Origin of the sequence: Hamadaea tsunoensis DSM 44101 (assembly GCF_000428945.1) — a bacterium.
Taxonomy (GTDB): domain Bacteria; phylum Actinomycetota; class Actinomycetes; order Mycobacteriales; family Micromonosporaceae; genus Hamadaea; species Hamadaea tsunoensis.
Window position 1 is genome coordinate 229,532 of sequence record NZ_AUAX01000002.1, and the last position, 57,671, is coordinate 287,202.

A 57,671-nucleotide genomic window follows, 5' to 3' on the forward strand; every position below is an offset into this window, starting at 1 on the left:
ACCGCCTTGGCGCGCATCGAGCTGTCGAAGATCGCGTGGGAGCCCTTCATCGCCGATTTCGCCGTGTACATGGCGACGTCGGCGTCGCGGACGAGGTCCTCGGCCGCGTCGCGCCGGTGGTCGGCCAGTGCCACGCCGATGCTGGCGGTGACGACGACGTCGTGGCCCTGCACGTGGAACGGCTGGAAGAAGCTGTCCTGCAGTCGCCGCGCGACGTCGGTGGCCTGCTGAACGCGGTCGACGCCGTCGAGCAGGATCAGGAACTCGTCGCCGCCGAACCGGGCCGCCGTGTCGGCTTCGCGCAGGTTCTCGGTGATGCGCGTGGCCACCTGGACCAGCAGCCCGTCCCCGGCCGTGTGCCCGAGGCTGTCGTTGATCACCTTGAAGCCGTCGAGGTCCAGGAACAGCACCGCGATCCGGCCGCCGTCGGCCGGCCGGTCGCGGTCGAGCGCCTCGCGGAGCCGGTCGAGGAAGAACGCCCGGTTGGGCAGACCCGTCAGGTCGTCGTACAGGGCCGCGGTGCGCAGCTGGTCCTTGCCCTTGCGCAGGTCCTGCACCAGCTGGTCGTAGTCCAGCGTGTGCGCCAGCAGCGCGGCCCACTGGTTGATCGGTTCGCGGCCGGTCTCCACCTCCTGCTCGGCGCGGTCCACCACCGCGAGCAGGCCCCAGTCGCTCGTGTCGACCTTGACCGGCACGACGAAGACCACCTCCTGCGGATGCTCGCTCGCCTCCGCCAGCAGGCCGGCCGGCGGGAACGCGGCCGCCGTCGTCGGCGCCGGCTGGTCCGCGGGCTCTCCATTCCTCCTGTACGCGCCGGCCAGCATCACCTGCCCGTCCGGTGTCCACAGGCCGAGGCTGCCGGCCCGGGCCTGCGTACGCGCGAGCCAGGCCAGTCGGCGCGGGTCCTCCCGGTGGGCGCGCAGCAGCTGCGTGCTGACCTCGTACTGGCGGCTGAGGGTCCGCTGGAGGTAGACGCTGTCGCGGAACTGCGCGCGGCCGAGGGTGTGCATCATGTCCCGCATCATCGATTCGATCGGGATCCCGGAAGGTTCAGCGGAAGGCGTCGCGGAACTCCGCTCGGACGCCGACGCCGTGCCGCAGTCCGACACGGTGTTGACGAGATCCATGAGGATCTCCGGCCGGCCGGTTGCCTGGGTCAGCCCCTGCAGGGCTGCGTGGATCCGCGCAGCCGTCGGACGGTCCGGGCCGCCGCCGATCGCCGCGGCGAGGACCTCGACGTGCGGGGCGACCGCGGCCAGCCCGACCTCGTCGATGAGCGGCGCGAGCGCGGCCTTGAGGTGCCCGGCGGCGTCGGCGGGCCGGGTGCCGGCCCGGTGGCCGTGGTCGCATCCGCAGGAGGCCCGGACGACCAGGCCGGTCGGCACGTGCAGCGGTGCGGGCGACGGACGCTCGCCGCGGATCAGGCGGACCAGTTCGGTGGCGGCGGTGTACCCGAGCATCTCGACGGGCTGGCGGACGGTCGTCAGCGGCGGATCGAGGTACGCCGCCATCCGCTGGTCGTCGAACCCGACGACGGCCTGGTCGTCGGGGAGACGCAGCCCGCCGGCGGTCAGGACGCGCATGATGCCCGCGGCGTTGGCGTCGGTGCCGGCCAGCACCGCGGTGGACCGGACGCCGGTCTCGATCATGTGCCGCGCGGCCAGTTCCCCACCGCCCTCGTGGTTGTCCGCCGCCTCGAAGAGCAGGGCCGGGTCGGGTTCCAGTCCATGGGCCCGCATCGTGTGCCGGTACGCGTCCAGGCGCTCCCGCACGTCGCTGGCGCCGAGGTAGCCGGCGAAGGCGATCCTGGTGTGCCCGTGGGCGATCAGGTGCGTGACGGCTTCCCGGGCGCCGGTCCGGTTGTCCGGCCGGACCGCCGGGCAGGACAGGTCCGGGACGTCGTGCGGAACGGTCACCACCGGCTTGCCGGCCTGCTGGGCGGCGAGCAGGTACTGCGGTCCGGCGGCGTTCAGGATGACGACGAACCCCGAGACGTGGTCCCAGGCGATCGGATGCCTGACCTCGGGTGGCTGGTCGATCTCCGTCTGCTCGGTCCCGGCGTCGGAGGTCTGGATCGCGATGACCCCGGCGTCCAGCGACCGGCCGGCACGCGCGATGCCCGCCAGGATGCCGCCGAAGTACCAGCCGCCGAGGAACGGGGACAGCACTCCCAAAGTGAACCGCCTGGTCACTTTGGTCATCGTAGGCCGCCGGACGATGCCAAGCCATCCATCGCACCGGCGGCGAGTCGGACAAATCCGGCACAAACCGCCATCCCGGGCAGGTCGCGCACGCGGACTCCCCCCGCGTACGCGACCCGTTCGTGGGCTACGCCGGGACGGTGATGGTCAGGGCGGCCGCGTACCCGCCGGCGGTGTTGCCGGTGACGGTGGCCATCTCGCGGGCGGCGAGATCGTCGCGGAAGACCATGTCGGTGGACAGGCTGATCCGGCTGAGATTGGTGACGCTCTGGGCGTACCCGGTAGTGGCGTAGACCGCTTGCGAGATGTTCTGCGGGAGGGCGATCTGCGAGGTCTTGACGATCTGCCCCGAGGCGGTGGTGGCGGTGGCCAGCGACCGGTAGACCTCGAAGTGGATGTGCGGCCAGCGGCCCGAGTAGCAGCCCGGGTAGATGCTGGTGAAGCTGACCTTGCCGGCCGCGTCGGTGGCCTGGATGCCGCGCAGGTAGTTCTGCGTGGTGACCCCGCTGGAGTACAGCGAGTACCGGCCTTCGCGGTCGCAGTGCCAGGCGTAGACGGCCGCGCCGACCAGCGGTACGCAGCTCGGGTTGAGCACGGTGAGCGAGAAGGTCAGCGGGATGCCGGCGGCGGTGCCGGAAGCGGTGCCGAACGACGGGCGGATGTCGTTGCGCACCACGCCCGACAGGACCCGGACGTTGGGGCCGTTGCTGCCGTCGGCCGGGTACGGCCCGGCGGTCTCCGACTCGACCTCGGTCGCGCACGCGGCGGTGGCGGTGGCGTCGCCGAGGGCGAGCGGGCCGCCGACGGCCGCCGTCAGGCCCGCTCCGCCGAGGGCGGCGAGCATCCGGCGGCGGGACATGGTGGCCAGGTCGAACTTGAGGCCCTTGTCGTGCACGGCGCGTACGTACGCGTCGTTGTCCTCGTACATGTGGGCTCCTTCCCAGTGCGGACCCGGACGGGGGGATCCGGGCTCCACAAAGGAGGAACTCAACCATCGAAATCTATATATTCGACTGAGGGCGGCTCGGAATTCGATAACGCCCCGGTCACGAAACCCTCGGAACCTGCGACTCGGCCCGGGCGCGGCGCACCCGGGCCGAGATCGGCTTGGACCGGCGAAGGATCCGTCAGCCCAGGCGCCACCGCTGCGCGTTGGTGGCGTTGCAGGTGTACAGCTGCAGGCTCACGCCCGGGTTGGGCGCGCTGTTGGGCACGTCGAGGCACATCCCGAGGGCACCGAACGCCTGGGTGGCCGGATCGTAGGTCCAGATCTGCGCCGCGGTGCCGTTGCAGGCGGCCATCCGGATCAGCGTCCCGCTCGCGGCGACGCCGTCCTTGACCTCGACACAGCTGCCCAGCGCGGACAGCGTACGGCGGTCGGGGTCGTAGCTGAACCGCTGCTCGTCGCCCCCGTTGCAGCCCCACATGATCACGCCGTGCGGGTCGGCGGGGTTGCCGGCCGGGATCGCCGCGCAGCTGGTCGTGCCGTCCATGCGTACCTGGCCGGTGCGGGAGCCGCCGACGGTGAGGATCTTCGCCGCCGGTACGGCGCTCGCGTACACCTTGACCTCGTCGACGTCACCGGTCAGCCGGTCGGCGATGCCGTTCATCCACTTCGACCGTCCGATCGCGAACTTGCCGGCCGACGTGCCGACCGTGCACGCGGCGGTGCTCTGCAGGACGTCGTTGAGGTACAGCCGCAGCTGCCCCGCCCCGGCGTCGTAGACACCGACGAGGTGCTGCCACGTGTTCAGGTCACCGGTGCCGACGGTGTTGACGCTCAGCGCGTCGGCGATCGCCGGCGAGGTGGTGTCCGGCGAGATGCACGTGAACGCCCACTTGCCCGCACCACCGCCGATGCTCGCGTACCGCAGGTGGAACGCGCTGTTGACGGTGCCGTCCTGGCTGACGATCACCGCGTTGCCGGCCGGCAGCTGGTGCAGGCGTACCCAGGCGGAGACCGTGAACGACTGGTCGGTGTTGAGGACCTGGCCGGTCTCGGCGTACCCGGTGCCGTCGAGCTGCAGGCCGGTACCGGTCTGGCCGGAACCCGACGTGGGCACGTTGGCGTTCGGGATGAAGGTCAGGTCGTGCGCGTACGGCGAGGAGTCCAGGGCCGGCCCCTTGCCGGGCTCGCCGAAGTGCCACTCCCCCGGGCTGCCCCCGTCGGCGGCCACCGCGGCCTCGTTCGCGCTGATCACCCGGTCCCAGACCTGGACACCGGTGATGGCGCCCTTCCAGAAGTCACGGTTGGCGTCGTCCCAGCGCGTACGCCCGACGGTGAACGCGCCCGTCGCCGACCAGGCGGCCGGGGCCTGGGCGGTGGCCGCCTTCTGCCCGTTGACGTAGAGGGTCATCGTGCCGGTGGCCGGGTCGGCGCTGGCCGCGAGATGCGTCCAGACGTTCGCCCGGGCCGCCGGTCCGCAGGCCGCCGCCTGGCCGGGAACCACGCTGTCGGAGTTCGGGACGACGAACTGCCAGCCCTTGCAACCGATCGAGTACTGCAGCTGGAATCCCGTGCTGTGTACGCCGTCCTGGCTGAGCGCCGTACGCGTACTCGCAAGGTCGGCGAGCTTGACCCACGCGGCGGCGGAGAATCCCTTGGCGGTGTCGACGACCCGGCCGGTGGTGGCCGCGTCGCTGGTGCCGTTGAACGACAGCGCGCCGGTGCCGCCGGGTACGCGGCCGGTGGTCTGCCAGGTGCCGCCGGTGAGCGACAGGTCGAGCACGCCCGGGTTCTGGGCGTTCTGCAGGCCGGTGCCGGGGTCGTCGAGCGGCCACTGGGCCTTGGCGGGCTGCGGCAGCTTGACGGTGAACTGGTACCGCGCGGCCGAGTTGTCCTTGGTCCGGCCGGCCCGGTCGACCGCGACGACGACCAGGTTCTGCTGCAGCGTGGCGCCTTCCGGCGGGGTCCACGTGACGGTCACCGGGTCGCCCGCGCGGGTGGCCCAGGTGTCGATGGTCGCGGTGCCGAAGCCCCACCGGTAGTGGGTGACGTCGGGTGAGCTGCGGAAGGTGAAGGTGCCGGTACGCCCGATCTCGCCGCAGGCGTCGCAGCCGTTGGTATAGACGTCGCCGGTGACGGTCGGGGTGACGGGGTCGGTGAGGTCGACCTCGAACTCGCAGTTGCCCGGCATGTTCGTCACCGGTCCGGTGCCGCCCTTGCCGTAGTCGTTGGCCTGGGCGCGGAAGGCGTAGATCCCGCCGTCGTCCAGGGCGGACGTGGTCCAGTAGCCGCGGGTGCCGTTGGAGACCCAGTCCTGGTAGCCGGCGACCGAGGGACCGTCGAATGCCGTGCCGCCCCACTTCTGGGCGCCCAGCCACAGCTGCATCTGGTCGCCGTCGGGGTCCCAGGCGCGGGCCGACAGCTGCGGCGTCGCGGTCGGGATCACCGGCCGGCCGCCGCCCTGCACGCAGTCGCGCCCGTCGACCTGCAGCCAGTTGGGGGCCGTGGGCGGGTCGTCGTAGTCGACGGCCAGCCGGGCGGTGCCCGCGTCGAACCGCTTCCACTGGTTGGTGTCGTTCTCGTTGTCGGCCCGCAGGGACAGGCCCAGGTACCAGCCCCAGTTCGCCGCGACGTCACGGGTCCAGCCGGTCACGTCGAACTCGTCGTCGCCCGGCCCCGAGCACCCGTACGCGCTGTCGGTACGCCGGCTCGCCCAGGCGGTCGTCGACTCGTACCAGCGGAACTTGTTCCAGTCGTTGGAGTAGTTCCAGGTGAGGTTGGAGAAGTTCTCCCAGTTGCCGACGTTGTCGACGTGCCACAGCTTGGCGGTGCTGGCCGGGTTGCACGTCCACGAGTGCAGCTGCTTGATGAAGAACGACGCCTTGGTCACGTGGTGGCCCCGGATGCCGCTGGTGTCCAGCTGGAACATGGAGCGTACGACGTAGGTGGTGCTCAGGCAGTTGCCGTTGCTGTCGTAGTCGCAGACCCGGCCGTGCCCGGCGCCTCCCTTGGTGCTGGCGCTGGTCAGCGACAGGCCGGAGGACTCGGGGTACTTGCTCATGACGATGGCCCAGTTGTTGTTGCGCAGGCCGCCCGACCACGACGGGTCGATGTAGACGGGGTAGACGGTGTCCGCGGCGGCGAGCATGCCCGCGTCGGGGGTGACGGTGAGCTTCCCGGCGGCGGCGCGGACCGGCATGGTGGCCCGGCGTGCCGGGCGCCGTACGCCGGCCGACGCCTGGTCGCCGGAGTCCCACATCTGCGGGGCCGGGGACGTGAACACGGTGCGGCCCTGGTCGTCGGTGGCCTCCAGACCGCCGTCGGCGGGCCGGGTGGTCAGACCGCCGGTGTTCAGTCCGAACAGGACGGAGGCGAGCTTCGGGTGCTTGGCCGCCCGGGCCGACCTGACGACAAGGACCTCGGAGAAGCCGGTCGCGGTGGCGGTCAGCGCGAGGTCGACCCCGGGCAGGACGTCCGCGTAGGTCGCGGTGTCCCCGGCCACCGAGGGTGCCGGCAGCGGCCCGCCCGGCCAGGTGATGGACAGGGTCTTGTCGCCGGAGCGGACGGTCGCGGCCGGGCCGCTGCCGCCGGGCGAGAACGTCACGGGGACGGCGCCGGCCTTCGGCGCCAGGGCACCGTCCACTGTCGTCAGTGCGGTGTCGACCGGGGTCCAGGAACCGTCGGGCCGGTGCGCGAAGCGCGGAGCCACCGATTCCTCGGTGGTGTAGCCGCCTTCCGGCCGGGCGAAGGTCTGGCTGGTCTCGGTACGCTGGTCGAGGATCTCCACCCGCGTCCGGCAGGCCTGGGCCATGGTGGTGGCCGCGGCGACGCCGGTCTGCGTGTCCGCGCAGGCGGGCACGGCCGGTGCCGCGGCCCGCGCGGGTGTGAGGTCGACCGGGAACATCGTGGTCGTGAACGCGGTGACGAGGATCGCCGCCAGGCGTAGCAGGCGGCGGTCTGCGGTTGTCTGCATGCTCTTCCTTGCTCGCAGGGGGTCGGGGCGCCCGCTGGCAGACGGACGCCCCGGATGAGGAGACGGGTCAGGTGATGGAATCGGGCGGGAGGTCAGTCCATGCCCAGGAAGCGCGAGTGGCCTTGGTTCCAGCCCGGCTTGACGCGCTGGACTGGAGCCGGTTCCGGGGCGGCCGCCGACGGCCGCGCCCAGGGGTCGTGGTCGGCCAGGAGGTCGGCGACGGTCAGCGGCTCGTTGCCGCGGCAGAACGCGAGGTGGATCGGGCCCATGTGCGGGCGCATGATCGAGGAGAGCGGGACGGCGCCCCGGTGGTCGCCCGTCTCGTCGATGACCCACGGGTTGCCCTCGAGCTCCAGCTTGTCGTGCGGGTGCACCCAGTAGTCCGGCATGGTCTGGCCCGGCTGGTACTGGTACTTCTCGAGGACCGGCGCCCGGCCGGCCTCGATGTCGTTGCCCAGGGACGCCGGCAGCATCTTGCCGTGCTCGACGTAGAAGGTCGGTATGGTCCCTTCGGGAGCCACGGTCTGCTTGCCGGTCGGCGAGCCGTGCCCGCTGATGACCGTCTGCCCGTCCGGCCGGCCCGGCTGTCCCGGGTTCGCCTCGCGCAGCGGGCCGTCGGGATTGGTCCGCCCGCCCGAGGCGTTGCGGTTCGCGGGTGACTTGGGCGTGACCGGACCGGACGGGTAGTCGCCCTGCTCGTAGCCGCTGACGATCTTGCCCGCCATGTACATCGTGCTGGCGACGACCCCGCTGCCGGCGAGGACCGCGGTCGCGGCGGCGGCTTCACCGGCGGCCGCCGCGAGACCCGCGGTGGCGGCCATGCCGGCGGTCGCGCCGAACATCGCCGCGCCACCGGCGGCGTTGCCGGCCGCCGCGACCATGGCCGGGATCGCGGCCGGCATGACCGCCGCGACGGCGACCACCGCCACCACGGCCACCACGACCGCCGTGACCTTGAGGATCTTGCCCCAGTTCCACTTGGTGCCCGCGGGATCCGACAGGGTGATCGGGTTGTTGTTGCTATAGGTGTACGCGTTGAGCTGCTGCGGGTCGCTCGTGTCGAGTTCCGGGTCGACCGAGATGAACCGGCCGGTGCCCGGGTCGTACTCGCGGGCGCCCAGATGCGTGAGACCGGTGTTGTCGTTGGTGCCGCCGACGAACCCCTTGTCCATCGTGGACGGCCAGCTGCCGCCGGTCTGGCGTACCAGGCCGAAGGGGGTCTCCCGCCGGGTCGCGACGGCCTGCGTGACGGCGTTGACCGCGATCGAGGCGGTGCCGTGCTGGTCACCGGACAGCCAGGTCAGGCCGGCCGACGAGCGTACGCCGATCTGCGTACCGGCGTGGTCGTAGTAGCGGGTGGCGGTGCGGTTCCCGCCGGCGAACCGCAGCTCCTGCCCGGGCAGGTACAGCGTCGTCCCCGCCGGATCGGTACGCACGAGCCGGCTTCCGTCGACGTCGTACAGGTAGCTCGTCGGGCCCGTGGGGTCGCTGACCTTCGCGAGATGCCCTTCGGCGTCCCACGTGAGGGTCTGCGAGCCCGCGCCGCCCGGCCGGGTGGTGGTGTTCCCGGCCGCGTCGTGGCCCCAGGCGGCGGTCGCCGTCCCGGCGCCGTCGGTGGTACGCGTCGCGTCGAGCCGGTGGCTCCCGGCGGCGACGCTGTAGGTCGTGGTCCGGTCCCCGGTCGCCGTCGCGTGCTCGACCAGCGTGGTCCGGTCGCCGGCCAGGTCGTAGCCGTAGGACTGCCAGTACTTGGCCGGGCCGCCGAGACCGTTCGCCGCCGGGGCGGCCGTGCAGTCGCCGGTCGACGGGGTCCACGCGTCCGTCAGCCGCCGCAGGTGGTCGCTGCGGAAGCACTGGGTGTCGGCGGCTGCGACGTCGGAGACGGCGGCGACCTTGACGACGTTGCCCGCGTCGTCGTAGCTGTAGCGGATGTCGGCCACGCCGGTCGGCGAGGTCTGCTTCGCCGTCGAGATCTGGGCGAGCCGCCGGGTGTCGGTCTCGTAGGTCCGGGTGACCGACACGACGTTGCCGTTGTTGTTGCGCAGCGTGTACGCGCCGAGTTCGCCGAACGACGTGTACGCCGTCTGCTTGACCAGGTCGGTCTCGGCCGCCACCCCGTATCCGGAGCGGACGGTCGTGGCCTGGCCGAGGGCGTCGTAGCCGTACGTCAGCGTCTCCTGCTTGAGGTCGCCGACCGCCGGCAGCCGCTCGGTCAGCGGCGAGCCGTCCTGCCCGTAGGTGTAGGAGTACGTGTAGGTGCCGTTCACCGTGCTGCCCGGAATCGTGTACCGGACGCTGGTCGGCTGGTAGTCCGCGGTGAACCCGAGCGTCTCGGTCACGTACGCGTCGGTGCCGTCGTACCGGGTCGACGACGTCACCTTGCCCAGGGCCACCGAGTCGTAGGTCCACCGGGCGCGTACCGGTCCGGTGGCCGAGCCGTCCCGGACGGTGGTCCGCCGGCCGAGCTGGTCGTAGGTGTACGCCAGGGTCACGTCGCGCGCGTCGGTGGACGTGACCTGCTGGCCGAACGCGTCGAAGGTGGACCGGCTGCGGCCCTTGTCCGGGTCGTCGACGGCCACGACGTCGTTGTGCAGGTCGTAGGTGTAGTCCCAGTGGTTCCCGGCCGGATCGGTCAGCCGGGTCAGCTTGTCCTTGCTGTTGTACGCGTACGTGGTCAGGTCGTAGCCGGCCCGGTCGGTCGAGCCCGCGGCCGTGCCCGGGTGGTACTGGCGCAGCTCCACCGTCCGGCCGTGCACGTCCATCACCTTCGAGGTGACGGTGTCCCCGGCCGGCGGTGTGGAGTCGATCCGGTCACCGCCGTACGCGGTCGTGGTCCGCCACCGCTCCGCCCCGCCGGGGCTGCCGCCCGGCGGCACGTTGACCTTGCGGATCGAGGTGATGATCCGGGCCGCCCCGTCGTACACGGACTCGCCCGCGACCGGGATGACGTCGGTCGACCGGATCAGGTCCGGGCCCGGCGGTTGCGTGGACAGGTACGGCTCGGTCACCCGGGTGGGCCGGCCGGCGGCGTCGTACCAGCTGTCGGTGAGTACCGCGTTCGGTCCCCCGGCGGCGTCGGCGGTCTGCGTCTGGCGTACGCGCAGCAGGCCGTCGTAGATCGACCGCGACACCACGTAACCGCCGGCCGCGTTCAGCCGGCTCGTCGTGAGGACCGTCGGCGCGTTGCCGCGTACCAGGTAGGCGTAGGTCATGTTCGGGGTCTGCGAGGCCGAGCGGTCCCGGCCGGGCAGCCATGCCGCGGTGGTGCGGCCGAGGCCGTCGTATGTCCACTCGGTCGTGCGCTGGTTCTCGTCGGTCCGCGTCAGCGTGCTCCCCCACGCCGGTTGCAGGGTCGCCCTGGTCGTCCAGCCGAGCGGCAGGGTCGTGCCGACCGCCGTCACCGGGCCGCCCGCCGCCGGGGTGTAGCTGGTGGTCGTCACGTTGCCGCGCACGTCGGTGCTGCTGACCACCCGGCCGTACGCGTCCGCGGTCTGGCGCGCGGTCAGGTAGTCCGGGTGCCCGGCGTTGTAGCCCTTCAGCGTCTCGGTCGTCGTGACGTCGCCCTTGACCGGCGCGGCCCCGTAGACCTGCCCGTCGTAGGACACCCGGTCGTCGGAGATCACGTCGGCGTCGGTCAGCCCGCCCGCGTCGGCCGCCGCGCAGGTCACCGCGAACGTCCGCGTACGCGCGGCCGTCGCGACGATCCACGCGGACAGGTTGCGGGTGTAGTCGGTCAGCGAGCACTTCTCGTCGCCGGTGACCGCGTCGTCGCCGTGGTCCTCGACCCGCACCGGCGCGCCGAACCCGTCGAACCCGGTGGTCTGGCTGGTGGTCCGGTCACCGCGCCCGCCGTCCAGCGCGGTACGCGTGTAGGTCGCCGCGACCCCGACGTGTCGCGAAGAGACGGTGCTGCCCGCGATCGTCCGGGTGGCCGTCGCGTCGGACTGCCAGGGGCTGTAGGACTCCCCCGACACCTCGGCCCCGCCGGGACCGTCGAACGTCACCTTCTCCCGGATCATCCCCGCGTACGCGTCCTCGTCGGTCACCGCCGCGGCGGCTCCGGCCGCGGGCAGCTGACCGCCCATGCCGCGGAAGTAGCGGTTCTCCGCCGACGTCTGCGCGCCCGGGTCGCCGACCGTCACGCGTACGGTCGCGTAGCCGCGCCAGTCCGACCAGGTCCGGTCGTCCGGGGTGATCAGCCCGTCGTCGTCGGTGTAGTGCCACGCCGGATCGCCGACGTAGTCGTAAGCGGTGACCTTGCGCGGCGAACCGCCGCCGGTCAGGTCCGATTCGGTGATCGTCGTCGCCACGTACTTGTGGAAGAAGTCCAGGATCGGGCTCGTCTTGCCGTCCGGCGTCCACTTCACCGGATAGCAGCGCAGGTGGTTGGCGGCCAGGTTGTTCGGGTCCGGCATGCGGCTGCCGACCACGCAGTCGCGGTCGGAGTAGGTCACCTCGATCCGGCCGCCGTATTCGGAGTCGATGTCCTTGATGCGCCACCAGTTCATCGCCGCGTAGCCGTCGGTGGTCGTGTCGACGCGGTTGTTGAGCTGCGTACCGGTGAGGACGACGTCCGGCATCGGGGTGGTGACGCCGCCGCCGAGGCCGACGTGGGAGATCCGGTCGAGCCACAAGCCCGCGCGGGTGCCGTCGCCGGGATTCGGGAACGACTGGGTCAGCGTCCACGCCTCGACGTCGGCGCCGCCGGTCCGCGTGGTGACCTTCGTCAGCCGCCGCGTCGTCCAGAACGTGGGCGCGCCGTTGCGGCACGGGCTCGCGGTGCACTCCTGGTCCCACGGGACGTCCGGCCAGTGCGTACCGTCGTGGGTGGCGCAGTCGGCCAGGCACCGGTCCGACGTGTCGAACAGCACCTGCATCGGCGCGGTCTCGGTCCGGTCGGTACGCGTCCCGTAGTCGATCCGGTTCAGGTACGCCGCCCGGTCGTACCCGGCGAGGTCGGTCTCCTTCAGGTTCCGCGCGTACTTGTTGGTCTCCTTGGTGTACGCGTACCGCATCGTGTTGCCGTGGGTGTCCACGACGTGGTCGAGGTTCCAGCGCCACGCCTGGGCGCAGAACGAGTCGGCGAACGCGGTCGCGTGGCACGGCTCGCCGGCCTGGTTGCCCGCGACCGGCACAGCCAGCGCCGACTGGGTCTGGTCGCCGAACCAGTACTGCGTCCCGTCCGGAGTGGTGGCCACCCAGTACTCGCCGTTGCGGGCGCCGTTGGCCGCGCCGGTCCGGCGCTCGACCCGGGTGCCGTCGTCGGAGCGCAGGTGCCAGACCCCCGAGCCGTCGACGAGGAGCTCGCCGGCGTGCCCGGACAGCGACAGGGTCGCGTTGTCGGTCGCCCAGCACAGGTCGCCGGTCTTGGTGGAGTTGTTGCCGCCGGTCATGTCCTCGGCGCAGCCGCGGTACTTGCGCTCGATGTACCCGGCGTCCAGGTCGAAGCCCTCGCCGACCCAGCCGGGCTGGTTGTTGCCGGCCGCCATCCGGCCGTCCACACTGGACGAGGAGTAGCTCAGCGCCAGTGCCGGCGACGGGCCGCCCAGTCCGGGCGGCGTACGCATCGGGTAGGACCACGTGAACGCGCCGGAGTTGTCGCCCGCGCCCCAGGTCGCCGAGGCCGACAGCGGCGTGGCGGCGTAGCTGCCCGCGTTGCCCGACGCGCCGGCCGACAGACCCAGCAGCGTACCCGTCGCGGGGTTCGCGGCGACCAGGGTGGCGACCGTCCGCGCGGCGGGGTCGGCCTGGGTCGGGACCGGCCGGCCCGCGCACTGCGGCAGGTCCGGCGTGCTCAGCGCGCAGTCCGGCAGCACCGTGAACCGCAGGCGCTGCGCCCAGTCGGCGCCGAACGCGCCGGCGAACGACGAGTAGTCCACGGCCACCGTGGCGGCGGCCGTCACCCCCGACACCTTCAGCAGCACCGCGTCGGCTCCGGCCCTGCGGGCGGTGGCGTGGTCGTACACCTGCACCCGCAGCTTCCCGGCCTGGCCCCGGCCGCCGGTACGCACCCACACCGGCGACGTCCCGGCGCGGACGGGCTGCGTCTCGACGCCGTCGACCGGGCGGGCGCCCAGCCGGTGGTCCTCGGCGGACAGCCGGGCCGGGGCGGGGGCGACCTCGGCGGTGGTCGCCGCGGGCCACACCGGCGGGCGCGCCACCGCGTCGCGGACCAGCGTCTTGCGGGCCGCGGTCACCCGGGCCGCCGGCGCCGGTACGCGTACGCCGCGCACCGGATGCTCCTGCTGGGCCTGGGCGCGCAACGGTGCCGCGGTGGCCGGCGGGGCGACCAGCAGGCCCGCGACCACGGCGGCGCACACCGCCCCGACCAGCGAACGGGAGCGCGGACGGCGCCCGGGTCGGCGTCGGGATAGGACGGCAGCCATGACGGACGGGACCTCCGGGACGTGAGGGGACGGTGCGGGCCGGACGCTACGAACACCCGCTGGACGCCCACTGGAATCCCGCTGTACGCAAGAGCGGCGTGAGCCAGGCAACAGATCCGCCGCCGTCGAACACGCGTCCCAACCGGATCGGTCACCATGTGTCATGCGCGTGCGTCTGCTGGGACCGGTCACCGTCGACGACGCGGGCACCGCACTGCCGCTCGGATCGAGCATGCAGCGCACGGTGCTGGCACTGCTGGCCCTGGAGACCGGGCGGGTCGTTCCGGTCGACCGGCTGATCACCGTCCTCTGGGGTGAGACGCCGCCCAAGGACCCGCACGGGCTGGTACAGACCTACATCTCCCGGCTGCGCGGCGTGCTCAAGCCCATCGGGGCGGGCATCGAACGGCGCGCCCACGGCTACCTGCTCGACCTTCCCGCTCAGGACGTGGACCTGCACGTGTTCCGCGGGGTCCTCGCCGACGCCGCCACGACCTCCGACGCCGGGCCGCTGCGCGAGGCGCTGGCCCTCTGGCACGGCGAACCGCTCGCCGACCTGCCCGCGAGCGAGCAGCTCGACCGGCTGCGCGCCGGCCTGCGCGAGGAGCGGCTCACGGCCTGGGAGGAGTGCCTGGACCGGGAGCTGCGCGGCGGGCGGCACAAGGAGATCGCCGCGGACCTGCTGCGCCTGCACGAGGAGCAGCCGCTACGGGAACGCGTCCTGTCGCTGCTGCTGGTCGCGCTCTACCGCGACGGCCGCCGAGCCGAAGCCCTGCAACGCTACGCCGCCGCCCGCGAGCGGCTGGCCGACGACCTCGGCATCGACCCGACCCCCGAGCTGGTGGAACTGCACGCCCGGATCCTGCGCGACGAGCTGGATCCGCCCGCGCCGGCGACGCCCGTGATCACGTCCGTGCCCCGGTCGCTGCCTTACGACGTGCGCGACTTCACCGGCCGCGAAGCCGACCTCGACCGCCTCCGCGCGGCCGCCGACGCCACCGGCAGCGTCGCGATCTGCACGGTCGACGGCATGGGCGGCATCGGCAAGACCACGCTCGCCGTCCACCTCGCCCACCAGCTCGCCGACCGCTACCCCGACGGCCAGCTCTTCGTCGACCTGCGCGGCTTCACCCCCGGCTGCGGGCCCGCCGAACCCGCCGAAGCGCTGTCGATCCTGCTGCGCGCGATGGGCGTCGTCGACGGCCGCATCCCCGCGGGCCTCACCGAGCGGGCCGCCCTGTGGCGCCACACCGTCGCCGGCAAGCGCATCCTGCTCCTCCTCGACAACGTCGCCCGCGCCGACCAGGCCCGCCCGCTCATCCCCGGCACGCCCGGCTCGCTCGTCCTGGTCACCTCCCGGCGCCGGCTCACCCTCGACGGCGCCGCCGGCGTCTCCCTGGGCAGCCTCGACCACGCCGGCGCCCGCGCCCTGTTCACCGGGATCGCCGGCGGCCGGGTCACCGCCGAACCCGACGCCCTCGACGAGGTCCTCGTCCTGTGCGACTACCTCCCGCTGGCGATCCGCATCGCCGCCGCGCGCCTGGCCCACCGCACCCAATGGTCGGTCGCCCACCTCGCCGCCCGCCTGCGTACCGAACGCGGCCGCCTCGCCGAGCTGCGTACCGCCGACCACGACGTCCGCGCCACCCTCCAACTGTCCTATCTGGACCTCACCGCCGACCAGCAGCGCCTCCTGCGGCTCCTCGGCGCCCATGAAGGGCAGGACTTCACCGCGTACGCCGTGGCGGCCATGACGGGCACCGATCCGCTGGACGCCGAGCGGCTGCTCGACGAGCTCTTCGACGCCCACCTGCTCATCCAGCACGCCGCCGGCCGCTACCGCTTCCACGACCTGATGCAGGCCTTCGCCCGGGAACTCGCCCCGGAGACCGAGCGCCGCGCGGCCCGGCGGGAACTGGCCGGCTACTACCGGCAGGCGGCGTCGGCGGCGATGAACCTGTACGCGCCCGCCGAACGTCCCTTCCGCCCCGACTTCACGGCCGGTCCGCACCACGTGCCGCCGATGGCCGACGCCACCGAGGCCCTGCACTGGCTGGACGCCGAGCGGGCCAACCTCGTCGCCGTCGCCCACGACGCCCCCGGCGACTTCTCCCGGCTGCTGTTCCGCTACATCGACGCCCGCTCGCTGCACGACGCCGGGCACACCGTCCACAGCCTCGCGCTGACCGACCCGGACCCGACGGTCCAGGCGCACGCGCACAACGGCCTCGGCAACCTCTGCCTGCGCCGGGGCGACTACGCGGGCGCGCAGGATCACCTCACCCGCTGCATCGACCTGCTCCGCACCACCGGCGACCGGCACAATGAGTCGCGCGTGCTGCTCAATCTCGGCATCGTCGTCGCCCGCCTCGGCCACCGCGAACTCGCGATCGAGTACTACCGGCAGAGCCACCGCATCGCCGTCGAATTCGGCGACGTGCTCAGCGAAGCCCGGTCCCTCATCAACATCGGCAACGCGTACCGCCAGCTCGGCCGCTACGACGAGGCGGCCGCCGCCCAGCTGCAGGCGTTGAGGAAGGCCCGCCAGGCCGGCGCGTACGCCAACGTCGGCTTCTCGCTGTTCAACCTCGGCCTGATCAGCCTCGACCAGGAACGCCCCGACTCCGCGATCACCTACCTCGACGAGGCGCTGACGGTGCTCCGGGAGGTCGGCGACCGTTCCGGCGAGGCCGGCGTCATCGACAGCATCGGCAGGGCGCTCAGCCTCCAGGGCCGCCACGACGAAGCCCTCGCCCATCACCGGCGCGCCCTCGACCTCGCCCGCGAGACCGGCAACCGGCACGACCAGCAGCACATCCTCAACTCGCTCGGCGAGACCTCGACCGTTCACGGGCATTTCGCCACGGCCCTCGACCACCACGCCGAAGCGCTCGACCTCGCCACCACGATCAACGCTCCGGACGGGCAGGCACGCGCGTACGAAGGGCAGGGCCGGGCGCTGCTCGCGCTGGGCTGCCGGGAGGAGGCCCGCCAGCGGCTCGAACAGGCGCTCACGCTCTACAAGAGCCTCGGCTTCGGCCGGCGGGAGCAGGTGGAGCAGCTCATCAAATCCGCGTCAGACGACCTCAGCCCACCTGAACCAGCTCAACGGCCTTGATCATGTAATGCGTATCTGTCGAAATCCGGCCGTCGCCAACATATATGCGCAACTTGATCAAAGCCCGGCGATCAACTTCGACATATACGCGCGACACGATCATGGTCAGCGAGGCGGTCGCCGGATCTCCGCCACGCCCTGCGCTCCGGCGTACTCGCGCATTTCGCGCAGGAAGGTAACGGTGGCGTCGAATTCCACCTGCCCGAGCACAGGCCCGATGTTCTTGCGTACGCCGCGGATGAACCTCGCCGTCCCGCGCTGCACCGGTGTCTCGACCCGGTCGCCGTTGGCGAGGTCGAGGTAGATCGCGTTGCGGGCCGTCGCCCATGTGCCCAGCATCGCCGGCCGGCTGGCGATGTTCACGACGTCACTCCACGGGATCACTCGATTCCGCCAGGGGTAGATGAGGCGCACGGCGGTGTCGGAGACGTAGATGCCGGTCCGGTGCATACGCCAGGCGAATCCCGTCCAGAGGGTCAGGAAGCCGTAGATACTCAAGGACCCGACGACGGGGTTGACCTCCCATTCGCCGGCACCCGCGAGGAGTCCGAGTGTGACCAGCGCGGCGAACCCGAGGCCGATGATGGCGAAAACGAGGGGCAGCACCGCGGATATCCCCACGGGTTCCGCTCGACGCCAGGTCGCCATGACGCACAGTGTGCCGCAGGACGCGGTTCCCGCCGTGGTCGATATCCGCAATTGAGTCCGTGACCACAGCCTCCACCGTCCTCGGCGATCGGCCAAGCAGGCCGTGTGAGGGCGGGCGCCGGATGATCCGGCGCCCGCCGATTCATACCGCTCAGCGCACCGTGTACGCCCGGATGATGGTCTGGTCGACCCCGCTTCCCGCGCTGCCGGTCACGCAGACGCGCAGGGACACCGCCGTCCCCGAGGCCGCCGTCGGCAGCGTCGCGGCGAACGTGCCACTGACCGCTCCCGGCAGGACGGTGGCCGGTTGCCAGGTCGCCCCGTCGTCCGTCGACGTCCACACGCGAGTGCCGGTGATGCTCTGCGCCGGTACGCCGGCAGCCTGCGCGACGGTGAACGTCGCCCGGTTGCCGACCGGGTGGTCGTCCGCGTCCATCGGCAGCCCGTAGTCCACCGACAGCAGCGGCAGCACCGCCGTGCCCTCGCCGGCCGGGCCGGTGGAGCGGAACGTCCACGTGGTACTGGACCGGATCGACACGGGCGCGACCTCGGTGGCGTCCTCCGCCAGCGTCAGAGCGTAGCTGCCGGCCGTGGCGGGCACCGTGAAGTCGGCGGCGAGGCTGTTCACCGAACCGATCGTCTGCCCGTTGCGGGCGAGGCTCAACGTCGCGGCATCGGGCGGCCACCAGCGGGACGCGCAGTTGTACCTGGCGTGCGAGTCCGTCAGCGGCTGCAGCTCGATATGCAGGTTGCCCCGCGTACGCTTCGGCGTCGCCGACACGCAGCCGATCGCTGCCGGATCGGTGTTGTCGTTCCAGTCCGGATGCAGTGGCTGGCCCAGCAGGTCGAAGGATGTGTGGCTACCTGGCTGGTAGGTGGTCCGCTTCGCGTCCGTCAGCAGACCGGCCACCGGCGAGTCGCCGCCCAGGAACTCCTCGTCGAGTGTCGGCCAGCCGGGCGACACATAGTCCGTACGCGTCGCGCCCACCTGTTCGGAGTACTCGTCCCCGATCAGGATTCCCTCCGGGGACTGGAGGAATCGCTGGTGCCCGACCGTGACGCCGGCGTAGTCCAGCCGGTGGAACGTCAGGTCGATCCGCGCCAGCCGGGCCTGCTCCGCCGCTCCGATCACATAGGACGGATCGGCGGGGACGCCGCCGTGCAGATCCTCGGCCACCTGGTAGACGAACGGGCTCGGCCCGGTGCCGGGGGCGCGCAACGAGAACACCTCGTACGCGTTCAGCGTACCGATGTCGACGGGCGACAACGGGGTGCTGAACACGGCCGGGGCGGACCCGCCGGTCCAGGGCTCGATCCAGAAGATGTTGCCGTGCCGGGTCGTCTGTACGACGGCGAGGCCCGCTTCCAGCTGCTGGGTCGCGACGCCGGCGACGGTGGCCGTGACCGGCCGGGCGTTCGCGCCGTCGAGAACGACCGTGGCCGGACCGGTGACGTGCACCTCGCTCGCGCCGGTCAGCGCGTCCCGCGTCTGCGTCCGCGTGTTGTCCCAGACCTCGCCGAGGACGCTGTACGTGCCGGCCGGCACTGCGACGGTCATCGATGCTCCGTCGGAGTTGTAGACGCCTTCGGCGAACAGGGCCGGCTCGTCCAGGTTCACGATGACCGCGTCGCTGGACAGCGCGCCGGCCGGCGTACCCGGAATGGCGGTCGTCAGAATGGTGAGCGTGTAGGTCGGAGGCTGGACGTTGAAGGCCAGCGGGATCTGGATGGCGGTGGTGCTGTTCCGGGCGGTCAGGATGCCCTCGTACAGCCCTGGCCGGCCGGCGAGCTTGGTCTCGTCGATGCTCACCAGCGTGGAAGCGTGCCCGCCGGCCGGAACGGCGGCCGAGGTGCTCGACAGCGTCACGGCGCCGGCCGGTGCGGCATGGCCGGTCCGGTCGGTCACGGTCAGGCTGAGCCCAAGCGTGCTCGGGGTGGACCCGGTGTTGGTCCAGGTGATCCGCGAACCGGTGCTGCCGGTCTGGGGGTAGGCCAGGGTGCCCAGGTCCAGAATGGACGATCCGAGGACCGGCGCGGTCACCGCGGCTCCGGCGTCCAGCCGGCCGGCGCCGTGGTCGTAGAGGTCGCCGCCGTGCACCGGCGCGGCGGTGTCCACCAGCGCCGCCTTCAGCTGGTCGGCCGACCAGTCCGGATGTTCCTGCCGCAGCAGCGCGGCGGCCCCGGCGACATGCGGTGTGGCCATCGAGGTACCCGACAGCGTCGTGTACGCCGCGTCGAGGACGGTCCCCAGCGCGGTGCCCGCGGCCCGAGCCGAGACGACGTTCACGCCCGGCGCGGTGATGTCCGGCTTCGGTGCCGCGTTGCCGGTCTCCGGGCCACGGCCCGAGAAGCCGCTCAGGGTGTCGTTGCCGTCCACCGCGCCGACGGTCAGCGCGGAGCGCGCGGCGCCGGGCGAGGCGATGGTGGCCTCACCGGACCCGCCGTCGTTGCCCGCGGCGATCACGAACAGGGTGCCGTACTGTGCGCTCAGCGCGTCCACCGCCTGCGACATCGGATCGCTGCCGTCGCTGGGGAGCTGGCTGCCGAGGCTCATGCTCACCACCCCCGCGAGCGGCGCCGCCCACTGCATGCCCGCGATGACCGTGGAGTCGTCTCCCTCACCGTTGTCGTCCAGGACCTTGCCGATGAGCAGAGAAGCATCAGGAGCCACACCCCGGTGTACGCCACCGGACGCGGCTCCAGTGCCCGCGATGGTGGCCGCCACGTGCGTACCGTGGCCGAACCTGTCCACGGTGTCGGCGGAGTAGCTGAAGTTCTCGCTGGCGACCACCTTCCCGACCAGGTCCGGATGGGTGGCGTCGATGCCCGAGTCGAGCACCGCCACGGTCTGCCCGCGTCCGGTGTAGCCGGCCTGCCAGGCCTGTGGCGCACCGATCTGCGTCAGGTTCGCCGCCACCGGCTGGGCCGGGGCGGCTGCGCGTACCGTCGAAGTGGCGGTCGTGCCGGTGGCCCGCACGCGCTCGTTGAGCCACACGTAGCTCGCGCCGGTCAGCGCGGCCGACAGCGACCCTGCGCCCGTGCCGCGCGAACCTTGCGCGGCGAAGCGGCCGGCCAGCGACTTCTTGGGCATGACACCGGCGACCGCGTGGATGCTCGGCAGCGTACGGCGGCCGGTGAGCGCCGTCGCGAGCGGCGCGACGGCCCCGGCCGCCTGCCGCACGATGACGGGCAGGTTCGTGGTGTTCGCGTCGTCGTACTTCTGCTGGATCAGCGTGGTGACGTCGAACAGCCGGGGGTCGAGGGTCTTGCCGATCAGGCCGGCGGCCTCGGCGGGCACGACCCGGACATGCCCGTTCGGCAGGCAGGTGCGGCTCACGACCCGGCCGGGCGCGGCGGGAGCCACGGTCACCTGGGGGCAGCCGCCGCTGGTGGTGTGCACGGTGACCACGTCGCCGGTCAGCAGGGTGACCGTGTAGGTGCGGCCGGTCGCAAGCACGTCGGCGGCCTTGTCCGGTACGACCTCGGCACCACCCGAGAGGGGCACGGGCCGCGCGGACGCTGGTGTCGCCGCGACGAGCACCGCCAGGGCCAGCGCCCCGGCCACCACGATCCGCCGTCGCCTCCGCGGCCTTCCGATCGCGTGGTGGGCCCTCACCGCTTCATACCATCGCTTCATCTTGTGGTACCTCATCTCGGAATTCAGCAGTGCCAGAGGGCGGGTCGGGTGTGGCCGGCGGACTCGTTGTCGCCGACGGGACCGACCGCGCCGGCGATCGACGACGCGTCGCGGCTGATGGCCACGGGCCTGGGGGCGTCGTCCCCGGCGGGCAGCGCGAACACCCGGCCGGCGAAGTCGCCGTCGAGCGCGACGTAGCCGAGCGCCGCGCGGCCGGCGATGCGGGTGGTGACGAAGGTCGGCGGTAGCGCGTCGAGCGATTCCATGGCCGTGCCGTCGACGACGACGGCGGGGCCGCCGTCCAGCTTCCAGCGCACCGTCGCAGTCACCGGCGCAGGGGTCGTCACGGCGCGCTTCGCAGTCCGGGCGGGGGATGGCAGCTCGCTCGACACGGAGCCGAACACCCACGAACCGTGTACGCCGGTGACGCCGCCGACGGCGAACCCGTCCGGTAGCGGCAGAGCATGCTTGCGGCCGTCGCCGGTCATGACCGCGGGCGTGGTGTCGGCCGCCGACCAGCCGTAGATCCGGCCGTCGTCGCCGAAGGCCGCGCCGATCAGGGTGCCGAGCTGGTCCGTCAGCCCCGCCTGGATCCGGGGCTCGCCCGGTGCGGCCGCCGGCCAGACCACCACGACGGAGTGCTCGCCCGAGGTGGACAGCGCCGAGCCGAGCACGTCGCCGGCCTCGTCGACCGCGTACACCTGGACCAGCCGGGTGTATCCCGGCACGTTGGCCAGCCTGGTCGTCACGCCGTTGCGGTAGACCCACGCGAACCCGATCGCACCTGGACGCTCGCCGGTGCCTGCGACGACACCGTGGGAGTTCACCGCCGCCGCCCCCGCGATCGTGCCCGGCCCGTTCTCGGGCAGGACGGTCGCGACCCCGTTGTGCCACAGGATCACCGCGCCCGCGTTGTTGTCGGCGGCGAACGCGCTCCCGACCACGTACGCGCCGCTGGGATCCATGGCGGTGACGTAGACCCGCGGCGGCTGGGTGACGCCTCGTGCCGCCAGTCCGCCCGGGACGGGCAGTTCGGTCATCGCGCAGTCGACGACCCGCGTCGCCGGCGCGCTGGCCGAGCCCTCCACGCCCGGCACCGGGTGCGATGGGCCCGTCGGGTGGCCGAGCAGTACCGGTACGCCCAGCACGGCAGCGGCCGCGACGGCAGCCGTGCCGGCCATGGCGAAACGGGTACGCCGTCGTCGCCCCAGCGCCCGCCGGATCGTGCCGCCCGCGTCGAATGAGGACAGTGCGGCGTCCGCGCCCCGGCCGGCGCTGTGCAGCCAGTCCCGCACATCCTGGCCGGAATCATGCATGCTGTCGGACATGGGTGAACTCCCCTTTCTTGACGACTGACTGAGCGGAAGCGCCGCCCGGCGGGATCGACGGTTCGGCCAGCAGCCCGCGCAACGTGGCCAGCGCCCGAGCGGTCTGGCTCTTGACGGTGCCCTCGGAACAGTTCAGGACGACCGCCGCCTCGCTCACCGACAGATCGCAGAAGTACCGCAGCACGACCGCCATCCGCTGCCGGCGACCGAGAGCGGCCAAGGCCCTCGTCACCCGGTCCCGTTCCTCGACGCTGTCCGCCGACGGCGCCTCGCGTTCGGGCGTCCGGTGGGTGACCAGCACCCGGGACCAGGCGAGGCGGTACTGGCGTACGCACATGTTCACCAGGACCCTGTGCACGTACGCGTTCATGTTGTCGGCCGCGCGTACCTGGTCCCATTTCAGGTAGAGCCGGATGGCGGTGTCCTGGAGGACGTCCTCCGCCCGATGCACGTCGCCGCATAACAGGAATGCGGTCCTGCGCAGGTAGGGCCATCGTGTGCTGAGGTATTCGACGTAGTCCTGCTGCGGATCGGTACTCATAGGCATCTCCCTTCAGCGCCTCACCCCCTAGAGACCGGCGGCCGCGGAAGGGGTTGCATCGCGACACCGATCGCCTCGGCGGTCGCGAGTGAAGTAGTCGGCCGCCACCGCAACCCGGCGTCGTGCGCCGACCGTGTCCTCTGTGAAGGATGTCCAGCAGCACTCGACCGAAGCGGGGACGGCAGCCATGGAATTCGCCGAGTTCTACCAGGCCACCTCACCTCGTACGCTGCGGTACGCGTACGGGCTGACCGGCGATCTGGCGCAGGCCCAGGACGTCGTGCAGGAGGCGTACGTGCGGGCCTGGCAGCGGTGGCGGCGCGTGGGCGGCTACGACGACACCGAGGCGTGGCTGCGCCTGGTGGTCTCGCGGCTCGTCTTCGACTGGTGGCGCCACCTGCGGGTACGCCGAGCGACACCGCTGCCGCCGCCGGGAGTCGTCGACGGGCCCACCGAGGAGTCGGTCCTGATCGCCGCGGCCCTGCGGAAACTGCCGGACGGGCAGCGGCAGGCCCTCGCGCTGCACTACCTGCTCGACATGCCGGTCGCCCGGATCGCCGTCGAACTCGACGTCAGCGAGGGAACCGTCAAGTCGTGGCTGTCGCGGGGCCGCGATCGGCTGGCCGTGCTGCTGCAGGATCAGCCGGCCGCCGACCTGCCGACCGCCGAAAGCGTGGCCGCAGCCGGCCGGCGCCGACGGCGTACCCGGGTGGGGGTCGTGACGGCGGCAGGCGTCGCGGTGCTCGTCGCGATCTGGCTCGCGACCGCCGTGCTGGGCCGGCACCAGTCGATGCCGCCGACCCCGGCGGTGCGGCCGACCGCCAGCCCGCTGGCCTTCGCGCCGCTGCGCCGCACGGGCGCGGTCACCCTGCCGCCCGCCGCCGACCGGACGGTGGCCATCCAGGACGGACGGGCCGTCGTCGCATCGTCCGGCCCCGCCGGAGTCCAGCTCGCGGCGGTGGATCTCGCCACCGCCCGCGCGGCGTGGCCGCCGGTCACCGTCGCGGCAGGCGCCGCCGGATGGCGTCTGGTCACCCGCCCCGACGCGCTGGCCGTCGTCGGCCAGAACACGACGTTCGTCCTCGATCCCGCCACAGGGCACGTCCGGTGGCAGCGCGCCGTCGTGACCACACCCGACGACGTGCTGTTCTTCCCCGGAGTCGTGATCTTCACCGCGGCCGACCGCCTCCTCGGAGTCGACGTCACCACCGGCCGGCAACTGTGGACGCTCCCCCGACCGACGTGGCGCGCGTTCGGCGCGATCCTTCCCGGCGACCTCGCCCTGCCGGACACCGGCGCCACCACCACCGACACCCGCTACAACGGCGACCTGCTCTACGCCTTCGACAGCACGACCCTCACCGAGTACGCGGTCACGAGCGGCACCTCGACCGGACGGCACTGGACCAACCTGCAACCGGCGGTGGGGCTACAGGTCTACGAGGGAACTCTCTACGTCCTCGGCCCGCACGGCGTGACCCTCGTCGACCTGGCCGACGATCACCGCAGCGCCGTCCCCCTCGGCGGACCCGTCCGATGGCTCGCACCATGCGGCCCCCAGGACATCTGCGCGCTGGCGACCGCCCCGGAAGGCGGAGCGGCCGACGTCGTCGCCCTGGACGGCAACCGGGTCGACTGGCGCTCGCGTACCGTCTCCGAGGCCGAGACCATCGCCCCGTACGGCCGGGGACTGCGGGTCTTCTGCTACGCCGGACCGGGCACCGTGCTGGTCGACGAACACGGCCGGCAGACCTCCCACTGGCCGGTCGGCGACGTCGTCGAGCGCCTCGACGCGACGAACCTGCTGGTGGTGGCGAAGTCGGGGGAACTCACGGGCATCACCGAGGACGGGCGTCAGACGCCGCTGGGCACGGTGGGTCCGGGAGCGTCGGTCGCCGGGGCGGGGCCGTTCGTCGCCGCAGCGACGGGAAGCGAATTGGTGATCTACCGGATCGCCTGAACACTTCGGCGAAGCCAGGCACACGCGGCGCAGGATCCATATTCGACCCGCAGATTGTCCGCTCGCCACTCGACGACAACGCGACGGAGTCGGACCGACGGCCCCTACGATCGAACGTGGGGTCGTGCAGTCCTGGAACACGAACGAAGGCTGGGGCGTCATCGTCCTCGACGCCGGACAGGTCGCATCGTGGACGCACTTCAGCGTCGTAGTTGCCGAGCCGGGCGCCTTCCGGGAACTCACGGCCGGGCAACGCGTCGAGTGTGAGTACGAGGTTCCCGGCCAGGACGGATACCCCGCCCGCACCCTGAGTGCCCGACCGGCATAGGCACCGCCGCTGGCCGACAACGGTCACGCGCATACGACACGCTGGTGAGCGCTTCTCAGCCTTTCATCGCCGCCGCGATGCCCGCTCCCGCCTCCTCGATCCGCTCCGGCGACGCGGGCGGCAATGCCTCTTCCCACACCGGCAGCGCGTACTTGATCGCTTCGACCATCCCCAGTGGACGCGGCATGAACCAGACGTGGAAGTGGGCCTGCCCGTCACCCCAGCGATACAGGTGCACCCGCGCGACCTCCGGCAGCGTCAGGATCGCCCGCTCCACCCGCGCCGCGACCCGGCCGAAATCCGCGGCCAGTTCCGCCGGCAGGTCGCTGAACGAGTCCGCGTGCGCCCGCGACGCCAGCCACACCGTCCCCGGCAGGCTGCCGCCCGCCGAGTTGTGCAGCACCCAGTTCGCGTCCGCCCAGATGCCTTCGTCCTGGTGGCACAGCCGGCACGGCGCGCCGCCCGGATCCCCCGGCCGTAGCGGCTCCGGCACTACACGTGGCCCGGGTCCGCGTACCTCGACCGGTTCGACGAACGGAAGCCTCAAAGTCATGATCAAACCCCTCTGCAACGCGTACGCTTCATCTCTGCAACGTACATGTTGCATCGGCCGGAGGCAATGGGGTACGGTGTGGGCGTGGATGATCAGCTCCGGGACGCCGCGGTGGCCGTGCTCGCCGAGGTGGGCTGGGACGGGCTGACCCTCGACCGGGTCGCGGAGAGGGCCGGACGCAGCCGGGTAACGTTGTGGCGCAAGGGAATCGACCGCGACACCATCCTCGCCGGGCTGCTGCGCGGGCTCGCCGACGACTACCGCGACACGATGCTGCCGGTGCTCACCGCCGGTGGCGACGTCCGCGAACGGCTCGACCGCACGCTGCGCGCGCTCTGCGACGTCGTCGACGCCCACCTCGATCTGCTCGGCGTCTCCGACGAGATGTTCCACCGGGCGTACGCGGAGGGCGGCGTCCCGCTCGGCTTCCTCGACCCGATGATCGCCGTCGTACGCGACGCGCGGGCCGCCGGACGTCTGCGCGCCACCGGGGACGACGAGGAGGCGGCGGACATCCTGTTCAACGCGACGGCGTGGCCGTACCTGCACTTCCGGGCGAGGCATTCCTGGAGTGCGGAGAAAGCGCGCGCTCTACTGCTGCCGACGCTTCTCGACGGGACCCTGCGATAGGCGTTCTCCCGCCGGCGACCGGTACCTCCCCGGCCGACCTGTGCATAATCGCTGCGTGCAGACCGAACCCGACCAGCCCGCCGCGTACCCGTCGGTATCCGATGACGACCGCGCGCGACGGATCGCCGCTCGGTGGGACTACGAGCGCAAGGACGCACGGGACTCCGGACGCGCCGGGCAGGCGGAGCTGATCGAGGCGGCGTACGCCCGGCCGGAACTCCGCCGCCTATGCCCCTACACCAGTCATTGGGCGCTCCGGTTCGCCACCGTGCCGCTGCCTGAACGCCCGGGAGTCGCCGAGGGCGAAGTCTCGGTCAACACGGTCTCCGTCTTCGTGACCAGCGCGGGCCGGTACGCGGTCAAGGAAGACTTCTGGGGACCCGTGGTCGCGGAGTTCGCCACGGCGGCCGAGGCCGTCGCCGCGACGATCCGCCTCGCGGAGGCCGGCGGCCCGGATGTGCGCCACAGCGGCAGTTCGACCTCGGCACCATAGCCGCCCGGCCAGGGTCTTCAGCCCTCACCCACCTCGGCAGCCAGCTCTTTGCGCGCGGCGAGAAATGCCCGCATCGATTCCTTGAGCTTGTCCGCCTCGTCCAGATACTTACGAAGCCGGGCGGGATCGGACTCGGCGATCGCTTTGTTGATCTCACCCAGCACGTCCTCGAGCCGCTGCGCGAAGGACACCGCGCTCTGTGCCAGCGCGTCGGCGCTGACCAGGGCAGGCTGGTTGGCCAGGCGCTCGCCGAAGGGGATCAGTCGCAACTGCGATCGCGTCGCGATGAGGACCGCGTTGACGTCGGACGAGTACTTGTAGACCAGCGACTGCATCATCAGCCCCAGCTGCGCGGCGGAAAGCGCCGCCTGCTGCAGTTCGTTGAGCAGCTCCTCGTTGCGGACGACGGCCTGGCGAGCCCGGTCGATGGGCCGGATCTCCTTGGCGTAGAAGAAATAGCACGGGATGAGGACGAGCACGACACCCACGCCGAGCAGCACATAGGTAGCCGCTCCCTGGTCGACGAACCCCGCGCCGGTCAGCATGCTGGCCCCGATGAGCAGGAACGCCAGGCCGAAACCGCCGACCCGGTACGCGGCCAGCAGCGGCGCGGCGAGCGCATCCGCGAGCGGACGGGTGCCGAGCGACTCGCTTGTGGACACTCGTGGCCTCCCCAGGCTCAGCGGAACACCATTCTCCGCGAGCGACAGGGACCGGGGCAATCCCCGCAGGGCCGATCACCAGATCGTGTCTCCTCCTCGCGACCTCCAAAATCGCTGTCGTGAGCGCGTATCCGCTGGCTATCCCGGTGAACGTGATGAGGCCGACCCGGCGCCGCTTGCGGGCCGCGGCGACAATGGCCGCGTGGTTCGCTGGCATCGCGTATACGCGCCGCTCGGGCGCCGGGTTCTCGGCTGGCTCGCCGTTGCCGCCGTCGTGGTCGGCGTACCCCTGGTGTTTCTGCGGCATCCGCCGGAACCGGTCCAGGCCGTCACCGCATGCGGCGCGGTGGTCCTGCTCCTTCTCGGCGTACGCATGCGGTTCGTCGGGGTGTTCGTCAATGACCAGGGTGTCAAGTTCAGCCTGACGATGAACGACGAGATCGTGCCCTGGGCGCAGATCGCGGCCTTCGAGCCCCGACGGGCGACGATCGCTCAGTGGCTTTTCGAGCCGGGACTGTCACTCTGGATCCTCGCCCCGGACGGATCGGTACGCGAAACCCCGCTGATCCGGTCCTCGGTCTGGATGATCAAGCAGCGAATGGGGCGCCGCACGACACCAGCGCCCGGGTTCTACCTGGCTGAGCCCGCCTTCGATGAGGTTCTTCGACGCCTGCGGCAGGAACTCGCCGAGCGGTCGACGGCGGCCGACTGAACACGGACGGCCTACGAGATCCGGTGGGTGAGCAGCAGAACCCCATCCGTGGCGAAGGCTGCCGCCGCCAGTACCGTCAGCGCGATCGTCACGACCCGGCGGCGTACGACGACCTGATCGCCGCCGCCCGGGCCGGCCGGAATCGCCTTGAGGCCGGCCTGCAGGCGCCCGAGCGCGCGGGCCTCGGCCGGGCGGTAGTCCCATGAGCCCCGGATGAACAGCGTGTTCACCCCGGTCGGCATCCGGATCTCGGCGGCCTGCCCGGCGACGGTGATCCCGACGGCTCCGCTGTCGGTCCGGCGGATCTTCCCGACCGCGTTGCGCGGGATGACCGAGCGCGTGTACATCCGGTCGACCAGGATCTCGTCGGCCGTGACGACGGTCCGGCACGAGAAACCCGTCAGCCCGAAGAACATCGTGGCGGAGCCCATGGCCGCCAGCACGACCGCTGCGGTCGCGGGCGTGTCCGCGCTGCCGGCAACGGACACGGCCGTGCCCGCGGCGCACAGGGTAAACAAGATCAACGAGAAGGCGTCACGGCGCCGGACGACCACCCGGTTCCGGCGGACCACGACCTCCGGCGACGAGGTGTCCGCGGCCCAGCGCTCGGAGCGCAGGGTGGTGAGCCGTCCGCTGACCGCCACGAAGAGCCCGACCACGGCGACGGTACCCGTGATGCCGGCTGCCGCACCGCCGCCGAGCAGGCCGATGACCACGGCGACCACGCCGAGGAGCACGGCGGCGCCGGAGGCGAGGAGAGCCCGGCGGCTGGTCCAGTTGAACTGGCCGCTCTCGTTGACGGATGACATGGCGGCGATCATGCCAGCCGACGGCGGTCCTGGCGACATCCTCTCTCCGGCGTCGCGTACTCGCGGTGATGAAGCCGACAGACCTGGTCACGGCTGCGGCTGGGCCGGCGTTCCGGCCGAGACCACGCGGGCTCGAAGGGTGACGGCGAGAGCTCCCGAGAGCGTGGCGACGGTGAGGCCGGCCCACAGGACGGCCGGGCTCACCGCCAGCAGACCCATGAGCGCGGCCGGGGCGAACGCCATACCGAGCCCGGTGGACAGCTGGAAGCGCACCAGGCCGCGGCCCAGCTGCGCCGGCGGCGTGCCGGCGATCACGAGGGCGGTTCCGCTTCCGGTGTAGAGGATCTCGCCCAGCGTATAGACGACGCCCACCATGGCGACGGCCACCGCTCCCACTGATTCGCCTGCCCAGAAGCCGAGATACGACAGGCCGAGCACGACCCCGGAGGCGGCGAAGACCTTGCCGCGGCCCCACTTCGACAGCCAGGCGACGACCGGTACCTGGAGCAGGATCACCAGTACCGTGTTGGCCACGAACAGCGCCGCCGGCCAGACGGCGCCGGCGTGCATCCGGGTCACGAGCAACGCCGGCAGCACCACTTCGAGCACGCTGAAGCACATGGCGAAAGGAAGGTTGGCCACGAGCAGGACGGCCATGCCGGGCGGCGTGCCGAGGCCATGCTCGCGCTTCGGCCGCACGGCGGTCACTCTCGTCGACAGCACGAGGCCGCCCGCGGCGAGGAAGGCCAGCGCGGTGGCGCTCATAAGGCCGTTCAGGACGTTCCCGCCGCCGGCCACGGCGATCATCGCGAGCAGCGCGCCCGCGCCGAGCCCGGCGTTGCGCACCGACCGCGTCATGGCGAGCGCGGCATCGCGTTCGCGCCCCTGCCTAAGCGCCGCGACCACCGCGGCATGCGCTGCCGGGAAGGACTGGCCGCCGGATCCCAGGAGCACCGAGGCGATGACGAAGGCGATCAGGCCATGCCCAGCGAGCAGGACCACGACCCCGGCGACGCGAACGAACAGCGTCGTCGCGACCACCGCCGACCGCGCCCCGCGGTCGATCCACCGTCCCACGAGCGGGAGCGCGGCAAGTCCCGCCAGCAGGCCGGCCGAGAGCGCGGCGCCCGCCTCGCCCACCCCCAACCCGAGCACGGTCACGGCATAGAGAACCAGGAACGGCCGCAGCATCCCGCCGCCCACCGAATCGACCACCAGGGCCGCCACATATCTGCGCACGCCGTCGAATCTCCCCACCTGTACGCGGGGACGCCCGCGAGTTGACGGGGATCGTCAACCCACGGGCGGGCGGACCGGGTGGCGGAGCACTATGGGGAACGTGGCCCTCTCGATCGACATCACCGGCGTCGCGCAGGAACGCTTCCTGTTCGCGCCTTCGCCGCTGGCCGAGCTCACCTCGATGCTGCACGCCCTGTCGGAGCCCGGCCATCATCCAGCACTGCACGGCTGGATCACGGCCACCTCGGCCGCCCTCAAACCCGAGCTCAGCGAGCGCATGATCGAGGCCGACTTCCTCTGGAGGTCCGCCCGCGCCGACTTCTTCGTCCCCGGTCAGCCGCGGTCCACGCTGACGGAGGAGCTGGACGAGGTCGATCGGCTCGACGACGACGCGTACGTGTTCTCGGCGCTGATGACCACCAGTTGCGGCTCCGCACCGCTGCACCGCCGCTTCACTCGTGAGAAGGCGCTCGAGCTGGCGTCGGCCCGCGGCCCCCGGCAGGCCGAGTTCGCCGAACGGCTGCTGGCCGACCCGCCACGCGTGCGGGCCTGGGTCCGGCGCCTGCTCGAAGACTGCGAACAGGCGTTCTTCGCCGAATCATGGGCACGGGTGCAGAACCAGCTCGCCGCGGACTCCCGGCACAAAGCGGATCTGCTGGCGCGCCACGGTCTTCCGGCCATGCTCACCGCCGTGTCACCGTCGGTCTCGCTCCGGGACGACCGGATCGTGGTCGACAAGCTGCAGGACAACGCGACCACCGCGTACGGCAGCGGGGTCACTTTCATTCCCACCGCCTTCGGGCACCCCCACCTTCTGGTGGTGCACGCTCCCGGCTGGCGGCCGGTGATCCAGTATCCGGTCGCCGAACCCGGCCTGCCGCACCCGATCTCGCTGCACCTGGTGCAGCAGCGCATCGACGCCCTTGCCCACCCGGTACGGCGCAGGCTCGCCCGCACCATCGCCCGCGGACCGCACACCACCGGCGAACTCGCCGACGCATGGCAGCTCACCGCGCCCGAGGTCTCCCGGCACCTGGCGGTCCTCAAACAGGCGGGCCTGGTGACGGTCAGCCGGCGCGGCCGATACGTGCACTACCAACTCGACCTCACGGTCTGCGCCCGCCTCGGCGCCGACTTCGTCGAGGCGATCCTGCGGTAGCCGCTCGCCCTGCATGGTGTCAGGCGAAGTCCGGCTCGGTCAGGTCGACGGTCACCGAGTTGCCGAGGTTGTTGGTGAACGTTGCCAGCGATCCGCGTACCTCAGCCGCCTCGAACGGGTTGCCGTCCGTCAACACCATGATCCACAGCAGCTCGCCCGCGCGACCGAGTCGGGCGAAGAACCCGAACGAGCCGTGCGAACCCTCGCCGCCACAGACCGATCCGGAGCCGTCCGGAATCCCGGCCACGGTCCCCCGCATGACGTCGATGTCGTACAGATTCTCGGGGTCGCCCCCCATCAGCGCATCGAGGTCGAGCGGCGCACCGAAGTCGAGCCGCTCCAGCCTCGCTCCGCCCACGGCCACCACCGCACGCGCGAAACCGTCCGCCCGATAGAGGCCGCTCCAGCCCGGCGCGAGTTCTCGCCCCCACAGCTGAACGATCCTGCTGGCCATGTCCACGCCCTCTCGTCCGGCTCAATGCGTACTTCACGAGATGTGTCGAGGGGCCGACCCGGCCTCCGATGAAGTAGACGACCTCGTCGGCGACTTGTCGAGAACGGGGTGACGGCTTCGTCTCCTACCTGTGTCCGCCGAGACGAAATCTCGGACATTCAGGGAAAGGACCAAGAACATGGCTGAGACGGGGACGGTTCCGCCGGCCGGGCGGCGGGAGTGGATCGGCCTGGCGGTGCTCACCTTGCCGACGATGGTGGCGATGCTGGATCTCAATGTCGTGATCCTGGCGTTGCCACACCTGGGCGCAGCCCTGCGGGCTGGCAGCAGCGAGCAGCTGTGGATCACGGATATCTACGGGTTCCTGATCGCCGGATTCCTGGTCACGATGGGGCGCTTGGGCGACCGGATAGGCCACCGCAGGCTGTTGTTGACCGGTGCCGGCGCGTTCGCCGCCCTGTCTGTGGCGGCGGCCTACACGACCAGCCCGGAGCAACTGATCGCGATGCGGGCGTTGTTGGGGATCGCCGGGGCGACCATCATGCCCATGACCTTGGCGTTGATCCGCAACATGTTCAAGGACGCCCGGCAGATGGCCACGGCGGTGGGCCTCTGGTCGATGGCCATGATGGCAGGCATCTCGCTCGGCCCGGCTGTCGGCGGCCTGCTGCTGAACTCGTTCTGGTGGGGCTCGGTGTTCCTGATCTCGGTGCCGGTGATGGTGGTGCTGCTGGCGGTGGGTCCGGCCTTGCTGCCGGAGTCGCGTCATCCGACGTCCGGCCGGCTGGATCTCGTCAGCGTCGCGCTGTCGCTGGCCGCGGTCCTCCCGCTGATCTACGGGCTGAAGGAGCTGGCCAGGTCCGGTCTCGCGGTCACGTCGGTAGTGGCCTGTGCGGTCGGGGCGACCATGGGGACGGTGTTCGTACGGCGACAGCGCCGGCTGGCCGAGCCGCTGCTCGACCTGAGCCTGTTCGGTACGCGCGCGATCGGCGGCGGACTGGCGCTGTACCTGCTCGCCGGACTCGCCCTGAGCGGGTGCGGATTGCTCCTGTCCCAGCACCTGCAGCTCGTCGAAGGGCTTTCCCCGTTGACAGCGGCACTGTGGATGCTGGCGCCGGCGGCGGTCATGGTCATCGGCATCCAGATCGTCATGCGGGTGGCCAAGCGGGTCCGACCGGGTTCGATCCTGACCGTCGGCATGCTCATCGCCGCCGCCGGCATGGTGGTGCTCACCCAGGTCGACGCCGTTGCCGGGCTGCCGACCCTCATGCTCGGCGTGGGCATCGTGTTCGCCGGGGTCAACGCTGTTCCGGCCCTCACCAACCAGCTGGTCATGCAGTCCGCCCCGCCGCACAAGGCCGGCTCGGTCGGGTCCTTGTCGACGACCGCCGGTGAACTCGGTTCGGCGCTGGGCATCGCCGGACTCGGCAGCCTCGCCACGCTCTTCTACCAGGGCCATGTGCAGGTGCCGGCCCAGGTCGCCGCCGACACCGCGACAGCCGCCAACGAGAGCATCGCCGGCGCGATCGCCGCGGCGCGACAGCTCCCGTCAGATGTCGGCAATGACCTGCTCACCGCGGCCCGCGCCACCTTCAGCACGGCATTTACCCAGGTGGCCGGCCTGTGCGCCGTCGTATTCCTCGCGCTGGCCGTACTGGCTTTCGTCACGCTCCGTGATGTCCCGCTCATCGGTACGCAACCAGGCCACGACGACATGACGCAACGGGAGCCCGAGAGCCTCGTTGCATAGTCACGCCGGCCACGAAAGACGATCAAGAGAAGGACGGGGACACAGCATGCGAAAACTCGTCGTGGTGAACCTCATGTCACTGGACGGCTTCTACGAAGGGCCGGGAAACAACGTGATGGCGCTGCCCCTGGACGGCGCCTTCGACGAGTACAACCTCGAGCGCATGAAGGCGGCCGACACCGTGCTGCTCGGCGGCAACTCGTACGAGGGGTTTGCCGGTTTCTGGCCGTATGTGGAGAGCGACTCTTCCGCGTCGGCCACCAACAGGGAGTTCTCACGGCTCTACAACGCCATCGACAAGGTGGTCATCTCCGACCACGCTTCGGTGCCCGGGAAGGACCACCCCTGGGCCACGACCACCCGGATCATCAAGCGGGCGCAGGCTCACAAGGAGATCGCGACGCTGAAGGAAGAGGACGGCAAGGAGATCGTGATGTGGGGCAGCCGTACCCTCTGGAACGATCTACTGGGCAGCGGTCTGGTCGACGAGCTGCATCTCATGATCGGCGCAGTCGTCCTCGGCGGAGGCACTCCGATCATCGAGCACCAGTCGATGGGTTCCTACTGGGTCCACCAGCACTTGGGAAAGGCCGCCTCGGGCGAGACCGTCGCACTTCGGCGCCTGGCAACGTCCACATTCGAGGGTTCGGACAACGTGCTCGTACGCTACGAAGTTCTCCACAACGACGTGCTCACGACCAACTGACCCGGCCCGGTTGGAGGCCGTCATCCCTGGCGATGACGGCCTCCAGCTGTCCGTTGGCCACCGCGACGGAGATTGCCAGAACTGCCCAGACGCGCCAAGCGCGCCCTCCTCACACACCGAATATCAGAATTCGGCTCCGCACTACGCAAAGACGATCGCCTGGGCGACGAGGTGTCGGGCGGCGATGGTGGAGTCGCCATCGAGTAGGTCGTCGACCTCGCCTGCTCTCCACTGCGCGATTTCCTCGATCGCCTGGCCGATCGCCTCTTCGTCACCGTCGAGTACGAGCTCCACAAGGCTGAGGTACGCGCCTTGCCGGCTGCCTTCCAGTGACCGGGCGAAGTCGCGTACCCGGGGGCGCAGCGACTGGGCTCGCTCGGGATAGAGGCAGGCCAGCCCGGCCAGGAGGTACCGCATGGCCGGGCACTCGTAGTCCCAGAGGTCGAACAGCCGGTGGGCGTACAGGCCAACGACAACGTGGGCCGCTTCGGCGTCTGGGTCTTCGATGTCATGGGCCACGCGGGAAGCATGCCTGGCTGCGCCCCACAGTAGATCCCGTAGCAGGTGGTGACGCTGATCGGGCGTCCCCTGACCGCAGGTGATCAGTTCGACGAAGAATGCCAGCGCCGGGGCGGTTGCGGAGTAGCAGTTGCCTTGGTGCAGGAGATCGTCGCCGACGAGTTCGCTGAGGGCGGCGCTCCATTGTGGATCATCGAACTGGGCGAGAATCTCCAGTAGGCGGGGAACGTCCGCCGCGGAACCATGCGCATGTTCGAGGTCGGCCCATCCGATCTCGTGCAGCCCCACCAGGGGCGGCTGGACCGCCAGGATCCCCGCGGCGTGCAGTCCGAGCGGCGTGTCCGCTGGCGCGGTCACGGTCGGCGGGGGCTCGACCACAGGACGCGCGCCCGGATTGAGGATCATCAGCGGGCTGTCCTCGACAAGCGTCCAGTCGTGCGAAATGGGGAACGTACTGCCCGTGAACCACGGGCAGGCGTACTGCTGGGCGATGGCGGTGGCGTGCCGAGTCACAGCCGCGAACCAGCGCCGCCCGCCATCGTCGTCTTCATAGGGCCCGTCATCGATGGCGTGGACGAGCCAGGCTGCGTCGAACGGGCGGGCGCCGACCTTCGCGAATCCAAAGTCCGCCAAGGAGTGTGCCAGCGCATAGGCGATCTGCTCGTCAGGAGCACGGAAGAAGTGGTCGCCGGCGAACTCTTCACTGCTGGACACGATCGGGGAGTTTGCCACAATCGAGCCGTTCGCAGAGGACTGGGTCAGAGCCCTGATCACGAGGGCGAACGGGCTGCTGGGCGCGTACAGTGGGTGGCTCCCATGACCAGCTTCCCGGCCGCCGCCCTCCGCGTACGCGACGAGTCGTTGCCTGCGTACAACCGGCTTCTGCAACTGCGCGAGTGTGCTCTGCGCTGCGCACCCTACGGTTTCCGCGCCACCTGGCACCATTTGATCATTAACGCCCGGATTCCCCAGCGACTTGAAGACGATCCGGCGGCGCTGATGCGCGCAGTGGACGAGCTTGCTGCAGCACGGACGATATGGCAGCGGCACGCCGCCGGGTTCGCCGCCGAGCGCAGGGCGGCCAAGGCCCGAGGGCAGCGGGTGGTACCGCTGCGTGATAGGTGGCAGCAGCACGGAATCATCGGCATTGCCTTCTGTCCGGATCCCCTGCGTCATCCCCGCGACCCGTTGCCGGTCATCGTCGGGCGCCTCCTCGACGTCTACGCCTCAGGGGCACTGGTCGACGGTGAATGTCCCCTGTGCAATGAGCCGCTGCGCAAGAAGATCTGCTCCGACTGCGGCATCCAACCGCGTGGCCGCGACGGCGCTATGAAATTGACGGGGGCTTCGCGTACGCATTTTCTGTGGCGTGAGATCTGGCTCCGTACGCCCGGGAGCGGGTTTTCGCCGCCGATGCCGGCTGTGTTGCGCGACGCGAACCGGTCGGCGACGACAGCAGTCGGGGACGATTCACTCGGCACCGATGTTCAGTGAGCTTCCGATGGTCCGTGCGCCCGGGGCGTGATGGATCTGCCGCGTGACCCCTCTGGGAACCGTGACCCTCGATAGCACATCCGGCTACGCTGTGGCGATGGCGAGCCGTGTCGGCGACATCGTGATCGACTGCACCGATCCTGAACTCCTCGCCGCCTTCTGGGCCGAGGTGCTCGCCTACCGCATCTTCGACCGCGACGAGACCGGGGTCGCCATTCGGGGCGCGAGTGTCAGTCCGGACATCCTGTTCATCCGCGTACCGGAGGGGAAACCTGGCGAACCAACAACCGATCGGCCCGCCGACGGACGGCGGCACAACCGGCTACACCTCGACATTCGGATCGGTGACGACGACCGCGATGAGGTCGTGGCCAAGCTGATCGCGCGTGGGGCGACGAGGCTGTGGGACGGGCAGCAAGGGCCTCATACCTGGGTCACGATGGCCGACCCGGAAGGCAACGAGTTCTGCGTTGCGTGATCGCCGGGCATCGAGCGCCTGGCGAAGATCTCGACACCGTATCGGATGATCCATGAGTCTGCCGGGCGGCTGTTCTAGCTCGAGGTAGGGCATGAGCAACCGACGCGATGCCTCCATGTCCGCTCGGAAGCCATCGGTAATCAGACTGTCACAGCGAGCGTCGACTCGCATATAGTCTTTAGCCATGGCTGCGGGAGCGCACGAGGGCAGCAGCACGGGGTCCCAGCTCCTCGTCACCACGCCACAGCCGGATGACTCGGGCGCGGATACGGCCGACAGGTATGACTGGCAGGCTGCGATGGCAGCTGCCGACGGGTTTCGCCTCTTGCTCGATGCGCTTGATCAACAGGGACAGCTCCCTGCGACGGATCATCGACGGATCATTTGCGAACTCCATGAGGATTGGGCTGCGTGCGACGGCGGCGATGCGGAGCTGGTATCAGCCAAGCACAAGGAGCTGTCGTTCGGGGCTTTTACCACTGTGAACATGCTTCTAACCGATGGCGGGCTCGCCCACTTATTCGGCCGGTGGTGCGCTCTGCACGAGGCTCCCACTTGCCGACTGGCTACCACGGCGGGGCTTGGCAATGGCCCAGCGCAGGGAATCGAGAAGGCAGCGATCGCCTTGCGAAACGAGCGGCTGCTAGGCCAGCCATTGTCTGTTGAGGGCGAATACGCATCGGAGATCACGGCCATCGGGAGGGGGCTACTTTCAAACGCTGGCGGGCTACCTCCGCGTTGGACCGGTACTCCCGACCAGCCGGTCACGGATCTGAGCGACGATCACCTGGCCGAGGTGGCGCGCTTCCTGTCGATGCTCACGATCGATCATGGAAAGCCTCGACGGGACCTTCTCCGGTTCGCGGCGCCCAACATGTACGCCAAGCCCGTGCTGGAACGCATGGGATTCGGCACGACCCCTCCGGAGTCTGCCTGGGAGGCAGTCGTCGGCCTGTTCCGAACGAGGATGCGAGCTGCCGGACCTTTGCCCAGCGGCGGGCTGCCGGAGGTCCTGGCCTACCGCCCCGGCACTTCTCTTCCCGGTGCCGCCGAGGCTGAGCGGCGCCTGGCTGCTCGCATCGTCACGACGTTTGACATCGACGCTGCGGTCCGGATCGCTGTCACCAATCCCCTCGGCTATCGCCCTCTGAAGCGGATCATCCTGCTTAACCGAATGGGGGTAAAGATGCTGGTCGGTCGATGCAACGTCAACGCGGTCGAGCGCGCTGACACCCTCCGTCTGTACTACCAGGATCACTGGCGTACCAGGACAAGCGTCGACCACACCGCTCGCGCGGTTCAGGAGGCCCTGCGGCGCAGGCTGCTAGCGATCACGGATGAGGCGACGGAGGGTGTGGCCGGCGGGCTGGAACCGTGGGGCGCTGACCTTTGGAAAGAGATTCAACGTCGCGTCAACGACCCGACCCGCGCGTGGGACGAACCCTTTGATGACGATCTTCTGCTCGGCGGGGTCTGTGACCTCGCCAATCTCTGCAAGGTCTGGTTCAGCGATCCGTTCGACGTCGAGGCTGAGCTTGGCAGGCTTCGCGCGGAGCAGGCGGCCGGATAATGCGACGAGTTCAGGAGTCCGAGCATCTAGCGCTTGCGCGCGAGGACTTGGCCTACCACCAGGCGAGGGTTCTCCTGCTAGTCAACGCCGTCTGTCGTGCGTCGGGTCACCAACGGAAAGTGGATGGGCTAACGAAGCTGGCCAAGCTTGATTTCCTCCTTCGCTATCCGGCACTCGCACCCATCGTGTTAGATGATCTTGACCCGGAAGATCAGATGATGCATCTTTCCGAGCTCGACCGAGCAGAGCCAACCAAGGTCGAGGCCCCGATGATTCGATACAAGTACGGTCCGTGGGACGATCGCTACTACCCAGTCGTCGGCGCGCTCGTAGGTCGGGGCTTGCTCAAATACGCCGCAGGTAGGCGCGGGAGTGTCGCCCTCGTTCCGACTGCGGCAGGCAGGGCCCTCGCCGATACGCTTGCCCGCACAGAATCCTGGTCAGAGGTGAGCGACCGCTGTGAGGCGATTGCGGCTGCTACCTCGGGCCTTACTGGCAGCGGCCTAAAGGATCTCATCTATCTACGGCTGGCCGATTTGATGGACCGGCCCCATCGGCAGGTAATTCGATGACCACGACCTTCCGCATTGACGCCGTGCATCTGTCCACCGACGAAGGGGAGGTTCATCACGCCTTCCCCTCGGACCTAACGGTGCTTGCCGGACCCACAGGCGTTGGCAAGACCACGCTGCTGGAGCTCGTGAAGTATGGCTTCGGTGGAAACGGTGTCCTAGCAAAGGTGGCCGTCGATCATGTTGCGGACGTGACGATCGACGTCGCGATCGGGAGCGAAAGGCTTCGCCTCACGCGCAGCCTGGACCCCACCAAGCGTAAGACCGTGCGGGTATGGGATCTGATCGCACGGGAGAGGATGCCCGACCACCACGCGGACGCGAACGAGCCTCGCCTCAACTCGCTGCTGCTGAACGCGCTCGGATTCCGTGACGACATGCGGGCCGCGGCTGGTACGAGCGGGAGCACAAGTGCCGGGAACCGGATTACATTCTCCGACATCTTCTCCTATCTATATGTCCCACAAGCATCGATCAATCGCGACATTGCCGACAGCGAGCAGAGTTACCAAGACCCGAAGCGAAAGGCGGTATTCGCCCTCTTCTTTGGCTTGACTGATGCCGATCTCCTTGGCAAGCAATCCGAGCTCAATCTCATGAGCGGCAAGATCGTCGAGGCGGAGCGGGAGACTCGCATTGTGCGAGGTTTCCTGCGCGACAGCAACACGACCTCGCGCGAGGAAGCTGAACTTGCGGCGACCACCGCAGCCGAGGCCGAGGTTCGGGCTAGGGATGCCCTGGTGGTCCTCAGGAATGAGATCGATCCAGTTGTCGACCGGTACAGCCAGGTACTTCGTGATCTCCTAACCGATGCCGAGCGTGGGGTGGCAGAGGCCAACGCGACACTTCAAAACCTCCGAGCTACGCATACCGAGTACGGCTTCGAACGGAAACGAGTCCAGGGCGACATTGATCGACTTAAGCGTGCGCAGGACGCCGGTCAGCGGCTCGCGGACTTCGAGTTCGCTGTGTGCCCGCGGTGCATGCAGTCGCTGACGGAACGACAGGTTGCTGCGGGCACGTGTCAGGTCTGCCTCCAGCCCGATCCGGTTGTCGGCCACGGAACCGAGCTAAGCCAGTACGAGATGCGGCAACTTTCCGATCAGCTCTCCGAGATTGATCTTCAAATCTCCGCGCTCGTCCGCCAGAACTCCGAGATCGAGGAAGCACTTTTACAGCGTCATGATCTGGTCAAGCGGCTAACTCTGGAGCTTGAGGAACGGAACGCAGATCGCATTACCCCTCGGTTGCAGGCATTTGCGGACGTGTCCCAGGAACTTGCGGAAGCCCGAGCAGCACAGCGGCACCTGGAAACTGTGCTGCGGCAATGGGACCGTGTTGGTGACCTTCAGCTAGCAGAGGAAGGCTGCCGAGCGACAAAGGAACGACTCAAGTCGGAGATCGACACTGGCAAGGAACGACTCAACCGACGGCGCGACGAAGTCATTACTGCCCTGAGCCAAGAGTTCCAGCGAACAATGCAGGAGATGGGCGTCCCTGGCGTCGAGACTGCTTCGATCCACCCCACGAACTACCTGCCGATCCTGAATGGCCTGCCCTTCACATCGTTTAGCCCTCCAGGCGGCGGAATCCGCACTGCGACCCAGGTCGCATATTGGACATCGCTTCTCACCGTCGCTCAGCGGCTCAGAGACACCCAGTATCCAGCATTCCTTCTAATCGACAGCCCTCGTCTCGCGCTCAACAACCAGGAGCAACTGTCGGCGGCCTTGTACTCCCGGCTCGTTGCGCTCGCGGACGCGAACCGCCACGCCCGAGAGGTATATCCAAGAACCACCAGACTTCAGATCATCGTCGCCGACAACGAGCTACCAGCAAGCTACCGACGCGACTATGCCGAAATTGACTTCACCTATGAATCCCCTACGGTGTCCACGGTCGAGCATCCCGGGCCTTCGTCAGTCGAGACATTGACCCCGCAGACTGTGGACGGATAGCGGCGGGGCGATCGGTTCTTGTTCCGTTGGGTCTGACCCCATCGACATGCGCCAACATATCCGATTCTTTCCATATGCGGGGTTGCTATGCATAGGCGAAGGACCATCGGCTGAGTAGCTACCCTTGATCATTTTGTGAGCTGTGCTCTGATGTATGCGTGAAGTTTCTCAGACGGCCGATGCGGGCGCTTCGCGTCGCGTACCAGCGCTCGCGACGTTACCTACGAGAAACCCGTTTCCTACGCTATATCCTGGCAGTCTTGGCCAGTACCTGTGTCCTGCTCGCCCTCCTTTTCGCAGTGCTCGGACCGTTCGCTGAGCTTATCGGTGGCACGGCCGTGGGTCAGCTGTCTGGAAAGGACAGAGCGGATGCCTTGAACTCCATCAGGCAGGTGGTACTTGCCGGATTCGCCGGTAGCGCGGCACTCGTTGGCCTTGGATTCACGATCCGCACGTTCTTCCTGTCCCGCCGTGGACAGGTGACCGAGCGATACACAAAGGCCATCGCTCTCCTGGCCTCGGAGAAGTTGGAGGAACGCCTTGGCGGCCTCTACGCACTCGAACACGTGATGGCCGACTCTCCTCAGGATCACGCAGCGGTATTGGCGATCATCTGTGCATTCGTCCGGGCACGGACGAGTCCAGCAACGGGCCGCCCACGGCGATCTCCAAGATTAGGGCCGATCAAGCGACCGCCTCCTCCTCACGGAACGCAGCCACTCTTTGACATCGACGCAGCCATGACCGTGCTTGCAAGACGCCCGATCCGACCCGAGCCCAACCGTCCCGACCTACGCGACGTCGTCCTCCACGGACTATCCATCCGGACATACGATTTCTCTGAAACACCTCGGCTTACCAGGATGTTTCTAACCTGGGCCGATTTGCAGCGCGCCGACCTGCGCGGAGCAGACCTACGCGGAACGATACTCAACAGTGCCTCGCTCCACCTGGCCATCCTCGATGGAGCAGACCTTGGGCCAGCGAGCCTCCACGGCGCCGACCTGCGCGGCGCGCGCCTCTCTCGAACCAACCTCGCCGGCGCCATGCTAGAAGGGGCCGACTTGCGAGGAGCTATAGGGCTCACCGCCGAGCAACTCTCACCAGCACTCATCGACGCGTCGACTCAGCTGTCACCTGATCTCGCCAATGATCCTTGGGTTGTTGCCCGTTTACGCGACTGTGAAAAGTACCTGGCCAGCCCGGCGAGAAAGCCATGGGGCTGCCCAACCGCAACGCAGCGACCGACTTCCTGAGGGCCAGCCGAAGCCTGACTCCGCATGCGGAACGCCTTCGGCCGCCGCCATACAGCGACGAGACTCCAACCACGCAAGCCCGGCCACCTTCAACGTTGAGCGTGCTGCCGACCGGGTTAGGACATGGCTGGTAGGTGATTTATGGCGACCGAGACCGCTTCCTCAGCCATCGCCGTCTGGCCGATGATCGGCCCGTTCCATCTGGCGCGCACGGTGTACTTGCCGCCGGGCGATGCCTCCAGGCAGACCAGGTCGGGCGATGACGTTTGGTCGCCGCTGGTGGGGAAGCGCAAGGACCAGTGGCTGGTGTAGGCGTGGCGAGAGCGCATTTCAGGACGGGCGTAGGCGGCCTCGATCAGCTCATGCTGCTCGGGCCAAGCCGCTCGGAGGGCGTCGGCGCGCAGGTACGACCACTGCGATGCGATCGCGTGCACGGGGTCGTCATCAGGAACCTCAAGATAGCCGGTGAGCTCCACGAACGGGGCAATTCTCGCGATCTCGGACAGAGATAGCCCGTTCTGCCAACCATGCGCCGCGATCGCGATCTCAGTCAGGTCCTGCGTACTGCCGGAGATCAGCCATTTGGGCTCGCCCGATCCCGCACCTCGTCCGAAGCCGCTGATCGACCAACGCGGCTCAAACCGCCAGGCGCTGACCCCCAAGGGCTCGCGGCCCGTCGCTGGGCTCGGCACCGACGCATGGCGCAGCGGGTCTTGGTCCGGGCCGACGATGTCGAGGACGTACCCCTTGCCGTGCGCTGCCTTGCGTAGTGCGGCAGCGAGGCTGCCCTCGGCAACGACCTCGGGAAACAAGTGGGCAGGGTCTGGTTCTGTGCGCACGCCCGTCAGTGTGCCGCACCCTACCGAAGGTTCGGCCGCCAGGTTGTTTCCTGAAGCAGGCCGAAGGCCGCCTGGAGGGGCGGTGCGTGGTGCTCGGCCAGCCAGAGGTCGGCAGCGGCGGTGGTGCCGATGCGGATACCGTCGATCCAGAACGGGTCGAAGAACACGACCGAGCCGTTGTCGAACGCCAGCTCGGCTGCCCGGAAGATTCCGGCCTCGGGAACAGCCTCGTTGTTGGTGAACAAGCGCATCGCGGTACAACGCACTGGACCGGACGCGGCGAGATAGTGGCTGCCGACGCTGGCGGCGACGAGATCCTCGTCGGGGTCATCCCGCAGTGCTTCGTCGTACTCAATCTCGCCGGCCAGCCGGATATGCAGGCCACCGTGGTTGTTCACCGACGTGAACCGGACCAGGCCACCCTCGGCCTTCAGGTACGCGTCGAAGCCGAGCAGACGATGGACCGGGAACGGTCCCGTGCGGTCGATCCAGCCTGGAAGCAGGAGGTCGTCAAACCTCGCCGTCTCAAGGAACCCCAGCACATCGCTCCACATGACGGCACACCATAGCCTCACGCACGGAGCCACGTCAGCGGGTACGCAGACCCAGTCGCCCACGGATCGGTTCTTGGTTCCCGAAGGTTGCCCTCAGCAATTGACATAAGAATGTCCAATTCTTCCTATATGACACCGAAGGCAAGAGGGTCAAGAACCGCCTGCACTTCGACGTCTGCCCGACCGATCGAGACCAGGCCGCGGAGCTGGACCGGTTGCTGGCCTTGGGGGCGCGGCGTTCGGAGATCGTCGGCAGCGGTTCGTGGGTCGTGCTGGAGGATCCCGAGGGCAACGAGTTCTGCCTCATGTCCAAGCGCATCCCGGCCGAACCCGAACCGTTCCACGCGGCGATCGATTCCACTATGGATTCAGGGTGAGCGCGCGGGGTTTCGACCATCGGACAGTCGCCGGCCCACCAGCCCACGCCGGTCCGAATCACGTTCGTTGAGCGGGCATACTCGACCGATGATCCTGAACAGTCTTCGGCCTGTCACCGCCGACGACGCCGGTCCCCTGCTGGAGTTCGAGCTGGCCAACCGGGCGTACTTCGCCCGATCGATCCCCGACCGTGGCGATGAGTACTTCGCCCGGTTCGCCGACCGGCACGCCGCGTTGCTGGCCATGCAGGCCGCCGGCACGGACTTCTTCCATGTGGTGACCGGCGCCGACGGCGCGATCCTCGGCCGGGTGAACCTGGTGAGAGTCGCCGACGGCCGTGCCGAACTCGGCTACCGGATCGCCGAGGCCGCCGCCGGCCGGGGCCTGGCGACCTGGGCCACCGGGGAAGCATGCCGGCTGGCCGCCGACCGCTACCAGCTGCGGATGCTGACCGCCGTCACCACCCTCGACAACGCCGCGTCCCGGACCGTCCTCACCCGAACCGGGTTCACGGCAGTACGCGAGATCGATATCGACGGTCAGCCTGGACTCTGCTTCGAGCTCCGGCTGAACGGCTGACAGCTACTCCGAATTGCGGCGTGCATCAAGTAACCGCCTTACCAGCGCGGGACCGCCAGATATGCGGGCTCCCACTGCGTGGTGAAGGCCTCACGCGCGGGCGGGGGCAGCAAGCTGAGGACCTTCTGGCGGTATTCCGCCTCAGTGTCCTCCACCAGCCACGGCATCAGCTCGGCGGTGGCCTCGTTGCCGTTCTTGGCCATGATCCCGCGGGCGACGCCGCCCCATTCCCCGATGGTCAGCGACTCGCCGATCAGTGGAACGGCGTCGCGTTCTTCGTGGCCGAGGTGCCCGGTCAGGTTCGAGTGCAGCTGGTCGAGGAGGCCGGCCAGCGGCGCGTACTCGTCGAACAGCGCGGCGTCGATGGCCTCGAGCAGCGGGTCGATGACGGAGTGCTCGGCCTCCATCTCGTCCAGGGTGGACAGTGCGTTGGCATTGCCGGCGAGCCGCTCGCGCATGGTCGGCCACACGACGGCGTCCTCGGCCACGTGGTGCCCGTGCAGCTGGCGGCGGAACGTGGCCCAGCCGTGGGCGACGGCGAGGCGGCGCTCCGGGTCGCCCAGGTGGGAGTGATCGGCCGTGCGGGCGATCTTGACGAGGTCGCGGCTGAGCGCGTCGTGGGAGGCGATCATGATGCTGATGTCGAGGTCGCCGGAGGCGTAGCGGGCAGCGTTGTCGATCATTGAGTCAAGGTAGCCGGAAAGCGCTCAGGCCGATGCGGTGAAGATCACCGCGAACCGTGTCCGCGGCCGGCCATGATGCGTCGATCCGCCCGGGTTTCGATCAGGCGTTCCGGTCGGGCAGGGCCGCGGCGATGCCGTTGAGCACGTGGTCGAGGCCGTACTGGAAACGCGCGTCGGGCGCCATGTGGGACAGCCGCCCTTCGCGGATCGTGCGGTTGAACATCGGGTACGCGCCTGACTCGACGATCTGCCCGACGTAGGGCCCGACGTACTCCGACATCCACTGTCGACGGTCCATTCCCGTGTGGCGGGCCTGTTCGAGCCAGCCGATCTCGTCCCGGACCGCGCTGGCGACGTAGTCGCCCATCATGCCGCAGAGGCTGACCATCTCGTCGATGTGCAGGCCGAACCCGTCGAGCGCGCTCAGCGCGAAGTCGTAGACCCGCAGCATGTTCGGCCCGATGGTGGGCCGCCGCGCCAGCGTGACCTGCCAGGGGTGGCGCAGGCTGACGGCGCGGGTCTGGTGGGCCACCAGGGAGAGGTCCGCACGCCAGTCGCCGCTCGGCCGCCCGGCCAGTTCGATCTCGCCGGCCGTCGCGTCGAGCATGAGGTCGATCAGGTCGTCCCGCTTGGGCACGTACCGATACAGCGACATGGCCCCGGTGCCCAGTTCCTGGCCGATCCGCCGCATCGTGGCCGCTTCCAGCCCTTCGCGGTCGGCGATCTCGACGGCGACCTGGGTGATCCGCGCCCGGCTGTATCCGGGTCTGCGGCCCGGTCCCGACCGCTCCACGTTCTCCGGGCGCATCCAGATGCTGATCTGCTCGGCGGCGGACATCACACCTCCCCTTCTTGCGTACAGCGTACCCGAATGGCTAGCGTGCATTTCGAGTACGGCGTACGCGATTGGAGTGAACCGTGAACCGATCTCTCTACGCGGGCCTGACCGGGGTGGTCCTCGGCATGATCACGGCCCCGCTCGACGGGATGATGCTGGGGCCCGCGCTGCCGGTGATCGTGGGTGACCTCGGCGGCCTGGACTACTTCTCCTGGGTGGTGACGGCCTACCTGGTGGCCATGGCCGCCGCGACCCCGATCTGGGGCAAGCTCGGCGATCTGTACGGTCGCAAGTGGACGTACCTGTCGGCGATCGCCCTGTTCCTCCTGGGCTCCGGGTTGTCCGGGGCTGCCGGGGACATGGCCCAGCTCGTCGTCTTCCGCGCGGTTCAGGGCCTCGGCGGCGGCGGCCTCATGGTCGGCGCGCTGGCGCTCATCGCCGAACTGGTGACGCCACGCCAGCGCGGTCGGGTGATGGGCTTGTTCGGCGTGGCGATGCCCGTCGCCTTCATCGCCGGCCCGCTGCTCGGCGGCCTGTTCGTCGAGCAGCTGAGCTGGCGGTGGGCCTTCTATGTCAACGTACCGGTCGGCGTCGCCGCGATCCTGCTCGTCGCCGCCACGATTCCCGCCACGCCCCGGCGGATCAAAGCCAGCATCGATGTCCCCGGGGTCCTGCTGCTGACGGCCGCCCTGGTCGCCCTGAGCCTGCTGGCCAGCTGGGGCGGCAGCCGGTACGCCTGGATCTCCGCGCCGATCGCCGCGCTCGCCGTGATCGCCGGAATAGCGCTGGCAGCGTTCGTGGCCGTCGAGAGGCGCACCGCCGAACCGGTCGTCCCGCCACGGCTGTACGCCGACCGCGACTTCACCGTGGCCCAGGTCCTGCGGCTGCTGGCCGGGGCCGGCACGATGGTGTTCGCCACGTTCCTGCCGCAATACCTGCAGCTGGTGCTGGGGGCGTCACCGACCGGCAGCGGCCTGCTGATCCTGCCGGCGATGCTCGGCATGGTCGTCGCGCTGATCGGCAGCGGCTGGCTGATCAGCCGTACCGGCCGCTACCGCGTCTACCCGATCGTCGGCGGCGCGCTGGTGGCCGGCGGAATGCTCGTCCTGCTGGCCCTCGGGCCGGGCACCGACACGGCCCTCACGTCCGCGTTGACGCTGTTCGGCGGCGCGGGCGTGGGCCTGCTGACACAGAGCACCACGATCATCACCATCAACAGTGCGCCGCTGCGTGACATGGGCGCGGCCAGCGGCTCGGTCACGCTCTGGCACACCATGGGCTCGTCGCTGGGCGCCGCCGGGCTCGGCGCCCTCTACACCCATCGGCTGCGGGACACGCTCACCGACGACCTCGGGACCCCGACCGCCGGACGGATCCTCGCCGGTGGACTCACCCCCGGCGGCGTACGCGGGCTCCCCGCCGCCGCGCAGGACGCCGCGCACGCCGCGGTCACCAACGGGGTACACGCCATCGCTCTCGCCGGCGCGGCCCTCGGCGTCGTCGCGTTCACCCTCGCCTGGCTTGTCCGCGACAAGCCGCTGCGCAACAGTCCCGCCCCCGTCACCGTTCTGGAGGAGACCCATGTCTGACCACCCACTGCGCCTGGCCGTCATCGTCGGCAGCGTCCGAGATGGACGGATCGGCCCGATCGTCGCCGGCTGGTTCGCCCGCGTGGCCGCCGGCCGCGACGACATCCAGGTCGACCTCATCGACCTGGCCGAGATGCCGATCGGATCGGCGTCGCCCACGATGTCGCCCCCGCCGGAGGCGCTGGCGGGCCTGCGCGAACTGACCCCCCGCCTGGCCGCCGCCGGCGCGTACGTCGTGGTCACCCCCGAGTACAACCACAGCTATCCGGCCGCGCTGAAGAACGCGATCGACTGGCACGACGTCCAGTTCCACGCCAAACCCGTCGCCTTCGTCTCCTACGGCGGCATCTCCGGCGGCCTGCGCGCGGTGGAACACCTGCGCGCCGTCTTCACCGAACTGCACGCCGTCACCACCCGGGACATCGTCAGCTTCCACCACGTGTGGGAGCAGTTCGACGCCGACGGCAACCCCAAGGATCCGCAACGCCCGGCCGCCGCGGCCGAGGCCCTCCTCGACCAGGTGACCTGGTGGGCGCGCGCCCTCCACGACGCCAGAACCACCTCCCCCTACCGCTTCGCGACCACCACACGATGAAAGGCCCCTCCGACATGACGACGCTCGCCGGAAAGACCGCACTGATCACCGGGGGCGGCCGCGGAATCGGCCGCGCCATCGCCCGCCGCCTCGCCGCCGACGGCGCCCGCGTCGGCGTGCACTACGGCAGCAACGCAACCGCGGCCAAGGAAACCGTCACCGCGATCGAGGCCGCCGGCGGCCAGGCCTTCGTCGTCCACGCACCACTCGGCGTACGCGGAGACGCCGAAGCGTTGTGGGCCGCGTTCGATCCGCAGGCGGACGGCCTGGACATCCTCGTCAACAACGCAGGAGTCCTCGGCGACCAGGCCGAGATCCAGGACGTCACCGACGCGAACTTCGACCGGGTCTTCGCGGTCAACACGCGAGCCTCCTTCTTCGTCACCCAGCACGGGCTGCGACGGCTACGCGACGGCGGCCGGATCATCAACATCGGCACGATGCTGACCCGGGGTTCCGCGATGCCCGCGTCGATCGCGTACGCCATGTCCAAGGGGGCGCTCGACGTGCTCACCGCCATGCTCGCCAAGCAGCTCGGGCCGCGCGGCATCACCGTCAACACGGTGGCGCCCGGGGTCATCGACACCGACATGCACGAAGGGCGGCTCGTCGGCGACGCCCTGACCTGGGTGTCGTCGCTGTCGCCGATGGGCCGCGTGGGCACCCCCGCCGACGTCGCCGACACGGTGGCCTTCCTCGCCTCGGCCGACAGCCGGTGGGTGACCGGCCAATGGATCGACGTCTCGGGCGGCACGCTGCTGTAGCCGGGCGGACGCATTCCGATCGAGTGCCGCGAAGGAGGCAGGGTCCCGGCGATGCCGAGGCCCTGCCGCACGCGTACGACGTTGAACTGCGGGTCGCGCCGACCGCCTAGGTGATCTCCAGGTTCGCCATCATCCCCATGTCCTCGTGCTCGGCGTTGTGGCAGTGGAACAGGTAGCGGCCCCGGTACCCGTCGAAGCGGGTGATGATCTCCGCCATCTCCCCCGGCCGCAGCGAGATCGTGTCCTTCAGGCCACCGTCGTGTTGCTGGGGCGGCCGACCACCGCGCGCCAGCACCCGGAAGCCGACCACGTGCAGGTGGACCGGATGGTGGACATCGGCGTACAGGCGCCACACCTCGACGTCCCCGAGCCGCGTGCTGACATCCGTCCGGGCCGGATCGAAGGGCCGCCCGCCGACCAGCCAGCCTCGGCCGCCGTTCATCCGGCCGGCCCGGAAGACGAAGTCGCGTACGCGTACCGCATCCGAACGCCGCCAGGCGGGCAGGTCAGCGGAGAGCGTACGGGGGATCCGGCTGTCGTCGGCGGCCCGGCGGGCGACGCGGAACGCCATCACCTCGCCGGTACGGCCGGAACCGAGCCGGTTGACGAGCCTGACACGCCCGCCGACGGTGACACCCGCGAAGTCGACGACGACGTCGTAGCGTTCGGCGGGCGCGATCGGCAGCCGCTGGAGCGTGACCGGCCCGGCGAGCAGCCCCTGATCGGCGCCGATCTGGACGAGGTCGAGCCGCCGCCCGTCGTCGGTGACCGCTTCCAGTTCGTAGTGCCGGGCATTGGAGGCGTTGAGGATACGCAGCCGGTAGCGGGCGGCGTCGACCTCGTGCTCCGGCCACGGCGCACCGTTGACCAGGATCACGTCACCGAGGACCCCGGCGAGATACGGCTCGCGTACGCCCGGCCGCGTTCGCAGTGTCGGGTCGAGGGACGGATAGGTCAGGCTGCCGTCGGCGGAGAAGGCGCGATCGGTGATCATGAGCGGCAGTTCACGTCGTCCTGCGGGCAGGCCGAGCGCTTCCTCGGCATCGTCGCGGACGATGTGCAGACCGGCCAGCCCCCGCCAGATCGCCGGTGCGGTGAAGTCCATCCGGTGGTCGTGGTACCACAGCATTGTCGGCCGCTGGTCCAGCGGGTACGCGTACTCCCGGGTCGAGCGGGTGATCACGGCCCGTGGATCGGGCATCCCCGTCATGCCCGCCATGTCGTCCATGCCCTGCATACCGTGTGTCATGCCGGTCACGTCCGGCCAGCCGGCGGGCAGGACGAGATCGGTCGGGTAGCCGTCGGAGGTCGCCGGCGTCCGGCCGCCGTGCAGGTGGACCACAGTGGGTACGGGCAACTCGTTGCGGTGCAGCACGCTGATGGGCCGGCCGCGGCGCGACTCGATGGTCGGCCCGGGGAAGGTGCCCTCGTATGTCCACAGTGGCGTCCGGACGCCGGGCAGTATCTCCGAGCTCACCTCCCGCTGGGTGACCTCATACCGGTCGGCCGTTCCGGTGGTGCTGACCGGCTTCAGCACCACCGGAACCGGCAGCGGTACGCCGAACGCCGGCGGCAACGGTACGGCGCTGCGCAGTTCGGCGCCGGTGAAGGACGGCCGGCGGGCCAGCGCGGCCGAGGCCGACAGGCCGGTGACCGCCATCAGCCCCAGAGCGCCACCGATGCCCAGCGTCCGCCGTCGCGTCAGACGCCGGCTCACCTCGCCGTCAGGCATGTCGTCAGGCATCGCGGGCCGCCCGAGGCTGGAGGGGCCACCGCCAGACGGCGATGAACTGGATCACGAGCCCGGCGATGGTCAGCACCCCGAGGGGAAGGTGGAGCCACAGCGCCCCGGCCGTTCCGGCGAAGTACTGCACGGTCTCGGCCGCCACCAGCGCCAGCGTGGCGAAGAACGGCCGGCTTTGACGCAACCGCACCCACACCACGATCGCGGTGATCACCTGCCCGTAGCCGAGGGTGGTGACGACGTCGGCGCCGATCGCGTGCCAGCGCAGGCCGTCGTAGTCACCGCTGAGGTACACACCGGCGAACACGGGCTGACCCGCGATCGCCGCCAGGTGCGCGCTGACGACGATCCGCAGGGCCCAGCCGGCGACGGTCCCCCTGGACATGGCACGGGATCGCGCCTCCGCGACGGTCGCCGTCATGCCGGCGCCGGACCGAATGCCGCCGCGTGGCCGGCCACCCATGACGCGTAGGTGAAAGCCGGCCGCCCGGTGATCTGCTCCACCGCCGGCGAGATCGCCGCGGCCCGGCCGTCGCTGACGGCACCCAGTCCGGCGACGAGCTGGTCGATCACCGGCGCGGGCATGCCGTAGCGCAGCATCTGCTCCCGGTACTGCTCCTCGGTCGCCTCCTCGAACCGCAGCGGCCGTCCGATCGCCCCCGCGATGATCTGTACGCGTTCGATCTGGCTCAGCGACTGCGGTCCCGTGAGCACATGCTCCGCTCCGGAGTGGGGATCGAGGAGCGCGCGTACGGCGACCGCCGCGATGTCCCGCGGATCGATCGGGGCGCTCGCGGCCCGGCCGTGGATGCCGCGGACGACGTCGCCGTGGCGGATCTGCGACGCCCAGGCCAGGTCGTTCGTCATGAACGCGCCGGGGCGCACGAAGCTGTACGGCAGGCCGGATCCGGCGACGGCGCGTTCGATGCGCAGGTGCCGCTCGCCGAGGAAGCCGGGCGTCGCGGCGACGACGCTCGACGAGGAGAGCAGGACAACGTGCTGGACGCCGGCCGGCCGCGCCGCGTCGAGGAACGCGTCGACGCCGGTCGCGGCGGGGAAGAGGAATGCACGCTCCACTCCGGACAGCGCCGCCGGCAGTGCTTCCGGGCGGGCGAGGTCGCCGGAGACGACTTCGGCACCGTCCGGAAAGGACCGTTGACCGGGGTCGCGGGTCATGACGCGGACCTTCTCGCCCGCTTCCAGCAGTGATCGAACGACATGGGTGCCGACGTTGCCGGCGGCACCGGTGACCAGGATCATGACAAAGGGTCTCTTTCTCTCGGAAGTGCGGAAGGCCGGTCAGGGCTCGAGGTCGACGACGCCGCGGCCGCTGCGGACGTCGAGCGGCACCGAGACCTGGTCGTGCGCGATCAGCCAGGTGCCTTCGATCTTCCGCAGGCCGTAGGTGAGCCGGACCCACATGCCGCCCGTCGCCGTCCCGTTCTTCAGCGTTCCGCTCAGCCGGGCGAAGGCGTGCCCGAAGGCCACGTCCCCGCCGATGGCGAGCGTCAGGTCGCGGACCTCGTACGTCACGCTCTCGAAGACGGCGAACACGGTCGACCAGTTCTTGAGCTTGGCGTCGATCCCGACGTGCTGGAGCGGCGGCTCGACGTCGAACGACACGACGTCGGCGGTATAGGCCCGCTTCAGAGCCTCAAGGTCCTTGGCCCGGAGACCTTCGACGATGGTGCCGATCAGACCCCGGATCGCTGCCTCGTCCACCTCACGCTGCGTTGGCATCCCTGTCCCACCTTCCGTTCGCGGGCGCATCCCGACGCTTCCGAGACTATGCCGTACGCGTTATCCTGCCTAAGATCAATATCGCTATGGCGTTATGCCGATGGAGACATAGTGGACCTGAACTCGCTGCAGCAGTTCCTGACGGTGGCGCGCCTGGAGCACCTCAGCCAGGCGGCGGACGAGCTCCGCATCGCCCAGCCGTCGCTGAGCCGCACCATCGCCAGGCTGGAAGGCGAGCTGGGCGTACCGCTGTTCGACCGCGGCGGCCGGCTGCGCCTCAACGACCGGGGCAGGCTCTTCCGCGATCACGTCGAACGGGCCCTGGGCGAACTCGACGCCGGCCGACGGGCGCTCGCCGAGTCCACCGGCGACAGCCTGGGCACCGTGCGGCTCGCCTCGGAAACGTTCCTCACGGTCACCGGACCGCTGGCGGCGTTCAAAAAAGCCCACCCGTCCATCGAGATCGAACTCCAGTGGTCGCCGGCCGACGACATGGCCCGGCGGCTACGGGCCCAGGAGGTCGACCTGTGCATCGCCTCGCAGCCGATCCCCACCGAGGGCCTCGCCTCGGCGCACCTGTTCGACGACGCCGTGGGAGTCGGCGTACCGCTCGACCACCCGCTGGCGGGCCGCCGGTCGGTGAGCATCGACGACCTCGCCGACCAGCCCTTCGTCACCGCCCGCAGAGGACACTGGCTGCGCCGCCTGCTCGACCGGCTCTTCGCCGCCCGGGAACTCACCCCGAAGATCGTCTGCGAGAGCGACGAGCACAGCGCCATCGCCGACCTGATCAGCGCCGGACTCGGCATCGGCCTGGTGCCGGCCATCGCGCAGCGGGCGGTCACCCGGGCACCTTTGACGTGGATCCCGGTCGACAGCGCCGACTGCCGCCGCCGGGTCACGCTGCACTGGGGCGCAGACAGTCACCTGTCGACGGCGGCGCGGCTGATGCGTACGACGATCGACAGCTGGGACTGGGCGGTGGCGGACGCCCCGCAGATGCGTTGACCCAGAACCGCTCCCGGCTGCCGCATTAACTGCCGGTCACCCGGCCGTCGACGCGCCCCATCAGGGCGGATGCCCGGATTTCGCGGACAGCGCGGCGCCCGGCCGACCTTGTTAATTTCCGTGCGCGACTCCGCAGGCTGGGTCCCGGAATGTACAAGGAGGAAGCGCTATGCGCTGGAACCGGTTGGTCGCCACCGCAACGGTGGTTCTGAGTGTCGCCCTCGGAGGGCTCGTCGCCCCCGGACAAGCCGCTCTGGCGACACCGCCGCCACCCGACGGCGGTCTCCCCTACGGCTACGGCGAGGTGTACGCGAGCATCTCTTCGGACGTGTTGTGCGAGCTGCATCTCGACGATGTCTACGACATCGACTACCACAGCTCGTTCTACGGCGTCCGGGCGTTGTTCATCCGCGATGGAGTGTTCGCCGACGGCGACTACTGCCGGGTCGGCAACTACTACCTTGAGCAGAAATACGGCGTACTGGCCCTGTGGAAAAACGCCCTGTCCCCGGACGGCGACATCCTATGGTGCATGTGCTGGAAGGACAGCCGCGCATACAGCAGCACCTACGCGTACTTCCAGGGCTTCGACGGCAACCTCGTCAGCTACAACGGGGGCGGCGGTGCGGTCGGGGCGACGGACACCTGTTGCATCAAGACTCCGTACATGCCGATCCTGTCGCTCCAATCGGACGGCAACCTCGTCGTGTACTGGTACAACGCCATCACCCACGTGTACGAGGTGAAGTTCGCGACCAACACCGCCGGAAGGTAGGACCGTGTAAACCCTTCGGGTGCTCCGCCCGCAGAGAACGCCAGCCGGCAGTCGGCGGTGGACCGCGGCCGGGTGGTTGGAGACACTTTGACGTTGCGGCCGACGCCGCTTCCCTGCCGGTAGCAGGTCGGCCGTAACGAAAGGTCTGCTACGGCAGGTGGGTGAGCGGCACGGCGGCCCGCTGGTCGGGCCACTCCGACTGCGACCACACCAGACCGGTGCTCCACCAGTGGGTCAGCCCCTCCGGGTGCATGGCCCAGCACATGTTCGCCGAGGTGTCGGGGGTCGAGCAAGTACGCGCGGTGCTCGCCGATGTCGTTTGCGCCCACAGCTGGCCGTGGGAGGTAGCCGAACTGTGCGCCACGTACCAGATCAACGACAGCACACCTTGCATGTTCCCGACCACGCTGCGGTACGCCTGAACCGCCGGCGCCGTCGGCAGGTAGTGCGCGCCGAAGGAGCAGCGGAAGAGCTGGCCGTGCAGCGTCGCATCGGCGAAGTACTCGGTGGCGACCAGCGAGTCCGGGCTGGTGCTGCGGTCCAATGAGATCGAGGAGAAGCACGGAACCCCGGTGTCGCTGCTCATGGAACACGGGCCGCCGGCGTACGAGTAGTAGCCCACCTGCGGCATTGCGTATTTGTAGCCGTAGGCGGCGTACCCGCCGCTGGTCGTGCCGACCGTGGCCGCCGAGTCGGTCATGGTGAGAATGTGGGACATGCTGAACACCCGGATCGCGACCGAGGTGTTGCCGACCGCGGAGACCAGGAGCTTGTCGCCGTATCAGACCATGCCACCCATATGGGCCTCGTCAGCGGATCGGAATACACCGCCCGGGCGGGCGCGGCGGGCAGCGCGGCAGCGATCGTCGCGAGGACGACAACCGCCGATCGGCGTCTGATGGACATCGGCCCGCCCAGGGGTGAGAACGTTACATCGATCGCCATGCGACCCTGGTCACGATGAGGCCCGTACGCGCCATCATTGCGTCCAGCCGTAGGGACTGCGAGTGCCTAAAGGAAGGCCACGGCAGGTTTGTCGTCAGGCGGCGAAATGGGCGTCCAGCCCGCGAAAGACAAGCATGGCAAGGCCCAGCGGGTTGCCTTGGCGGAGCAGGAAATCTTTCGCCAGTTCCTGCACGATGTCGCCGACCCGGGATCCGGGCGTCATGACCTTCGAGACGAAGGCGGAGGCGTACGCCGCGGCGAAGGCCGGCGGAATGTCGATCTGCGGTCCGATCAGACAGTTCGCGCCCGCCTGCATGAATATCCGGGCGAACGTCGTGTAGAACTGCGACGACATGCGGCCGCCCTGGCAGGCATTGATGAAGACCATCGGCCGTGACGACAACGGCCGCAGTTCGAGCCAGTAGCGGAAATCGCTGGTGTATATGGGCTCGCGGTCGGTCAGGACCAGATACGCCTGGCGATCTGGGTGATCGGTGCGGGCCACCATGCCATGACATCCGAAGTAGACGAAGTGATCTGCGAAGTCGTCCGCGCTCAGGTCGTCGGCGAGCCGCTGCCGGTCCTCGCGGACGATCACCTGACAGTACTCCTCGAACATTTTGATCAAGGGGTCCACCGTCGGCGACTCGGGGAACTGGACATCCAGATTGCGGTCGACGTTCACGCCGGCACGTACCCGCTCGCCTACGGCGATGGCCGGACTCCACCCCGGGCCCGTACGCCGGAAGTTGTGTTCGATCAGGTGCCGGCAGCCGATGAAACCCTCGGGATCCCATGTGGCGCTTGCCTGGCCGAGCACGATGTCGCTCGGCGGCACGTACAGCATCGGCCACGGGACGAACAGGTCTTCCGAATGAACGCTGATCAGCTGCGGGCCGGTACGCAGGGCCGCGCTGACCGCGTCGCCCAACTCCTTCAACGCCCAGTCGCCGCTGTAGAACAACGCCCGGAACAGCTTGTGCCCGGCGCGCGCGAGTTCCCTGGTGCGCGCGTCAAGAGCGGTGGTCAACCGGTCGGCGGTGAGGTCGGCATGATCACTGAACGGATAGCGGCGGGTGCCGATCGTACCCGGTTCCTGGTATCCGAGGAAGGAGACGTTCCACGTCCTCATCACCTCGTCGACGATGGCGTGAACGTCCATGCGACTGAGTTCGAGCCAGCCCGCGTACGCCCCGCCGCCGTCCTCCGCAAGCGCGTCGCCCCAGGCGCGGACGTGGAACCGGCCACGATCCGCTTCCTCGAACAGCAGGTGGAGGGATCTGCGTCGGGCCTGGCTGTCAGGCTCCACAAGACGCAAGCCATGAGAGTTGTCGACGATGGTCGTCAGCGGTATATCCAGGTTCATGCCGACCGCCCCTTCTCAGCGCTCGCGTAATCATGCCGCGGGTCGCCGACGCCGGATCGCAGTTCCTGCAGCAGCTCACCCCCGACGCCCGCGTACGCGAGAACGCGAAGATCCGGTACGCCGGAGGTACGCAACGTGAGCTGAAAGCTCACTGGTTGCGGATATCGGTCCGCGCTCAGGATGACGTGCCGGGCACCGGGCGTGACATCGGCGTTCTGGGCGAGCAGAACCACGGTGATCTCCCCTCCGGAAAGGATGCCCACCGACGAGGGGTCGGGTTCGAGAGCGACCCGCACGGTCACGACGTCGCCGGGCGTCAACGTCGACGAAGGCGACTCGGCCCGGGCGCGGATCGTCCACCCGCGACCGGACGAGTCCTGGACCGCCACTGGGCGGCTACGGCTTCGTCGGCCGTCGGCGAACAGGGCGTCGGCCAGCTTCGTGACCTCGTCGATGACGCGTGGGCGGAGGGCGGTGGGCGCCATGTCGGACGCGAAGAGCAACTCGAGAACCGAGTAGACCGCCCGTCGGCGGTCCTCGCCGTTCTGCATGCGACTCTGAATCGCCTCGAGGGCATACTGGGCCAGCAGGAGCAGCCGAGCATCGTCGGCGATGTGTGCTTCCAGCGCCTGTCGTCGCGGGTCGAGGTCCGGGTCGGGTTCGGTCCCGATCGCGATCGGCCAGCCCTTCCGCCCCAGTGGCCGCTCCACATAGGCCGCCAGCCATCGGGGTTGCCGGCGCATGGCGGTGAGGACGATGGCGATGTCCGCCCGGACGGACCTCTCGGCTGCCGGGTAGTCATAGTCCGGGCCCACCCGCCGCTCCGCCCACGCCTCGACGGGCCAGTCATGACGGACGACGTCCGCATCGCTGCCCACCCAGTCCAGCATGTCGAGGGCGAGGGCGATGAGATTCTTGTCATGCTGCAGTCCATCCGCGAGCCAGCGCGGGACCCGGGGGCGTTGCAACGCGCCGCGTTGGCCGCGGCGCCGCCGATACGCGTCGATGGTCACCGCGTTGAGCCGTGTCGCGACCCAGCCCTCCAGGTTGATGATCGGAACCCGGGCGGAGCGGAACAGGTCGTCGAGTACAGCCTCCATGTCGGTGTGGAATCGGTCGAGACAATCCGGCCGCAGGTTGGTCCACCACGTGGCACAGTCCCGATGTCCGCGTCGTTGCTCGACCCGGCGGGTC

General features: G+C 69.7%; 46 protein-coding genes and 1 pseudogene (2 of these 47 running past the window's edge). 22 read left to right on the top strand and 25 right to left on the bottom strand.

The window, feature by feature from the left end:
- From G401_RS52305 to G401_RS58235, 4 genes are all read right to left on the bottom strand, one after another.
- Positions 1-2,192: the 5' portion of an EAL domain-containing protein gene (locus G401_RS52305; RefSeq protein ID WP_169734142.1), read on the bottom strand. It extends 775 nt beyond the left edge of the window; the window shows 2,192 of its 2,967 coding nt (coding positions 1-2,192); the start codon lies at positions 2,190-2,192; its stop codon lies beyond the left edge, outside the window.
- A 136-nt stretch (positions 2,193-2,328) separates the two neighbouring features.
- Complete coding sequence (locus G401_RS0103665) at positions 2,329-3,129, bottom strand: dioxygenase family protein (protein WP_027341438.1); 801 nt, start codon at positions 3,127-3,129, stop codon at positions 2,329-2,331.
- A 199-nt stretch (positions 3,130-3,328) separates the two neighbouring features.
- Complete coding sequence (locus tag G401_RS0103670; RefSeq protein WP_027341439.1) at positions 3,329-7,120, bottom strand: LamG-like jellyroll fold domain-containing protein; 3,792 nt, start codon at positions 7,118-7,120, stop codon at positions 3,329-3,331.
- A gap of 92 nt (positions 7,121-7,212) precedes the next feature.
- Positions 7,213-13,440: a putative adhesin gene (locus G401_RS58235; protein WP_051366085.1), complete on the bottom strand. Its 6,228-nt coding sequence runs from the start codon at positions 13,438-13,440 to the stop codon at positions 7,213-7,215.
- A 229-nt stretch (positions 13,441-13,669) separates the two neighbouring features.
- Between G401_RS58235 and G401_RS43230 the strand changes: the two genes are divergently transcribed.
- The gene (locus tag G401_RS43230; RefSeq protein WP_051366086.1) at positions 13,670-16,624 is read left to right on the top strand and encodes an AfsR/SARP family transcriptional regulator; all 2,955 of its coding nucleotides are present in this window, start codon (positions 13,670-13,672) and stop codon (positions 16,622-16,624) included.
- Positions 16,625-16,729: 105 nt separating this feature from the next.
- On the opposite strand, the gene G401_RS0103685 is transcribed toward G401_RS43230, so the two are convergent.
- From G401_RS0103685 to G401_RS43235, 4 genes are all read right to left on the bottom strand, one after another.
- Positions 16,730-17,230 (bottom strand): hypothetical protein, encoded by a 501-nt coding sequence (locus G401_RS0103685; RefSeq protein WP_027341440.1) that lies wholly within the window; start codon positions 17,228-17,230, stop codon positions 16,730-16,732.
- 193 nt (positions 17,231-17,423) lie between these two features.
- Positions 17,424-20,888, bottom strand: coding sequence for a S8 family serine peptidase (locus G401_RS0103690; RefSeq protein WP_245601596.1), 3,465 nt, complete (start codon positions 20,886-20,888; stop codon positions 17,424-17,426).
- A 44-nt stretch (positions 20,889-20,932) separates the two neighbouring features.
- Entirely contained in the window at positions 20,933-22,237 is a 1,305-nt protein-coding gene (locus G401_RS0103695; protein WP_157545279.1) for a hypothetical protein, read from the bottom strand.
- On the bottom strand, positions 22,218-22,778 hold the full coding sequence (locus G401_RS43235; RefSeq protein ID WP_064741675.1) for a SigE family RNA polymerase sigma factor: 561 nt from the start codon (positions 22,776-22,778) through the stop codon (positions 22,218-22,220). The genes G401_RS0103695 and G401_RS43235 overlap by 20 nt, the downstream gene beginning before the upstream one ends.
- Before the next feature lie 142 nt (positions 22,779-22,920).
- Between G401_RS43235 and G401_RS58485 the strand changes: the two genes are divergently transcribed.
- Both G401_RS58485 and G401_RS0103710 read left to right on the top strand, forming a co-directional pair.
- Positions 22,921-24,738 carry a sigma-70 family RNA polymerase sigma factor gene (locus tag G401_RS58485; protein WP_169734143.1) on the top strand — a complete coding sequence of 606 codons (1,818 nt, stop codon included), beginning with the start codon at positions 22,921-22,923 and terminating at the stop codon, positions 24,736-24,738.
- A gap of 124 nt (positions 24,739-24,862) precedes the next feature.
- Positions 24,863-25,066, top strand: coding sequence for a hypothetical protein (locus G401_RS0103710; protein ID WP_051366088.1), 204 nt, complete (start codon positions 24,863-24,865; stop codon positions 25,064-25,066).
- 55 nt (positions 25,067-25,121) lie between these two features.
- Here G401_RS0103710 and G401_RS43245 read toward each other — a convergent pair whose 3' ends face one another.
- Positions 25,122-25,619, bottom strand: coding sequence for an HIT family protein (locus G401_RS43245; RefSeq protein WP_157545283.1), 498 nt, complete (start codon positions 25,617-25,619; stop codon positions 25,122-25,124).
- Positions 25,620-25,703: 84 nt separating this feature from the next.
- On the opposite strand from G401_RS43245, the gene G401_RS0103720 reads away from it, so the two are divergent.
- Both G401_RS0103720 and G401_RS52310 read left to right on the top strand, forming a co-directional pair.
- Positions 25,704-26,249, top strand: coding sequence for a TetR/AcrR family transcriptional regulator (locus G401_RS0103720; protein ID WP_169734144.1), 546 nt, complete (start codon positions 25,704-25,706; stop codon positions 26,247-26,249).
- 55 nt (positions 26,250-26,304) lie between these two features.
- The gene (locus G401_RS52310) at positions 26,305-26,742 is read left to right on the top strand and encodes a DUF6193 family natural product biosynthesis protein (protein WP_051366090.1); all 438 of its coding nucleotides are present in this window, start codon (positions 26,305-26,307) and stop codon (positions 26,740-26,742) included.
- A 17-nt stretch (positions 26,743-26,759) separates the two neighbouring features.
- Here G401_RS52310 and G401_RS0103730 read toward each other — a convergent pair whose 3' ends face one another.
- Positions 26,760-27,404 (bottom strand): hypothetical protein, encoded by a 645-nt coding sequence (locus tag G401_RS0103730; RefSeq protein WP_027341445.1) that lies wholly within the window; start codon positions 27,402-27,404, stop codon positions 26,760-26,762.
- Between the two features lie 202 nt (positions 27,405-27,606).
- Here G401_RS0103730 and G401_RS0103735 point away from each other — a divergent pair, with 202 nt between their 5' ends.
- Positions 27,607-28,116 (top strand): hypothetical protein, encoded by a 510-nt coding sequence (locus tag G401_RS0103735; RefSeq protein WP_027341446.1) that lies wholly within the window; start codon positions 27,607-27,609, stop codon positions 28,114-28,116.
- Positions 28,117-28,127: 11 nt separating this feature from the next.
- Here G401_RS0103735 and G401_RS0103740 read toward each other — a convergent pair whose 3' ends face one another.
- Together G401_RS0103740 and G401_RS0103745 are read right to left on the bottom strand one after the other, a co-directional pair.
- Positions 28,128-28,925, bottom strand: a complete 798-nt coding sequence (locus G401_RS0103740; protein ID WP_157545285.1) for a hypothetical protein — start codon at positions 28,923-28,925, stop codon at positions 28,128-28,130.
- 87 nt (positions 28,926-29,012) lie between these two features.
- Positions 29,013-30,164 carry an MFS transporter gene (locus G401_RS0103745; RefSeq protein WP_084556826.1) on the bottom strand — a complete coding sequence of 384 codons (1,152 nt, stop codon included), beginning with the start codon at positions 30,162-30,164 and terminating at the stop codon, positions 29,013-29,015.
- Between the two features lie 100 nt (positions 30,165-30,264).
- Here G401_RS0103745 and G401_RS0103750 point away from each other — a divergent pair, with 100 nt between their 5' ends.
- Positions 30,265-31,323, top strand: coding sequence for a DUF5937 family protein (locus tag G401_RS0103750; RefSeq protein ID WP_027341449.1), 1,059 nt, complete (start codon positions 30,265-30,267; stop codon positions 31,321-31,323).
- A 19-nt stretch (positions 31,324-31,342) separates the two neighbouring features.
- Here the strand turns inward: G401_RS0103750 and G401_RS52315 are convergent, their stop codons facing one another.
- Positions 31,343-31,777, bottom strand: coding sequence for a hypothetical protein (locus tag G401_RS52315; RefSeq protein ID WP_157545287.1), 435 nt, complete (start codon positions 31,775-31,777; stop codon positions 31,343-31,345).
- 178 nt (positions 31,778-31,955) lie between these two features.
- Between G401_RS52315 and G401_RS43260 the strand changes: the two genes are divergently transcribed.
- Together G401_RS43260 and G401_RS0103765 are read left to right on the top strand one after the other, a co-directional pair.
- Positions 31,956-33,527 carry an MFS transporter gene (locus G401_RS43260; RefSeq protein WP_051366092.1) on the top strand — a complete coding sequence of 524 codons (1,572 nt, stop codon included), beginning with the start codon at positions 31,956-31,958 and terminating at the stop codon, positions 33,525-33,527.
- A 46-nt stretch (positions 33,528-33,573) separates the two neighbouring features.
- Positions 33,574-34,233 carry a dihydrofolate reductase family protein gene (locus tag G401_RS0103765; RefSeq protein WP_027341450.1) on the top strand — a complete coding sequence of 220 codons (660 nt, stop codon included), beginning with the start codon at positions 33,574-33,576 and terminating at the stop codon, positions 34,231-34,233.
- Positions 34,234-34,374: 141 nt separating this feature from the next.
- Here the strand turns inward: G401_RS0103765 and G401_RS0103770 are convergent, their stop codons facing one another.
- A complete protein-coding gene (locus G401_RS0103770) occupies positions 34,375-35,466 on the bottom strand; it encodes a hypothetical protein (RefSeq protein ID WP_027341451.1) in 1,092 nt (363 codons plus the stop codon).
- 102 nt (positions 35,467-35,568) lie between these two features.
- On the opposite strand from G401_RS0103770, the gene G401_RS55570 reads away from it, so the two are divergent.
- From G401_RS55570 to G401_RS58550, 6 genes are all read left to right on the top strand, one after another.
- The gene (locus G401_RS55570; RefSeq protein ID WP_157545289.1) at positions 35,569-36,246 is read left to right on the top strand and encodes a hypothetical protein; all 678 of its coding nucleotides are present in this window, start codon (positions 35,569-35,571) and stop codon (positions 36,244-36,246) included.
- A gap of 97 nt (positions 36,247-36,343) precedes the next feature.
- Positions 36,344-36,724 (top strand): VOC family protein, encoded by a 381-nt coding sequence (locus tag G401_RS0103780; RefSeq protein WP_027341452.1) that lies wholly within the window; start codon positions 36,344-36,346, stop codon positions 36,722-36,724.
- A gap of 184 nt (positions 36,725-36,908) precedes the next feature.
- Positions 36,909-38,294 carry a hypothetical protein gene (locus G401_RS43265; protein ID WP_051366093.1) on the top strand — a complete coding sequence of 462 codons (1,386 nt, stop codon included), beginning with the start codon at positions 36,909-36,911 and terminating at the stop codon, positions 38,292-38,294.
- A gap of 119 nt (positions 38,295-38,413) precedes the next feature.
- Positions 38,414-38,866: a hypothetical protein gene (locus G401_RS57025; protein WP_245601597.1), complete on the top strand. Its 453-nt coding sequence runs from the start codon at positions 38,414-38,416 to the stop codon at positions 38,864-38,866.
- Positions 38,863-40,824, top strand: coding sequence for a hypothetical protein (locus G401_RS0103790; protein ID WP_027341453.1), 1,962 nt, complete (start codon positions 38,863-38,865; stop codon positions 40,822-40,824). Before G401_RS57025 ends, G401_RS0103790 begins: the two co-directional genes overlap by 4 nt.
- Positions 40,825-41,687: 863 nt before the next feature.
- A complete protein-coding gene (locus G401_RS58550) occupies positions 41,688-42,080 on the top strand; it encodes a pentapeptide repeat-containing protein (protein WP_407636822.1) in 393 nt (130 codons plus the stop codon).
- 116 nt (positions 42,081-42,196) lie between these two features.
- On the opposite strand, the gene G401_RS0103795 is transcribed toward G401_RS58550, so the two are convergent.
- Together G401_RS0103795 and G401_RS54430 are read right to left on the bottom strand one after the other, a co-directional pair.
- Entirely contained in the window at positions 42,197-42,892 is a 696-nt protein-coding gene (locus tag G401_RS0103795; protein ID WP_051366094.1) for a DUF6193 family natural product biosynthesis protein, read from the bottom strand.
- A gap of 47 nt (positions 42,893-42,939) precedes the next feature.
- A complete protein-coding gene (locus G401_RS54430; protein WP_051366095.1) occupies positions 42,940-43,473 on the bottom strand; it encodes a hypothetical protein in 534 nt (177 codons plus the stop codon).
- A gap of 149 nt (positions 43,474-43,622) precedes the next feature.
- Between G401_RS54430 and G401_RS43275 the strand changes: the two are divergent.
- Positions 43,623-43,850: pseudogene (locus G401_RS43275) on the top strand (VOC family protein); the annotation flags it as partial.
- Positions 43,851-43,938: 88 nt separating this feature from the next.
- Positions 43,939-44,430, top strand: coding sequence for a GNAT family N-acetyltransferase (locus tag G401_RS0103810; RefSeq protein WP_034590643.1), 492 nt, complete (start codon positions 43,939-43,941; stop codon positions 44,428-44,430).
- Positions 44,431-44,468: 38 nt separating this feature from the next.
- Here the strand turns inward: G401_RS0103810 and G401_RS0103815 are convergent, their stop codons facing one another.
- Together G401_RS0103815 and G401_RS0103820 are read right to left on the bottom strand one after the other, a co-directional pair.
- Positions 44,469-45,113: a hemerythrin domain-containing protein gene (locus tag G401_RS0103815; protein ID WP_034590645.1), complete on the bottom strand. Its 645-nt coding sequence runs from the start codon at positions 45,111-45,113 to the stop codon at positions 44,469-44,471.
- A 100-nt stretch (positions 45,114-45,213) separates the two neighbouring features.
- Complete coding sequence (locus G401_RS0103820) at positions 45,214-45,951, bottom strand: TetR/AcrR family transcriptional regulator (protein ID WP_027341458.1); 738 nt, start codon at positions 45,949-45,951, stop codon at positions 45,214-45,216.
- An 80-nt stretch (positions 45,952-46,031) separates the two neighbouring features.
- Here G401_RS0103820 and G401_RS43280 point away from each other — a divergent pair, with 80 nt between their 5' ends.
- Genes G401_RS43280 through G401_RS0103835 form a run of 3 tightly spaced genes read left to right on the top strand, consistent with a single transcriptional unit; the run spans position 46,032 to position 48,899 of the window.
- Positions 46,032-47,540, top strand: coding sequence for an MDR family MFS transporter (locus G401_RS43280; RefSeq protein WP_034590646.1), 1,509 nt, complete (start codon positions 46,032-46,034; stop codon positions 47,538-47,540).
- Positions 47,533-48,135, top strand: coding sequence for an NADPH-dependent FMN reductase (locus G401_RS0103830; protein ID WP_027341459.1), 603 nt, complete (start codon positions 47,533-47,535; stop codon positions 48,133-48,135). Before G401_RS43280 ends, G401_RS0103830 begins: the two co-directional genes overlap by 8 nt.
- On the top strand, positions 48,132-48,899 hold the full coding sequence (locus G401_RS0103835; RefSeq protein ID WP_245601598.1) for an SDR family oxidoreductase: 768 nt from the start codon (positions 48,132-48,134) through the stop codon (positions 48,897-48,899). Before G401_RS0103830 ends, G401_RS0103835 begins: the two co-directional genes overlap by 4 nt.
- Before the next feature lie 106 nt (positions 48,900-49,005).
- On the opposite strand, the gene G401_RS0103840 is transcribed toward G401_RS0103835, so the two are convergent.
- Genes G401_RS0103840 through G401_RS0103855 form a run of 4 tightly spaced genes read right to left on the bottom strand, consistent with a single transcriptional unit; the run spans position 49,006 to position 52,383 of the window.
- Positions 49,006-50,643: a multicopper oxidase family protein gene (locus tag G401_RS0103840; protein ID WP_245601599.1), complete on the bottom strand. Its 1,638-nt coding sequence runs from the start codon at positions 50,641-50,643 to the stop codon at positions 49,006-49,008.
- Positions 50,636-51,028: a hypothetical protein gene (locus G401_RS0103845; protein ID WP_034590779.1), complete on the bottom strand. Its 393-nt coding sequence runs from the start codon at positions 51,026-51,028 to the stop codon at positions 50,636-50,638. Before G401_RS0103845 ends, G401_RS0103840 begins: the two co-directional genes overlap by 8 nt.
- Positions 51,029-51,060: 32 nt before the next feature.
- On the bottom strand, positions 51,061-51,903 hold the full coding sequence (locus G401_RS0103850; protein WP_027341463.1) for an NmrA family NAD(P)-binding protein: 843 nt from the start codon (positions 51,901-51,903) through the stop codon (positions 51,061-51,063).
- A 39-nt stretch (positions 51,904-51,942) separates the two neighbouring features.
- Positions 51,943-52,383, bottom strand: coding sequence for a YybH family protein (locus G401_RS0103855; RefSeq protein ID WP_027341464.1), 441 nt, complete (start codon positions 52,381-52,383; stop codon positions 51,943-51,945).
- 111 nt (positions 52,384-52,494) lie between these two features.
- Between G401_RS0103855 and G401_RS0103860 the strand changes: the two genes are divergently transcribed.
- A complete protein-coding gene (locus G401_RS0103860; RefSeq protein ID WP_027341465.1) occupies positions 52,495-53,391 on the top strand; it encodes a LysR family transcriptional regulator in 897 nt (298 codons plus the stop codon).
- Positions 53,392-53,560: 169 nt separating this feature from the next.
- Positions 53,561-54,166 (top strand): hypothetical protein, encoded by a 606-nt coding sequence (locus G401_RS0103865; RefSeq protein ID WP_027341466.1) that lies wholly within the window; start codon positions 53,561-53,563, stop codon positions 54,164-54,166.
- 148 nt (positions 54,167-54,314) lie between these two features.
- On the opposite strand, the gene G401_RS43285 is transcribed toward G401_RS0103865, so the two are convergent.
- From G401_RS43285 to G401_RS52325, 3 genes are all read right to left on the bottom strand, one after another.
- On the bottom strand, positions 54,315-54,884 hold the full coding sequence (locus tag G401_RS43285; protein WP_157545292.1) for a hypothetical protein: 570 nt from the start codon (positions 54,882-54,884) through the stop codon (positions 54,315-54,317).
- 321 nt (positions 54,885-55,205) lie between these two features.
- Positions 55,206-56,477, bottom strand: a complete 1,272-nt coding sequence (locus tag G401_RS0103875) for a CHAT domain-containing protein (RefSeq protein WP_084556795.1) — start codon at positions 56,475-56,477, stop codon at positions 55,206-55,208.
- Positions 56,474-57,671: the 3' portion of a hypothetical protein gene (locus G401_RS52325; protein WP_051366098.1), read on the bottom strand. Its footprint extends 152 nt past the window's final position; 1,198 of the gene's 1,350 nt are visible here — the last part of the coding sequence; its start codon lies off the right edge, out of view — the gene reads right to left on this strand; its stop codon occupies positions 56,474-56,476. Before G401_RS52325 ends, G401_RS0103875 begins: the two co-directional genes overlap by 4 nt.

What these genes read in the sequence shown, in the direction of transcription:
- G401_RS0103665 (WP_027341438.1), bottom strand. Translation starts at nt 3,129, where the DNA reads ATGTACGAGGACAACGACGCGTACGTACGCGCCGTGCACGACAAGGGC.
- G401_RS0103670 (WP_027341439.1), bottom strand. Translation starts at nt 7,120, where the DNA reads ATGCAGACAACCGCAGACCGCCGCCTGCTACGCCTGGCGGCGATCCTC.
- G401_RS43230 (WP_051366086.1), top strand. Translation starts at nt 13,670, where the DNA reads ATGCGCGTGCGTCTGCTGGGACCGGTCACCGTCGACGACGCGGGCACC.
- G401_RS0103695 (WP_157545279.1), bottom strand. Translation starts at nt 22,237, where the DNA reads ATGTCCGACAGCATGCATGATTCCGGCCAGGATGTGCGGGACTGGCTG.
- G401_RS43235 (WP_064741675.1), bottom strand. Translation starts at nt 22,778, where the DNA reads ATGAGTACCGATCCGCAGCAGGACTACGTCGAATACCTCAGCACACGA.
- G401_RS43245 (WP_157545283.1), bottom strand. Translation starts at nt 25,619, where the DNA reads ATGACTTTGAGGCTTCCGTTCGTCGAACCGGTCGAGGTACGCGGACCC.
- G401_RS0103740 (WP_157545285.1), bottom strand. Translation starts at nt 28,925, where the DNA reads ATGTCATCCGTCAACGAGAGCGGCCAGTTCAACTGGACCAGCCGCCGG.
- G401_RS52315 (WP_157545287.1), bottom strand. Translation starts at nt 31,777, where the DNA reads ATGGCCAGCAGGATCGTTCAGCTGTGGGGGCGAGAACTCGCGCCGGGC.
- G401_RS43260 (WP_051366092.1), top strand. Translation starts at nt 31,956, where the DNA reads ATGGCTGAGACGGGGACGGTTCCGCCGGCCGGGCGGCGGGAGTGGATC.
- G401_RS0103765 (WP_027341450.1), top strand. Translation starts at nt 33,574, where the DNA reads ATGCGAAAACTCGTCGTGGTGAACCTCATGTCACTGGACGGCTTCTAC.
- G401_RS55570 (WP_157545289.1), top strand. Translation starts at nt 35,569, where the DNA reads ATGACCAGCTTCCCGGCCGCCGCCCTCCGCGTACGCGACGAGTCGTTG.
- G401_RS0103780 (WP_027341452.1), top strand. Translation starts at nt 36,344, where the DNA reads ATGGCGAGCCGTGTCGGCGACATCGTGATCGACTGCACCGATCCTGAA.
- G401_RS43265 (WP_051366093.1), top strand. Translation starts at nt 36,909, where the DNA reads ATGGCTGCGGGAGCGCACGAGGGCAGCAGCACGGGGTCCCAGCTCCTC.
- G401_RS0103790 (WP_027341453.1), top strand. Translation starts at nt 38,863, where the DNA reads ATGACCACGACCTTCCGCATTGACGCCGTGCATCTGTCCACCGACGAA.
- G401_RS58550 (WP_407636822.1), top strand. Translation starts at nt 41,688, where the DNA reads ATGTTTCTAACCTGGGCCGATTTGCAGCGCGCCGACCTGCGCGGAGCA.
- G401_RS54430 (WP_051366095.1), bottom strand. Translation starts at nt 43,473, where the DNA reads ATGTGGAGCGATGTGCTGGGGTTCCTTGAGACGGCGAGGTTTGACGAC.
- G401_RS0103810 (WP_034590643.1), top strand. Translation starts at nt 43,939, where the DNA reads ATGATCCTGAACAGTCTTCGGCCTGTCACCGCCGACGACGCCGGTCCC.
- G401_RS0103815 (WP_034590645.1), bottom strand. Translation starts at nt 45,113, where the DNA reads ATGATCGACAACGCTGCCCGCTACGCCTCCGGCGACCTCGACATCAGC.
- G401_RS0103820 (WP_027341458.1), bottom strand. Translation starts at nt 45,951, where the DNA reads ATGTCCGCCGCCGAGCAGATCAGCATCTGGATGCGCCCGGAGAACGTG.
- G401_RS0103830 (WP_027341459.1), top strand. Translation starts at nt 47,533, where the DNA reads ATGTCTGACCACCCACTGCGCCTGGCCGTCATCGTCGGCAGCGTCCGA.
- G401_RS0103835 (WP_245601598.1), top strand. Translation starts at nt 48,132, where the DNA reads ATGAAAGGCCCCTCCGACATGACGACGCTCGCCGGAAAGACCGCACTG.
- G401_RS0103840 (WP_245601599.1), bottom strand. Translation starts at nt 50,643, where the DNA reads ATGCCTGACGACATGCCTGACGGCGAGGTGAGCCGGCGTCTGACGCGA.
- G401_RS0103845 (WP_034590779.1), bottom strand. Translation starts at nt 51,028, where the DNA reads ATGTCCAGGGGGACCGTCGCCGGCTGGGCCCTGCGGATCGTCGTCAGC.
- G401_RS0103850 (WP_027341463.1), bottom strand. Translation starts at nt 51,903, where the DNA reads ATGATCCTGGTCACCGGTGCCGCCGGCAACGTCGGCACCCATGTCGTT.
- G401_RS0103855 (WP_027341464.1), bottom strand. Translation starts at nt 52,383, where the DNA reads ATGCCAACGCAGCGTGAGGTGGACGAGGCAGCGATCCGGGGTCTGATC.
- G401_RS0103865 (WP_027341466.1), top strand. Translation starts at nt 53,561, where the DNA reads ATGCGCTGGAACCGGTTGGTCGCCACCGCAACGGTGGTTCTGAGTGTC.
- G401_RS43285 (WP_157545292.1), bottom strand. Translation starts at nt 54,884, where the DNA reads ATGTCCCACATTCTCACCATGACCGACTCGGCGGCCACGGTCGGCACG.
- G401_RS0103875 (WP_084556795.1), bottom strand. Translation starts at nt 56,477, where the DNA reads ATGAACCTGGATATACCGCTGACGACCATCGTCGACAACTCTCATGGC.